The 57,671-nt window shown below is 38.1% G+C and carries 38 protein-coding genes and 5 pseudogenes (1 of these 43 only partly in view); 10 read left to right on the top strand and 33 right to left on the bottom strand.

Annotation, left to right across the window (positions count from 1 at the left end; genetic code table 11):
- The 4 genes from acbC to ybaK all read right to left on the bottom strand — a co-directional run.
- Positions 1-1,337, bottom strand: partial view of an acinetoferrin biosynthesis protein AcbC gene (acbC, locus tag F967_RS06875; protein WP_004799042.1) — the 5' portion only. Its footprint begins 481 nt before the window's first position; only the first 1,337 of its 1,818 coding nucleotides appear in the window; the start codon lies at positions 1,335-1,337; its stop codon lies beyond the left edge, outside the window.
- Positions 1,334-2,815 (bottom strand): lysine N(6)-hydroxylase/L-ornithine N(5)-oxygenase family protein, encoded by a 1,482-nt coding sequence (locus F967_RS06870; RefSeq protein ID WP_004758102.1) that lies wholly within the window; start codon positions 2,813-2,815, stop codon positions 1,334-1,336. Before F967_RS06870 ends, acbC begins: the two co-directional genes overlap by 4 nt.
- Positions 2,808-4,592, bottom strand: a complete 1,785-nt coding sequence (locus tag F967_RS06865; protein WP_004799039.1) for an IucA/IucC family protein — start codon at positions 4,590-4,592, stop codon at positions 2,808-2,810. Before F967_RS06865 ends, F967_RS06870 begins: the two co-directional genes overlap by 8 nt.
- A 317-nt stretch (positions 4,593-4,909) precedes the next feature.
- The gene (gene ybaK, locus F967_RS06860; RefSeq protein ID WP_004799037.1) at positions 4,910-5,377 is read right to left on the bottom strand and encodes a Cys-tRNA(Pro) deacylase; all 468 of its coding nucleotides are present in this window, start codon (positions 5,375-5,377) and stop codon (positions 4,910-4,912) included.
- 169 nt (positions 5,378-5,546) lie between these two features.
- Here ybaK and F967_RS06855 point away from each other — a divergent pair, with 169 nt between their 5' ends.
- The 5 genes from F967_RS06855 to F967_RS06835 all read left to right on the top strand — a co-directional run bounded on the left by F967_RS06855 (position 5,547) and on the right by F967_RS06835 (position 11,508).
- A complete protein-coding gene (locus tag F967_RS06855; RefSeq protein WP_004677471.1) occupies positions 5,547-5,849 on the top strand; it encodes a hypothetical protein in 303 nt (100 codons plus the stop codon).
- 195 nt (positions 5,850-6,044) lie between these two features.
- Entirely contained in the window at positions 6,045-7,418 is a 1,374-nt protein-coding gene (locus tag F967_RS06850; RefSeq protein ID WP_004799035.1) for an ABC1 kinase family protein, read from the top strand.
- 236 nt (positions 7,419-7,654) lie between these two features.
- Complete coding sequence (locus tag F967_RS06845; protein ID WP_171063092.1) at positions 7,655-8,941, top strand: acyl-CoA dehydrogenase family protein; 1,287 nt, start codon at positions 7,655-7,657, stop codon at positions 8,939-8,941.
- 15 nt (positions 8,942-8,956) lie between these two features.
- Complete coding sequence (locus F967_RS06840) at positions 8,957-10,156, top strand: acyl-CoA dehydrogenase family protein (protein ID WP_004799031.1); 1,200 nt, start codon at positions 8,957-8,959, stop codon at positions 10,154-10,156.
- Between the two features lie 134 nt (positions 10,157-10,290).
- On the top strand, positions 10,291-11,508 hold the full coding sequence (locus F967_RS06835) for an ATP-binding protein (RefSeq protein ID WP_004677476.1): 1,218 nt from the start codon (positions 10,291-10,293) through the stop codon (positions 11,506-11,508).
- Positions 11,509-11,561: 53 nt separating this feature from the next.
- On the opposite strand, the gene gorA is transcribed toward F967_RS06835, so the two are convergent.
- From gorA to F967_RS13715, 17 genes and pseudogenes are all read right to left on the bottom strand, one after another.
- On the bottom strand, positions 11,562-12,914 hold the full coding sequence (gene gorA, locus F967_RS06830) for a glutathione-disulfide reductase (RefSeq protein WP_004677477.1): 1,353 nt from the start codon (positions 12,912-12,914) through the stop codon (positions 11,562-11,564).
- Between the two features lie 60 nt (positions 12,915-12,974).
- Positions 12,975-13,450, bottom strand: a pseudogene (locus F967_RS13330) (IS30 family transposase); the annotation flags it as partial.
- Positions 13,451-13,506: 56 nt separating this feature from the next.
- Positions 13,507-14,424 carry a hypothetical protein gene (locus F967_RS06820; RefSeq protein ID WP_004799027.1) on the bottom strand — a complete coding sequence of 306 codons (918 nt, stop codon included), beginning with the start codon at positions 14,422-14,424 and terminating at the stop codon, positions 13,507-13,509.
- A gap of 18 nt (positions 14,425-14,442) precedes the next feature.
- On the bottom strand, positions 14,443-15,582 hold the full coding sequence (locus F967_RS06815) for a toxic anion resistance protein (protein ID WP_004799026.1): 1,140 nt from the start codon (positions 15,580-15,582) through the stop codon (positions 14,443-14,445).
- Positions 15,583-15,594: 12 nt separating this feature from the next.
- Positions 15,595-16,374, bottom strand: a complete 780-nt coding sequence (locus F967_RS06810; protein WP_004799024.1) for a hypothetical protein — start codon at positions 16,372-16,374, stop codon at positions 15,595-15,597.
- Between the two features lie 123 nt (positions 16,375-16,497).
- Entirely contained in the window at positions 16,498-16,914 is a 417-nt protein-coding gene (locus F967_RS06805) for a PaaI family thioesterase (protein WP_004769308.1), read from the bottom strand.
- A gap of 105 nt (positions 16,915-17,019) precedes the next feature.
- The gene (locus F967_RS06800) at positions 17,020-18,003 is read right to left on the bottom strand and encodes a fatty acid desaturase family protein (RefSeq protein WP_004799022.1); all 984 of its coding nucleotides are present in this window, start codon (positions 18,001-18,003) and stop codon (positions 17,020-17,022) included.
- A gap of 121 nt (positions 18,004-18,124) precedes the next feature.
- Positions 18,125-18,922, bottom strand: a complete 798-nt coding sequence (locus F967_RS06795; protein WP_004799021.1) for a hypothetical protein — start codon at positions 18,920-18,922, stop codon at positions 18,125-18,127.
- A gap of 109 nt (positions 18,923-19,031) precedes the next feature.
- Positions 19,032-19,832: an undecaprenyl-diphosphate phosphatase gene (locus tag F967_RS06790; protein ID WP_004799019.1), complete on the bottom strand. Its 801-nt coding sequence runs from the start codon at positions 19,830-19,832 to the stop codon at positions 19,032-19,034.
- A gap of 166 nt (positions 19,833-19,998) precedes the next feature.
- Positions 19,999-21,888 (bottom strand): M48 family metalloprotease, encoded by a 1,890-nt coding sequence (locus F967_RS06785; protein WP_171063073.1) that lies wholly within the window; start codon positions 21,886-21,888, stop codon positions 19,999-20,001.
- 103 nt (positions 21,889-21,991) lie between these two features.
- Positions 21,992-23,530 (bottom strand): amidophosphoribosyltransferase, encoded by a 1,539-nt coding sequence (gene purF / locus F967_RS06780; protein ID WP_004760020.1) that lies wholly within the window; start codon positions 23,528-23,530, stop codon positions 21,992-21,994.
- 40 nt (positions 23,531-23,570) lie between these two features.
- Positions 23,571-24,164 (bottom strand): CvpA family protein, encoded by a 594-nt coding sequence (locus tag F967_RS06775; protein WP_004680820.1) that lies wholly within the window; start codon positions 24,162-24,164, stop codon positions 23,571-23,573.
- 1 nt (position 24,165) lies between these two features.
- Complete coding sequence (locus F967_RS06770; RefSeq protein WP_004760017.1) at positions 24,166-25,173, bottom strand: quinone-dependent dihydroorotate dehydrogenase; 1,008 nt, start codon at positions 25,171-25,173, stop codon at positions 24,166-24,168.
- Positions 25,174-25,359: 186 nt separating this feature from the next.
- Positions 25,360-25,479 (bottom strand): annotated as a pseudogene (locus F967_RS14165) (IS4 family transposase); the annotation flags it as partial.
- A gap of 546 nt (positions 25,480-26,025) precedes the next feature.
- Positions 26,026-26,772, bottom strand: coding sequence for an IS5 family transposase (locus F967_RS06765; protein WP_004799015.1), 747 nt, complete (start codon positions 26,770-26,772; stop codon positions 26,026-26,028).
- Between the two features lie 115 nt (positions 26,773-26,887).
- Positions 26,888-27,064 carry a hypothetical protein gene (locus F967_RS14160; RefSeq protein WP_004799014.1) on the bottom strand — a complete coding sequence of 59 codons (177 nt, stop codon included), beginning with the start codon at positions 27,062-27,064 and terminating at the stop codon, positions 26,888-26,890.
- Positions 27,065-27,183: 119 nt separating this feature from the next.
- Positions 27,184-28,313, bottom strand: a protein-coding gene (locus tag F967_RS13715) for an IS3 family transposase (protein WP_155756404.1) whose coding sequence is annotated in 2 segments (ribosomal slippage) — positions 27,184-28,061 and positions 28,061-28,313 — 1,131 coding nt in all. Because the reading frame shifts where the segments join, the coding sequence is not laid out codon by codon here.
- 184 nt (positions 28,314-28,497) lie between these two features.
- Here F967_RS13715 and F967_RS06750 point away from each other — a divergent pair.
- The 4 genes from F967_RS06750 (at position 28,498) to F967_RS06730 (ending at position 34,773) form a co-directional block, all read left to right on the top strand.
- The gene (locus F967_RS06750; RefSeq protein ID WP_004799009.1) at positions 28,498-28,929 is read left to right on the top strand and encodes a hypothetical protein; all 432 of its coding nucleotides are present in this window, start codon (positions 28,498-28,500) and stop codon (positions 28,927-28,929) included.
- Between the two features lie 431 nt (positions 28,930-29,360).
- Positions 29,361-31,778 carry an Hsp70 family protein gene (locus tag F967_RS06740; protein WP_004799005.1) on the top strand — a complete coding sequence of 806 codons (2,418 nt, stop codon included), beginning with the start codon at positions 29,361-29,363 and terminating at the stop codon, positions 31,776-31,778.
- A gap of 2 nt (positions 31,779-31,780) precedes the next feature.
- The gene (locus F967_RS06735; RefSeq protein ID WP_004799002.1) at positions 31,781-32,947 is read left to right on the top strand and encodes a 3'-5' exonuclease; all 1,167 of its coding nucleotides are present in this window, start codon (positions 31,781-31,783) and stop codon (positions 32,945-32,947) included.
- The gene (locus F967_RS06730) at positions 32,947-34,773 is read left to right on the top strand and encodes a hypothetical protein (protein WP_004799001.1); all 1,827 of its coding nucleotides are present in this window, start codon (positions 32,947-32,949) and stop codon (positions 34,771-34,773) included. Before F967_RS06735 ends, F967_RS06730 begins: the two co-directional genes overlap by 1 nt.
- A gap of 298 nt (positions 34,774-35,071) precedes the next feature.
- On the opposite strand, the gene F967_RS06725 is transcribed toward F967_RS06730, so the two are convergent.
- The 4 genes and pseudogenes from F967_RS06725 to F967_RS06705 form a co-directional block, all read right to left on the bottom strand.
- A complete protein-coding gene (locus F967_RS06725) occupies positions 35,072-35,473 on the bottom strand; it encodes a hypothetical protein (protein WP_004798999.1) in 402 nt (133 codons plus the stop codon).
- A gap of 371 nt (positions 35,474-35,844) precedes the next feature.
- Positions 35,845-36,255: pseudogene (locus F967_RS14510) on the bottom strand (guanosine-3',5'-bis(diphosphate) 3'-pyrophosphohydrolase); the annotation flags it as partial.
- Positions 36,256-36,348: 93 nt separating this feature from the next.
- Positions 36,349-36,948 (bottom strand): hypothetical protein, encoded by a 600-nt coding sequence (locus F967_RS14505; protein WP_004798994.1) that lies wholly within the window; start codon positions 36,946-36,948, stop codon positions 36,349-36,351.
- Positions 36,949-37,054: 106 nt separating this feature from the next.
- Positions 37,055-38,130 (bottom strand): IS3 family transposase gene (locus F967_RS06705; protein ID WP_155756403.1). Its coding sequence is split into 2 segments (ribosomal slippage): positions 37,055-37,878 and positions 37,878-38,130, totalling 1,077 coding nucleotides; the frame shifts between segments, so codons are not numbered across the junction.
- A 515-nt stretch (positions 38,131-38,645) separates the two neighbouring features.
- Here F967_RS06705 and F967_RS13710 point away from each other — a divergent pair.
- Positions 38,646-39,869, top strand: a pseudogene (locus F967_RS13710) (IS3 family transposase).
- Between the two features lie 334 nt (positions 39,870-40,203).
- On the opposite strand, the gene F967_RS06675 reads toward F967_RS13710, so the two are convergent.
- The 8 genes and pseudogenes from F967_RS06675 to F967_RS13700 all read right to left on the bottom strand — a co-directional run.
- Positions 40,204-40,689, bottom strand: coding sequence for a hypothetical protein (locus F967_RS06675; protein WP_004798982.1), 486 nt, complete (start codon positions 40,687-40,689; stop codon positions 40,204-40,206).
- 143 nt (positions 40,690-40,832) lie between these two features.
- On the bottom strand, positions 40,833-47,132 hold the full coding sequence (locus F967_RS06670) for a DEAD/DEAH box helicase (protein WP_004798980.1): 6,300 nt from the start codon (positions 47,130-47,132) through the stop codon (positions 40,833-40,835).
- A 1-nt stretch (position 47,133) separates the two neighbouring features.
- Positions 47,134-50,502: an STY4851/ECs_5259 family protein gene (locus F967_RS06665; RefSeq protein WP_004798978.1), complete on the bottom strand. Its 3,369-nt coding sequence runs from the start codon at positions 50,500-50,502 to the stop codon at positions 47,134-47,136.
- A gap of 131 nt (positions 50,503-50,633) precedes the next feature.
- The gene (locus tag F967_RS06660) at positions 50,634-53,696 is read right to left on the bottom strand and encodes a type I restriction endonuclease subunit R (protein ID WP_004798977.1); all 3,063 of its coding nucleotides are present in this window, start codon (positions 53,694-53,696) and stop codon (positions 50,634-50,636) included.
- Entirely contained in the window at positions 53,684-55,726 is a 2,043-nt protein-coding gene (locus tag F967_RS06655) for a DUF262 domain-containing protein (protein WP_004798975.1), read from the bottom strand. The genes F967_RS06660 and F967_RS06655 overlap by 13 nt, the downstream gene beginning before the upstream one ends.
- Positions 55,727-55,729: 3 nt before the next feature.
- On the bottom strand, positions 55,730-57,127 hold the full coding sequence (locus F967_RS06650) for a DUF262 domain-containing protein (protein ID WP_004798973.1): 1,398 nt from the start codon (positions 57,125-57,127) through the stop codon (positions 55,730-55,732).
- Positions 57,128-57,166: 39 nt separating this feature from the next.
- Positions 57,167-57,373, bottom strand: a pseudogene (locus tag F967_RS13705) (DUF4268 domain-containing protein); the annotation flags it as partial.
- Between the two features lie 26 nt (positions 57,374-57,399).
- Positions 57,400-57,671: zinc ribbon domain-containing protein (locus tag F967_RS13700; RefSeq protein WP_155756417.1), on the bottom strand; the 272-nt coding region annotated here is incomplete at its 5' end.

Raw genomic sequence — 57,671 nt, 5'->3', positions numbered from 1 at the left:
TTTTCATGTACCAACATCGTGTTTTCGCCGTGTGGTGAAAATGCCAAACCATAGCGATACAAGCAAAGTAACAATGGACTCATGCACACTTGAGCAAATTGAGCTAACCAAGCTAAAGGACTTAATCCTGATGCTTTAATCAACACGCTCAGGATCGATTGACCAGAAATATCACGATGTAATAGAGCTGCTTGAGAGAGAACTTGTTGTGATGAATCAATATAGCGATCAACACTTTCACGCCACAAACAACCAAATAGTTCTTTAAATTGATATGGTGCGCCGTCAATGCGGTCAAAACATGGCTGGTGAATGGTTAAAGTTGCAACCTCACCCAAGAAAATCACACCTGTATTTTGTAAGTCTTGATCTTGTTGATGAATCTGTTTTAACCATGCGGTGACTGCTGGAGCAGCTAGATTACGTTTTGAGGGTAATCCACGATAAACAGCAGTATTAAAAATACTGACTGGCAGTTTAATGTAATGACGTTGTAGATTTGATGTATTGCATAATGTGCGAATGGACTGCATTGGCATATAACTATCTTGACTGATATTCAGTTCAATAATTTTCTGATCAACAATTTCATTGGCATAAGTTGGCACGAGCCATTGGTGCCATTGCCATGCATGTACGGGAATCAAAAAATAATTTTGTGGGTCTAGATTTTTTTCTTGAAGAATATTGATGAATTGCTGTAGTTCATTGGCATCAAATTCATGTTGATATAAACCACATGCACTCCAATCTTCAGTACTTCGATACTCTGCTAAATCACGATGTACAGCTAACCACAACACTTTAACTTCAGGAGAAAGTTCTGGCGCTGAGCTAAGATAATCATCATAACCAAAACCCATACGCCCCTTACTCATGATGAGCCAAGGATGACCTCGTAGCATGCCTTCAACTTTGTAATGAGGCTCAGTCAAAACCGCTGTGCTTGGCAAACGCGTTTCATTGAACAAATGTGCTTCTGCCAACCAAGTATTGTTCATTTCTTTGATCAAATATGCTTTGGTAAATGGCTTTACATTAGAACTGTCAGACATTGCGACAATAAACTCATGTAAGTTCCAAGCAGGTTGATCATTTTCCTGACTATGAGTCACATCACGTACAGAAGCTTCCTGAATATTCCAATGTCCAAGTAGATATTGATGTCCTTGAAATTCATACTGACGATTGCCTAAATCTAAACGATAACGACCTGCTGACAATGATTTAACTTCAAAAATTTCTTCGTATAGAAACTCTGCAATCGCCATTTCAATAAGACGTTGTCCTGCGGCACGCCATTGCTGCTGATTAATTTTTAAAGTTGCAAAGTTCATATCAGTTTCTCATAAGTTGAATGTACAGAAGCAGTTTGTGTCCGTGTATTAGCACCACGACGATTAGGATGCGCCGTCATCACGTTCTGTTCTGTTTTCTTGAAAATTGAATGGTTTTTATTGGCAGAATTTTCACAAACGCACTCGTTTGATTGTGCTTTGTCATCTGCCATACAAATTTTTGGATTTTGAGAGAGATTAAAGTGTTGGAATGTCTGCGCCTGCTGATCGAGTTCATAAAGCGACTCACCAAGCAACTGATTGATAATTGTCGCTGCACGATAAGCACCAAGCCCTAAGTCTGGTGTACCAACACCGTGGCTATGCATTTCCTGATTCTGGACAAAAATATGACCATTTAGATGATGTACAACACGATAGTCTTCCGTGATTTGCCAACGCTGTTTATGATCAAATTCAATATAAGGTTTCAGCAACTGCATAAAACCAAAATCAGGGGTAAAGTAACCTGTTGCAGCAACCAAAAAATCACAATCTAAATGGAAAGCCTGTGTCGTGGCACGATGCTGGAAATGCAGTCGAATTTTTTGCATATCTAAGACTTCTGCATCTTTCAAATCACATTGGCTATGCAAATGTGTCTGCAAACTTTGACCCGCAATGCTACGGTGATAAAGTTTTTGATAGATTTCACGGATGGTCTTTGCACTAATGCCCTTGTACAACAAAGACTGCTGCTGCAATTGTTGCTCTTTCTTTTCAGCTGGCAAAGCATAAAAATGCTGTGCATAGTCTGGGCTAAAATGTTCCAGTCCCAATGGTGCATATTCCATTGGGAAGAAGCCCAGAGAACGAGTAAACCAGTGTAGGTCGAACTGATGATTGGCTGTATCTTGCTGCTCATCAAGCAGATCAATAAAGACTTCGGCGGCGGATTGCCCTGAACCAAGTACTACAACATCGCCGTGTAAATCTATATCTGTATGCGTCATATATTGCGCAGAATGCAGACATTTTTGTGGTTGCTGCTGCTGTACTTTAGCCAAGCATTCAGGCAAGTAAGGCACATTACCGCTTCCGATGACCAGATGACGGCATAAATAACTGTGCTGAACACCCTCCGATTCCACCACAACTTTAAAACCAATAGTTTGAGGTTCGATCTTCAAAACACGAGATTGGTATTCAATACAATCAAGTTGTTCTGCAACCCATTGACAGTAATGGTTATACTCACAACGTGGAATATGCGGCTGTTCTAAAAAGTAAAATTTATATAAGCGTTGCTGATGACGCAGATAATTCAAAAAGCTAAATGGGCTAGTTGGATCAACCATTGAGACCAGATCTGCCATAAACGGCACTTGCAATACCGTATTGGGTAACTGCATCCCTGCATGCCAGTCAAACTGAGCTTTCTGTTCGAAAATTGCATAGTTAAGTGTGCTTTTATTATGCAGCAGGCTGGCCAGACTCAGATTAAATGGCCCTAAACCAATTCCAATAAAATCAAGCATAACTGACATCCTTCTGTGAAATACACAGCGGATTTGGCAGTTCGACATAGACAGATTGGTTCTCGACAGGCGCAATCAGCTCATCTAATTCATGTAAACGTGTGAGCAAATTACCTTTATAAGGCAAGGTTACATTGAACAATAATCCCTGTAATAAGCTACTGTCTGGATATTGCTGCAATTGCTCTTGCAAGAAACTTGTTAGATGCCCAAGTAATTCATCTTCAGTAATATAGCCTGTTGCGCCAATCGCATTGATAATGCCGAACAAGGTATTGCCAAAGAAATAATAACTAAAACGTTCATCCACGAAATCTTTAGGCCCGACGGCAAACGCTTTTTCTTTCAGCTCAGGCAGCGCTTGCAGAATTTCAATGGCGAACTCTTCGATATAATAAAAACCTTGGTTATCACGTAGCCATAAGGTTTTTGGGAAATGATTCTCTAGTTCCAACAGCACATTCTGCTGATGTGATTCAAATGCCATGCCATGGCGATGATAGACATACATCAACGGTTGCAAACTGACTTCAAGGAAACGATTAAACCAATCCAAAGCAATTTCTGAGAAATCGGTTTCGTGATGTGCTTTTGCAATTTTTGCAAATAAAGCATTAAAACGATTTAAAGGTTTATTTGGATGATCCTGACATAAGGATGCAATACAAGTGACTTGCTGTTGAGGATGAAATGGCTGATCACGGAAAATACAGATACTTTCATTCACCACTTCATCATCAATTTTTAAGGCAATCCAAGCTGGGTCATTGACTGCCTTTAAACTTGGAAATTTTTTTAGAATATTCTGACCAAACTCACTGTGCCACAGACGATGTGTTAATTCACCACGATGACATTCTTTAGCTAAATTGACTCGAATAGAGTTGGTGATCATCACAGAAAGAGATGGCTTCACCATCCACGGAGCGTTGAAGCTTGCCAATGTACGAATGGATGTTGTTGGAGAGAATTGCCAGCCTCGTAAGCCTACATCAATTAACTGCCCCGTTTGTTTTAAACGTTCAAACCAAGGCTTACTTTGTAAATAACGGGCTTGCCAAGGATGTAATGGGAGTAATTTATATTCGCTATGGGTTTTAACTAGATTGAGATCATTTTCAGATAAATACCACTGTAATGCCGTTTTTAATTGCGCTGAAATAGGTTCATCAGTCGCACTACCTTCCGCAATGTAATCTTGGTGCACTAGCCAATAATGAAGTTGTGTCTTGCCCTTATGTTCAGGTGAAAACTTTAACCAATCTTCATGTACAAAACCTGTTCTACTTTTCGGCGCTGGATGCATGCTATGCCCCAGTATGAGTGCCTGCTCAGTTTCAATGAAACTCTGACCTGCTTTGACCAAATTATCAAAATCAGCTTCACGGTGTGCTAAAAACTGTTGTAGCGCATCACGACTTTGAATCCACTTCTCTACTAAAGATGCAGCATCTAATGGAATAGACGATTCAAAAACCAGTTCTTCAAGCAATAACCCAACGATTGCAACAGGACTAAATGATCTGATTTGTCCATGGATAATAATTTGTGGAAGATCTGCTAAACGATGTCGCCCGACTCGACTGACATAAGATAAAGGAAAATTACATTGTGCTTGAATAGAATGTATTGGGATTGATAACAGCGTCAAACCTTGGCTAAACCCTTGTTGTTGCGGACTTTGCTGATTTTTATTAAGCAAGTGACCTTTGCCAGTTTCTTGCGTATATGCGTTGACGAAGTGTTGTATCGCCAACCGATTGGCAAGTGATTGCATCTGTCGGTATCCTCTTATAAAGAGAGAGTTAATTTTTTTCGAATGTTTTGAGCTCAAAACACTTCTCAAATACAGCAACGACTGCATATAAGATTAAAGTAATGATAATAATTATCATTTATAATAGCAATTATAATACTTCCTTTGAAATTAACAGCACAAAGCATTGATTAATATAGATTAAATAAAAAAATAGATGATTATTGATACAAAAGATAATAATTCTCATTATTATATATTCTAATGAAAATCTGAAATTTTATTGTTTTAGTAGATTGAAACATTAAAGCATAAGCAATAGATGTCAGATAAAGTCCCTAACTATCCAACAGATCAGAGAAAGTTGCATTTAATAACTTTGCTAGATCATTAGGATCTAAACCAATATCTAATCCCCTTTTTCCACCACTCACATAAATTTTGGTCAATGCTTGCGCCGTTGCATCAATCACCGTTTTTAGCCGTTTCTTCTGTCCCAATGGGCTGATTCCTCCCACCAGATAACCTGTCAAACGCTCCGCATCTTTTGGATTGGCCATCTGTAGTTTCTTGCATCCAACTGCTGTGGCAACTTTCTTTAAATTAAGTTGATGATTGACAGGCAGAATGGCAACGAAAAAGTTTTTTTCATCTGTTACCAATAAGGTTTTAAACACTTCCTCTACTGGAAGATTCAGTTTTTCTGCCGCTTCCAGACCAAAGCTTTTAGCATTGCCATCATGTTCATACTCATGAATTGAAAACGGAATTTTATTCTTTTCTAATAACTTGCAAGCTGGGGTCATATTTTTCAGTTTAATTAAATCTGGGTTTAAAACGGGTATAAGTGTAGCAAATTTGGATAGATAATTAAATTTTACTTAGGCTATTTTGATATAAATCCACATCTTGATAATTGGACAATGAACCTCATATATTCATTCAAGGTGAAAATGAAAAAGGCTCAAGTCATTTATGAGTTACAAACATAATAATTTAATGGCAATGCGCCAGAATTATTGGGATGATGAATCCTCTACCATACAAGCTGAAAAGCAATTTCTGAGAGATACACTTATTGAAGAAGGTATTTTTAAGGATGCGACTTTAGAAGATACTAAGTATTTTTTCTTCACCCTCCCCAGTATTATTATTGTCAAAGCCCATGCACTGGGTTTTCATCATAGCCATGTGAAATGTATGCTGATCAAGCATATTCACACCAACAGAGCTGCTTTAATGCGGAAGTCATCACTAAAAATTCAGTTTAAGATTTAGCACAAATGTATATTGGAACCAGTCTAAAGATAAAAATTCTACTTAGGCTATTTTAATAATATTGATCTATTTCACAAATTTAGACTAATAATTCAAGCGATTGAACTATTTTAATACGTTCAAAAGCTGTAATATCCACTAAAATTTAACTCTCGGCTTTCCTCCCCTCCGATTTCAGCATAGGATTTTTCTTTCATGTCAGATCAGAACGATAAGCTTAAGAACCTAAAAACTTCATCGGTGGATCGCCGCTTATCTATTGCAAAAGCCTCTTTACTTGCTGGAACACGCTGGGCAACTGCAAGTGCGACTTCTATTTTCTCCAGTGAAGAAGAAAAAGAGAAGAAACGTAAAAAGGCCATGGCTGAACAGGCACAATATTTGGTTTCTGAAATTGGGAAACTAAAAGGTTCAATTGTCAAGATTGGGCAAATGATGGCTTTATACGGCGAACATTTTCTACCAGAAGAAATCACACAGGCGCTAAACACGCTAAACAACCAGACTGTTGCCTTGGCCTGGCCTGCAATCAAAGCTCATTTGCAAGAACAGTTGGGTTCAAAACTCGATGAATTGACCATTGATCATGAACCAATCGGAACGGCCTCACTGGCTCAGGTACACCGTGCCACACGTAAATCGGATGGTTTAGAGCTTGTCTTAAAGATTCAATATCCAGGTGTCGCTGAAGCAATTGATTCAGACATGAACCTTTTCAGGAACATGTTAAAACTCACCCGTATGGTGCCGCAAACACGCGAATTTGATCAGTGGTTTGATGAAGTTCGTGAAATGATGCATCGAGAAGTCGACTATGACATCGAAGCCGCGACAACTCGCCGCTTTGCTGCACGCCTGAAAGATGACCCTCGTTATATCGTTCCTGAAATTGTCGATGAATTTTGCGCTAAAAAAGTGCTGTGCATGACCTTTGAACGTGGTGTGCCTGTAAATAGCCCTGTCATGCTCTCCCTGCCACAGGAACGCCGCAACAAGCTTGGTGAAGCCTCTTTAGAGATTGCAGTACGTGAGCTGTTTGAATGGGGCGAAATGCAAACCGATCCAAACTTCGGTAATTACCTGGTTCGTTTGGGTAACGGCGATGATGTAAATGACAAAATCGTTCTCCTCGACTTTGGTGCAATTCGTCAGTTCGATGAGAATTTGCTCACTGTTGCACGTAACCTGATCCATGCTGGTTATAACCATAACAAAGATGAAATGGTTAAAGCGATGACAGGCTACGAGTTTTTTGATGCAATGCCTGAAAGTATCAAACCAGGTATGGCAGATGTGTTCCTGATCGCAACAGAAGCTTTTAGCTGTCCAGCCAATAATCCAGACATGCCAGCAGGTGTTATGGATGAGCAGGATCGTTATGACTGGAAGAAAAGCCAACTGCATAGCCGCGTCATGCAACAGGCAGCACAGTCTATGGCATCGCGCTATTTCTCTGTTCCACCTAAGGAATTTATGTTCATTAGCCGTAAGTTTATTGGTGCATATACATTTATGACAGTGATTGAAGCAAAGACCAATGTGCGTAAAATGATTCGTGAGTTTGCGTAACGTACATTTATAAAAGTTATTTCGACCAATCTGATTTGTCAGTTTGGTCAATTTTTTTAAAATTTATTTTTCTGATATTTTTTTTATTCATTTAAAAACAATAATATAAATTCATATTTGAATCATTTTACCCTTTATCTTTCTTAATTTGGCACGTCAAACAAGACATAGTTTTTTTGATTAGAGCATGTCAGCATAATTTTACAACCATCCTCTAGGATAAAATCATGTCGAATATGATGAATAAAGCTCAAGGCTTTGGGCTATCTTTGATCACTAAAATCGCAGGAAGCGAAGTATTAGATCAACTCAAATTAAGAAAATTTGTAGAGAAATCATTATATCAAGGATCAAAAACAGGTTTTAAAGTACTGAATAAAACACAAAAAGCTTTTAAACCACAAGCAATTGATAAGCAACGCCTCCCGAATCAAGTTAATAAAAATTTGTTTGATCTCAGCCTGACTGAAGAACAGCAAATGACGGTTGATGCAATGTCTCAATTCGCTGAAGAAGTTTTATATGCTTTAGCGCATGACGCTGATCATCAAGCACAATTCCCAGAACAACTTTGGCAGCATTTGGTTGATCTAGGCTTAAACGACTACGCACTTCCTGAAGCATTGGGTGGTGTTGCAGCAGAACAGAATATTGTCAGTAACATCCTGATTGCTGAAAGCCTGGCAAAAGGTGATTTCAGTTTAACAGCAGGTCTGCTCAGCACATTTAGCGTTATTAATGCAATTACACGTTGGGGTTCAACACAAGTTCAATCGATGTATTTGCCTGTGTTTGCAGAAGATACCGATATTACCGCAACATTTGCATTTCAGGAAGCGACTCCTGCATTTAATCCATATCAGTTAAAAACCAAAGCAACTGAACAAAATGGACAAATGACCATTACAGGTGAAAAGACGTTGGTAATTTTGGGTGATACAGCCGATGTATTCCTTGTCAGTGCTGAGTTCAACGGTCAACCTGATATTTTTGTTGTGCAGTCAAATGAAACGATCGCAATCAAAGCTAATCCAGCAATGGGTTTAAAGGCGGCAGAAACAGCAACACTTCATTTCAATCAAACACCAGCTTTACGCTTAGACGATGCTGATTTTGATTACACTGCATTTGTTGATCTTGGCAATCTGATGTGGTGCGCCATGGCGATTGGTACAGGAGAAGCAATCAAAGCTTACTGTATTAAATATGCAAATGAACGTACTGCTTTTAGCGAACCCATCTCGCATCGTCAAAGTGTTGCCTTCATGATTGCCGATATGGCCATTGAAATTGATGCTATGCGTATGTTGGTTTTAAATGCGGCAAGCTTGGCTGAAGCGGGTAAACCCTTCCATCGTGAAGCTTATCTTGCGCGTTTACTCTGCGCTGAAAAATCAATGAAAATCGGTACAGATGGTGTTCAAATCTTAGGTGGTCATGGTTTTACCAAAGAACACCCAGTTGAGCGTTGGTATCGTGATCTACGTGCAACCGCTATCTTACATTCTGGCTTACATGCGTAATTTTGGAGAATAATAATGAACTTACAAAATCCGAAAAAATTTAAAATGCTGGTTGATCAGGCGCATGAAACAGCATTGAATGTATTACGCCCTATTTCACGTAAATATGACAAAGCAGAACATGCATATCCTAAAGAACTCGATATGCTCGCTGCGCTATTAGATGGCATGAATGAAAGCGGCGAAGGCGTTGGCGCTGCCAATGCAAGTAAACGTGGTACAGCCAATCCTGATGCCATCGTAAACGGTGGTAATATGTCGGCTGCACTCGGCATTATTGAAATGTGCTACGGTGATACGGGTTTATTGCTAAGTATGCCTCGTCAGGGTTTGGGCAATTCCGCGATTGCTGCAGTTGCCAATGACGAACAGCTTGAACGTTTCAAAGGCACCTGGGCTGCTATGGCCATTACTGAACCAGGATGTGGTTCAGACTCAGCTGCAATCCGTACTACTGCCACCAAAGATGGTGATGATTATATCCTGAATGGTGAGAAAATCTTTGTCACTTCGGGTGAACGTGCTGATTCCGTTGTAGTTTGGGCAAGCTTAGATAAAAAACTTGGTCGTGCTGCGATTAAATCTTTTGTAGTACCCAAAGGTACGGCTGGGATGAAAGTTGAACGTCTCGAACACAAGCTCGGGATTAAAGCCTCAGATACTGCGGTGATTAGCTTTACGGATTGCCGTGTGCCTGCCGCAAATTTATTGGGTAATCCAGAAATTGATGTTGCTAAAGGTTTTGCTGGTGTGATGAAAACCTTTGACAATACCCGCCCATTGGTTGCGGCTATGGCGGTTGGTTGTGCAAAGGCATCTTTAGAGCGTATCAAGGAAATTTTTAAAGATCAGCTTGATCCAGACTACAAAACACCATATTTACAAACCTCCAATTTAGCCGCACAGATTTACCGTATGGAAGCTGAATGGGAAGCTGCCCGTTTATTGGTACTTAAGGCAACATGGATGGCTGATAATAAAAAGCCAAACTCAAAAGAAGCTTCAATTGCCAAAGCCAAAGCTGGACGTGTTGGTAATGAAATCACGCTAAAATGCGTCGAGCTTGCTGCAAGTGTGGGCTATGGTGAGGATGAATTACTAGAAAAATGGGCACGTGACTCAAAAATCCTTGATATTTTTGAAGGTACACAACAGATTCAACAGCTCATTATTGCTCGTCGTGAATTGGGTAAATCTTCAAGCGAATTGAAATAGTCTAAATCTATAAAGGTATTCAGTTAGAAAAGGCTTTCGAGTCTTTTCTAATTATTCATGTTCACAAAAAGCGAAGACACACGTTAAAATCTAGTTTAATATTAGGTCTAATCGTAAATTAAACTAGATTTCCTATGTATATCCCCCGTCATTTACAAAATACGCTTACCAAACTCATGCGGCAATTCCCTGCTGTATTGATTACTGGTCCAAGACAAGTGGGGAAATCTACACTTTTGCAGCATACAGCACATGAGTATCATTATGTCAGTTTCGATGATCCCTTATTACTCGATCAAGCCAAGCAAGAACCTAATCTATTTTTACTCAATTATCCAAATAATGTGATTTTGGATGAAGTGCAATATGCCCCTGAATTATTCTCTCTATTAAAACTCGCAATCGATAAACAGAAACAGAATGGTATGTTTCTACTCTCTGGTTCACAAGCATTTGAACTGATGCATAACGTCAGTGAATCCTTGGCAGGACGGATTGCAATTTTAAAATTATCAGGTTTATCATTACGGGAAATTCAAAACATCCGATTTGATCAGCCTTTTATTCCAAGTTTAGACTATATCCAACAACGTGAACCTCATTTACAGCAAGTTGATGTATGGAAAACCATTCATCAAGGTTACTTGCCACGGCTGTATGAACAGGAAACAGATTGGGACATTTATTATGCATCTTACGTTTCCACCTACATTGAACGAGATGTACGTCAACTGACCCATATCAATAATATTACTGATTTCACGCGGTTCATGGTTGCCATTGCTGCACGAAGTGGTGAGTTGCTTAACTATAGCAGTGTGGCTCAAGATGTCGGGATTTCAGTCGATACGGTAAAACGTTGGGTAACCATTTTACAAACCTCAGGGATTGTTTATTTACTACAGCCCTATAGCAATAATCATCTTAAACGTGCCATTAAGACTCCAAAAATCTATATGTTAGATACTGGGTTGATGGCATGGCTAACCAAGTGGTTAACCCCTGAAACCATTCAACAAGGGGCAAAAAATGGGCAATTTTTTGAAAGCTTTGTGATGAGCGAAATTATTAAATCTTTCTATAATCAAGGAAAAGAACCACCTATTTACTTTTACCGAGATACCAATCAAAAGGAAATTGATTTACTGATTGAATATGACCAAACCTTATATCCCATAGAAATCAAGATGACTGCCAATCCTAATAAACGTATGGCACAGGCATTTGATATTTTGCGTAATCATTTACCTCACAATGAACTCACCATTGCCCATGGCACAATCATTAATCAATATCCACAAAAGCTATGGCTTGCCGAAAACTTACTCGCTTTACCTTTTAACTTTATTTAAATCCAGTTTAATTTAAGATAACATCGTAAATTAAACTAAAAAAATCGAATCACTTAACGCATCGTCACAAACTCTTCCGCAGAAGTTGGATGAATGGCAACGGTATTATCAAAATCTTTCTTGGTTGCGCCCATTTTCAATGCGACTGCAAAGCCTTGTAATATTTCATCCATACCAAAACCAATTCCATGAATACCGACAATTTTTTCCTGTTCTCCCACACAAACCAGTTTCATTTTAGTAAGCTGTCTATGTTGTGTAACCGCACTAAACATTGCCGTAAATGTTGATTGATATACTTTTACAGCTTGCCTGCCATATTTTTCAATCGCCTGTGCTTCAGTCATTCCAACTGTTCCAATCGGTGGATGGCTAAACACCACGGTCGGAATATTGTCATAATCCAAATATTCATCAAGTTTATGATTAAACAATCGCTCAGACAGTTTTCGGCCTGCCGCCACAGCCACAGGTGTTAATTCCATTTTGCCCGTAATATCACCCACTGCATAGATTCCTACCTGTGATGTATTCTGAAATTGATCAACTTGAATATAACCTCGTTCATCAAGCTGAACATTTGCCTTATCCAGATTCAAACTTGCAGTGTTCGGCTCTCGTCCTGTTGCCCAGATTAAACAATCTACTGTATGACTTTCACCATTTTCCAAATGCAACATCACCGAACCATCAGCCTTCTTTGTCACCTTTTTAGGCGTAGCCTGCGTATGTACCTTGATACCATCCGTTTGCATCGCCTCAACTAAAGTTTCACTGATGAACTGCTCAAAACGACGTACAGGCAAATCCTTACGGATAAACAGCCCAACCTGAGAGCCTAAAGCATTCAATACGCCAGCCAACTCAACGGCAATATAACCAGAACCAACCACAGCGACTGTCTTAGGTAAGTCCGATAATTCAAAGAAACCATTCGAATCGATACCATATTCTGCCCCCTCTATCTTGGGTAACGATGGCTGCGTTCCAGTGGCAATCAGAATGTGATCTGCGGTTAATTGCTCATCATTCACCTCAATAGTATGTGAATCAATAAAAGTTGCAGTTCCATGAATGAGATCCACTTGATTATTACTTAGGCTATTTTGATAGGAGTGGTGAATTCGTTCTATATAAGCCTGTCGATTGCGGACTAACTTTTGCCAGTCAAATGAATCCAACCTGCTATCAAAACCATAGTCTGGGCCATATTTGTGAATGGTTTCCGCAACTTGGGCCGCGTACCACATCACCTTTTTAGGGACACAACCTGCATTGACACAGGTTCCGCCAATCTCACCCTTTTCAATTAAGGCACATGTCTTCCCATATATGGCGGCACGATTAACAGATGCTATCCCACCACTTCCACCACCAATCGCAATATAATCATAATGTCTTGTCATCATTGCCTCATAATATCAACTGCATGTGATTTATAGTTTTCTCTTCTATAGATGGCGAATTCAAACATAAGGTGAGACAGTTTTAAAAGCCTTATGATAATCAACAAACTGAGCAAATTTCCTAATGGTGTGAGCCAATCTAACGCTTTTCTAGGACGAGTATTCAGTGACATGGCAACTTGATTTAAATAATGCTGATCTGCCTGATTTAAATCAATCCCTTTAGGTAAATATTGCCTAATTAAACCATTCATATTTTCGCATGTGCCTTTTTGCCAGGGTGAATGTGGGTCACAGAAATATACATCTATGCCTAAATCTTCTTCGAGTATTTTATGTTCTGCCATCTCACGTCCACGGCCATAGGTCAACGTTTTACGCAGTTCTGCAGGTAAATATTTCAGAGCTTCAGTTAAAGCCTTGCGCACTGATTCTGCCTTTGCATCAGGTAATGTTGCCAAGATACAGAGCCGTGTATTTCGTTCAATAAGGGTTGCTATCGAACTTTTATTGTCTTTACCTTTAATTAAATCAGCATTATTCTAGATAGACGTTAAGTAGATTCAACTTAAAATCTTGTTATAAAGCGAATCTATAAATCATCAAGCTTTTGTGTAATTCGAACGCGGCGATTTTTTAGGTGCTTGGCGAGGATATATAGAATTGCACTTAAAGCGGCAACCAAGAAGATCATCCCCCACAGAACCACATTTACGATTTGTGAAACACGCTCTGCCTGTTGCGCACGTAAATCCAGTGGTTGTGTCAAAGCGGTGATGCTTTTGCCATAAAGTTGCTGCTGCATGACCCATAACTGCTCAGGTTTAAAATCATATTCTTTAAACTGAACTGGGTTATTCTTCTCATCGAAAATCAATTGATTCACATAGACATTGGCAGTTTTACGATCAACAGGCTGATGTAATAAAGCCACTTGTGCCAACACATAGGCTTTTTCAGTCGATGAAATGTTTGCCTGCTTTAGGTCCTGCGCAATCTGGCTTTCAACGATATTGTTCTCATAGCTCATCCATTGCTGATAAGCCTGCTTGGTTTCATCTTTCCAGTCGTATTGGATGTAACTCAGACCAGACCAAAGCAAGATAAACGAAATCACCCATGCCAGAATACGCTGTGTCCATGCTTGGAAACGTTGCTGAAAAAACTTAAATTTCTTCATCCAACTGACTAGTAAAAATGCGCCAATAAATGAGACAAATATTTTAAGGAACAGCCAGCCAAACCAGGACAGCAAATTAAAGAAATAATCAACAGGCTGTTTAAAGGGAACGAGTTCCTGCACATGATAGGGCAAATCCAGTGCCTGAACCTGCACGGAAAGATCAAAGAAACGATAGATAAACTCTTTTTGCAAAAACAGGGATGCAATGATGACAACCCCGAATGTGCTGGTCAGAAAAAACCAGATCATCAGATGACGTTGGCGTTTCTTTAAAATATCTAAACGCTGATCAATCGGCTGTACACTCAAATCATCTATGGGCGACAATGATCTTTCCTCTTAAGATTACTCATTCAGTTTTTTCGGGGGATTCTGCCCGCTATTTTCAAGAACCAAATGATTCAAACTATCCTGTAATGCACGCAAACGTGTGGTTGCTTCAGCACGTTTCTGCATCCCTTCTTTCTGGATTTGAATCACGTCGTTTACTGTTTTAATGAGGGTATTTTGTACATGTTCAAGGGTTTCCACATCAATCACTGAACGTTGATTCGCTTTAGCGGTATCGACTGAGTTCTGATGCAATAGTTCAGCATTACGGCGCAGTAATTCATTGGTAGTATCATCAATGGCCTTTGCCAGTTGTACACTATTCTTCTGCTCCTGCAATGAAATTGCCAAACTAATCTGGTTTTTCCATGCAGGCAAGGTAATGTTTTTAATCGCATAGAACTTATCCACCAACATTAGGTTATTTGACTGGATAATCCGAATCATCGGCAAAGTTTGCATCGCAGATTGCTGTAGAACCTGTAAATCACTGACTCTTTTCTCAAGGTTATTGGCCAGGTGATTCAGGTCATAAATCTGCTGTGTGGTTTGCTGATCCTGTTCTTGCGTACTTAAGCTTGAAATTTGTTGCTGGATGTCCTGCTGTTTCAACTGCCCCGCAGCAATATAAACACCAAGTTGTTTATATTCATCCTGAACAGCATCAAACATCTTGTCGAGTGTCGCCACCCGTGCCTTAAGACCTGATTGCGAGCTTTCAATCTCTTTCACCAACACATCAATCTGTTCTTTGGTGGTATTAAAATGCTGGTCAAAACTTTGCTTGGCATTCTTAAACCTGCTAAACAAACCACCAAAAAAGCCTGAGCTTTTTGACTTGTTTAAAATACTGGAAGTATTAAGTTGCTGCGCGACCTGAACCACTTCATTGAGCTTTTGGCCTGTTGTATCAAGGTCTTTGTTTTGAACCAAACCCAACAACTCATCTGTATAGGTTGATGTTTTATTGGCAATGTTTTTACCGTATTCGGCCACCACAGTGGTACTGATGTCTGCAAGTTCTTTATGCGCATCCATAACCTCGGCAAAGTCCTGTGGCTGCAAGCCTAACTCTTTTAGGTTAAGTTGTTCAAAACGCTGCTCCTGCCTAATTGCAAGTTCGCTGGATGATTTTATAAGTTCTGAATCTGACATGATATTCCCCTCTTATTTCTGTAATGATTTTTTCAGATTTTGGATTAAATCTTCTCGGCTTTTGTCCAACTGCTCAATGGTCTTTGATGAGTTAGACTCACGGCTTTGCTCTAGATGATAACGCCACGCTGGAATCAACACCTGCTGCGCCTCTTTAAAACGGTCTAAAAGGCTAAAAGATAAATGCTGTGACAACTGCATCTGTTTCATTGCAATGTCATTGCTGGTCTGTAAAGTTTGTAATGTATTGATCTTTTTAGATAGACGCTCAACGAAGGGATCAAGTACCTGCTGCTGTTTACTAAACTGGGGATATTCTTTTAAAAACTCATCAGCAGCCTGTATATACGCCGCCATCTGTTCCCTTAAACCCAGAGCCTGCTGCAAACGTGACTGCGATTTCTGAATCTCAACCTGTAGCTTTTGGCTTAAGTGGTTTGCCTCACTGATTAAACGATCCAGATCTTTGACATATTTGACCTGTCCAGCATCATATTCAACATCAATCCCCAGCCATTTTTGCAGTGCATTAAATTTTCGCCCGCCCACATAATTTTTTGAGCGTGACAGTTGCTGAACAATCTGGGTAATCACTTCACTGAGCTGCTGGTTTAGCTTCGGATCGACACCATTCAACAGGACACTTTGCGCCTGCACCAAATGATCTGCATAATGATTTAAACGATGGGGATCAGTGATTAAAGGCAATAAATCATTACGTTTAATCGCCAGAATATGTTCTTGATTCAGTTCAAGTTGCGATAAAGGGGTTAAGTCGAGCGGTATAGTCATAGAAGTAAAAAATAGTAAGAACAAATAAATTTGATCGCTATTAGTTGTAGCATGTTCTTACTATTTCGCATACTTAAATGTTGTTATGATTTTTAAGCATTTCATTTTATCATTTTTAAAAACTTATGATTTTTGCGGAAGCGCATAGGTCCCAATCACATGCGCCACTGGTTCCTCATCACCTACAGAATATAACCACACTTCCCCTGTCACTAGGGTTCTGCCAACTTTAATCAACTTACAGACTGCCCTGATATCCCGTGTTCCATCTGGCTTACGAAAGAAATTGATATTCATGTTGGTGGTGACCGCCATTTTAATCAATCCCAAATGTCCAATAATTGCCACATACAGGACAAAGTCTGCCACCAGCATTAGGGTTGGCCCAGACACAGTCTGACCAGGACGCAGGTCATCCTGATCCACGCGATACAACAATTGCGCACCTTTAGGGGTAATCTGTTCAATCGTGTTCTTTCTAAGTGCCTGTGAAAATTCCTGAGCCAGAAACTCAATGATTTCCTGTTTATTCGCTGCCATATCTCTCAAAACCTATAATGTTACAACCTATCATCCATTTCAGTTTATACTCAAGGAACAGAAAGCAACCTACTTCTCCTGAACAAAAACAAGGATCATCAATTTTTAATCTGATTTTGCTGAAAGCTCATTCAACACTTGCCAATAAGTGGGTGGTTCAGCAACATGACCACGCTCACGTAATATCTGGTGCATTCTTGGCAACTTAAAATAAGGCACTGCCGCCATCAAATGGTGTTCTTTATGATAGTTGACATGAATCGGCGCAACTAAAGTCCTTGCGATATAACCTGCTTTAGTCGTGCGAGTATTGGTCAAGGCACTATTGCCGGTTTCCATTCCTGCATGTTCCGCCATGGAACGAACACGTAGCAACAGTGGGAACGGCGTTACATAGGCCAACACCCAAAGCGCATAGAGTTTGGGATGTCCTGCTGCCCAAAGTGCCGAAAATAAAGCGGTATTGGTGGCAATGGCCCCACCGCTATTTTTTATAAATGCCTTTGGATAATCAGACCAGTGCCGTCCCTCTTGAGCAATCCAGCGACGGTCATTGGAAACCGTCCATTCCATTTTCTCAACATCCATCAACACACGCCCAATCGCGAATTTAAAACCAGTCACGCCCGATAAATCACGCATGAATTTACGCATTACTGATTTTTTAGAGGTCGGAAAACCTGTAACAAGTGATAAATCTGGATCATCTACCGTTGATGTTTTACTGTGATGACGGAGATGATGCTTACGGTATTTATGCAGATCATTCCAGACTGGACGGGCACATAGCCAGTCGGTTAAGGTATCGTTGAGCCATTTGGTTTTAAACAGACTTTGATGTGAAGCATCATGCGTAAGGATAGCCAGCGCCAATTGACGGCCAGCCAAAATAACCAAGGCTACAATACATATGAGCAACTTGCCCCAGTTTGGCAAATATTCCCAAAAGCCAGCAACAGTGGCAAAGGTTCCACCAATCACCGCCCAAGTTGATAAAACAGCCCAGCTACCATGCAGATCCGATTTGGCAGTCAATTCCGTGATTTCTTCTCGTGTGAACAAATCACTAATAGCCGTACGTGTGTTCATATCCTATCCTGCAATTTTTGTATTTTTATAAAACTACATAACTATTCACTTTATTCTAAATTAAGTAATATTTCTGTCAATAAATTAAAATTAAATTTTTAGTAATATTTGTAATTGGTATTTACACGACACTCAGTTCATAAAACTTGCGCCACAGTTCCAAACCTGTTTGATCCAGTTGTTGCACGCTCAGGGCGAATTGTTCCCTGAGCTGCACATCAACAAAATCCTCAGGTAATAAAGGATCGTTCATGAGCAGAGAAATTGTCTGGCGACCTAATAATAACGATTCCCGCGCAGCATCCTCCAATGAGATTCGGTCAACCGTAGCCAACCATTTCTGAATCATTTGGCTATATTTCTCATAGTTCTGGTTGAGTATTTGTGTTGACCATAAGCTGGGAATGATTGCCAAAGTCGTTTCATCAAAATGACTAATCTGGCAAATCTTGGCGGTCATTTCCAAACCTGAAGCCTTTAACTCGGAAAAAAGATGATCAAATGTAATCGCCAAATTGTCGGGACGAATATAAATCCCCTGTTCCAACTCCTTAAAGCCAAATCGTTTTAATGCCCGTTCACGACGGTTCAGCGCAGTACGGTCAACTCGCCCCAGCTCACCTGTAAAAACTGCAAGATATTGATGTGTCCATTTCTTGGTCTGCTTAATCCCGTTCTTACGGTTCAGCATCACATTGGCCCATTCATGCGACTGGACCGTGAACTGATAGATACCGCGCTCAATCGCCTCGATCACGCCATCACCCGATAGACGGGTTACGGCAACACGGATACTGTTTTCACTAATCTCAAAAAGCTTGGCAGCAATAATAATTTGTTTAATTGAGATCTCTCGACCTTGTAGCCCTAAAAGTAGATCAATAATCAAGTCTCGGGCGTTCATTTTAGCTATTGTCATCTTATGCTAGAACCAGTTTTAAGATATGAAATATTGGAAAAATAAAGAATGGAAATTTTACCCGAATCCGCCTCTTTTAACATCTCTGTAAAAGAGACGGGTTTCAATTTTAAAGGAAAATGAATAATAAAATCACGCCAAGCACAATACGGTACCAAGCAAATACACGTAAGGTATGACGCTCAACAAATTTCACCAAGGCACTCACCACCAGTAATGCAGCAATAAAGGCAGCAACAAATCCCACCGCAATATTCAGCATATTGTCCTGTGTCAGTACATCGGCATTACGAATAAGGTCAAAGGTTGCCGCACCCAGCATGGTTGGCATGGCCAGAAAGAAAGAAAACTCCGTCGCAGCTTTACGTGATAGGCCTGAAAACATTCCTCCCACAATAGTGGCACCTGAACGTGATGTTCCTGGAATCATCGCCACACACTGCGCGCACCCCACAAGAAAAGCCTGTTTATAGGTGATCTTGGTTGCCTCTGTGGTCTTATGCTCAAACTTGATTGATTCCACCCAGAAAATGATGAGGCCACCGACAATCAAGGCAACTGCCACCACAAGTGGACTAAATAGGACGCTTTTAATAAAATCGACCGCAAAAATACCAATCACGACAGCAGGAAAAAATGCAATCAGAACACTAAAAGCAAAGTGTCGTGCTTCTGAATCACCACTAAAAAAACCTTTTAGTAGATCAATAATTTTTTGGCGGTATAACCAGCAGACTGCCAGAATTGCCCCAAGTTGGATCACGACTTCAAAGACACGGCCATCGTCTGAATGGAAGTCAATCATATGACCAAATAAAATCAGGTGCCCTGTACTTGAAATGGGCAAGAACTCTGTCAGCCCCTCAATAAACCCTAAAAACAACGCCTTTAAAATTTCAATGTGTTCCATAACTTACTCGAAAGCCCCCATCTAAAATTCAATAAAAAAATTAACGGCAAGCTTACCCTGAAATAGGTATTTTTTATGTGATTGTCACGTAACGTTTTTAAAAATATGGGGGCTTTTGAAATTCTAGCCTAACATGCTGTTAGATATAAAAATTTGGGAAGTTATCTTAAATAATCATCAAGCTATTTTTCTTCTGCATTTGCTCAACCACCTCACGGGTATCAAAGCCCAAACGCCAATACAGTAGCTCTAAAACATCCAGTTCATCTTGAGTAATGATTCGGTCACTCCATAGGCAGCGTTCTGCAATTGCTAAAATATTGAGGCGATCACGCAATAACAAACCTGAAACATCATTCAGGATTTCAGCCAGATCCAGTGGTTCATCCGAAATATCAGCATAGGTTTGCAACTCTTCCTGCGTAAGAAGCTCCTGCAAAATCCGTTCACGGACCTCAAGCTGATTTGGACTGTTAATTTGCTGTACATGCAGCAATGCATCAATCAAATGCACAATTTGCGATTTCAGATCCTCAAACGCTGTGGGCAAATGTGCTGGCATCAGGTTCAACTCATATTTTACCCGCTCCAGCAATAGTGCATCCAGTAAGCCAACCTCACCATCCGCCTGAATAATACAGGCCAGTTTGGTGAGAAACTGACGTGCAATACTGGTGGGCATATGACCAATGTTCTTGCAGGCATCATGGAAAATCTGCACATGAATCCGCCCATCCAGATTTAACAATGCATCCACAATCGCATGACTCACCGCCGCATCCTGTGGAATAAACTCACGGTACTGGCGGATCATCAAAATCGCCACCATCACTTCTCTTGAACCCGTCGCGGTCTGCATGGCACGCTGAATCAGTTCTGGGCGTTTTTTATTTTTCCGCATCTCGGGATTGAGTGGCTTGATCGCATCATTCAAGGCAAAGCTAATCGGTGACAATCGCAACAATGGCAATGGCTGAGGCGAACTCCAAGGCACCGACATATCAGTTATTTCCTCTTCAAGGGAACGAAACAAACTGAATAGCGGGCGATTGCGTAACTTTCTCAGGTTTTCCAGTTGCAAATCCTGTAACAGGGTTGGATTCAGCTCATAAATACGATCTTTAATACTTGGATGAATATTCAGCCAGCTTTGCGGACTCAGTGAGTTGGCAAAGCACATATGCGAAATTGACTCAGAATATGCGCTGTGAATTTGGGAACCTGAATGATGCACATAAATACGTAGAAGTGTTTGAATATTGGCGTTGTTATTCATCAAACGCATGGTTTTCAGGTCATTGCGAAAGGTTCGGCCACTTAAGGTGAGATACTTGATTAAACGGGTGATCAAGATACCCAAGCTTCCAATCAGCCAAATCACCCCGCCAATCGCCACAAAAATGGTCTCAAACTTATTACGGTAAGAGGTTGCATAGGGATTGTAACCTGCCTGTGCGAGCTTGCTTCCCCATTGGCTAAATGTGGTCAAACCACTATATAGAATTTTAAGTTTGGTATTCTCAACTGCTTCACCTGATAGAATCTGGTTAAACTCATAACTCAACAAACCATAAAGCTCAAGTTCATCCAAATTCTGCAATGCCCCCCAGGTCAAGATAATCACGATATCCTGCGACCTGAAACCAGCGGTTAATGCATTTACCCCCACCTCATCAGGCAATACATACACTGCGGGGGTCTCAATCGCAAAGCTGCGTGCAACCTGTTCCACCACTTTTAAAGCAGTACTTTCTTCAGGCGTACTTTCATCAAACACCAGGCGGCGTGCTTTTAGTTGTTTTGCCAGGGAATGTCCGCCCTCACGCAGTACATACAGTTCAGTACTGACAGACCAAATCAGGATAAAGAATAATAGGCATATAAAATAAGGACTTAAAACATGCCACCAAACTGGCTGGGTATAGTCAAAGAAATGTACCACCAAACCCAAAATTAAATTGAGAATAAAGAGAGTCAATGCCATGGCAAGCAGACAAAAGCTGACTGACCATGCAATATTCTTATTTTCAATTAAATAATGGCTCATTTCTTTCAATGTAAATTTTCCTTATTACATTGTTTCTGTCAGAGGCTCCAGCGCCTCCAGTATCATAAAATAAAAAAGCGGGAAATTCCCGCTTTTCTAGAGATTAAAATGCTTACTCCTCCTTAATCCCTGTTAAGTCCACTGAAGCGGCATCAATATTGACATCAATATAGCCATCGGCTTTCTTTTTTGCTGTGTCGTTACGTTTTTGCTCAAGTTCAGCAAGGTATTCCTTGTCGATGCCACCCGCCACATAAACGCCATCAAAAACAGAGCAGTCGAACTCTCTCAGATCAGGCACCTTGCTGGTGCGAACCGCATTTTTCAAATCTTCCAGGTCTTGAAATATCAAACGGTCTGCACCAATAATTTCGCGGATTTCCTCAACGGTACGCTCAGAAGCAATCAGTTCAGACTTTGCTGGCATATCAATGCCATACACATTTGGATATTTTACCATCGGTGCGGCGGAGGCAAAGAATACTTTTTTTGCCCCTGAATCACGCGCCATCTGAATGATTTCATTACAGGTTGTACCGCGTACAATCGAATCATCCACCAATAGAACGTTTTTGTCCTTGAACTCAAGTTCCACAGGATTCAGTTTCTGACGAACTGATTTTTTACGCTGATGTTGACCAGGCATAATAAAGGTACGTCCGATATAACGGTTTTTCATAAACCCTTCACGGAACTTCACACCCAGAATATTCGCCAACTCCAAGGCAGAGGTACGGCTAGTATCAGGAATTGGAATCACCACATCAATATCGTGTTGCTCACCCCATTCTTTCAGGATTTTATGGGCTAATTTTTCACCCATTTTCAAGCGCGCTTTATATACCGAGATTCCATCAATTGTGGCATCTGGACGGGCAAAATAAACGTATTCAAAAATACAAGGACGATATTCAGGGTCAACTGCGCATTGTTTTGAAAATAACTGGCCTTTGCTGTCAATGAAAATCGCTTCACCTGGCGCAATATCACGCTCAATCTTAAAGCCAAGCGCGGTAATCGCAACTGATTCAGAGGCAATAATATATTCAGTGCCCTGTTCCGTTTCGCGTGAACCATAAATCAATGGACGAATTCCATTTGGATCGCGGAAACCCACCAGACCATGACCTGTAATCATTGCCACAACCCCATAAGCACCCTTACAGCGTTCATGTACACGGGAAACAGTATGGAAAATATTTGCTGGTGTCGGGTTTAATGTGCCAATTTTCTGTAATTCATGTGCAAACACATTCAACAGAACTTCCGAATCGGAGTCGGTATTCATGTGACGCAAATCTGTCTTAAACAGATCTTCATGAATTTCTTCGGCGTTGGTCAGGTTACCATTGTGTGCAAGGGTAATACCGTATGGAGAGTTCACATAAAATGGCTGTGCCTCCGCACTGCTGGATGAACCCGCGGTTGGGTAACGAACATGCCCAATCCCGTAGTTACCTAGCAATGCACGCATATGGCGAGTATGGAATACATCACGCACCATGCCATTATCCTTGCGGAGAAATAAACGCCCTTGATGACAAGTGACGATTCCCGCTGCATCCTGTCCCCGATGTTGCAACATCGTCAAAGCATCAAATAACATTTGGTTCACTGGCGATTTACCGGCTATCCCAACAACTCCACACATAGCAACCTCGCGACAAGCTAGGAACGGGGTTTAACCCCAATTAATAAAAAGGATTTTTCGTCGAATGATCAGAACGCTGATCGACCGCAGCACGTTCTGACTCGTCCATTTCGGTTGAAGGGCGCTGTAACAAGGCACCTTCAGATGTCATTTGATGTAAAGCTTGATTTGCAGCATCTTTAGAGATTTCTGTTGCTAAAGGTGCATAGGGTAATAGGATTTGTACAAATTTGGACTGTTTCCAGTGTGGTGAGCTTTCCACCCACGGACCAACGCCCTGCATGGTGACCAAAACAATCAGCAGGCCTTTTAGGGAACCAAATGCCCCACCTGCTAAACGATTTAATGGGCCCAGTTTCAAGCTTTTCAAGAGGCCATTCAGCAATGCAGAAACAATCCAGATACACACCACAATGATCAGTACGATAAAAGCGAAAGCTGCAATTTTTTGCACGACAGGGTCTTGGCTTAGGCTGCTCATTGCAGGCGCCAATATAACGGCGTATTTGGCCCCCACGATCAATGCGAATATCCATCCGACCAAGTTCGCAAAGGCTTTGATAAATCCTTGACGCAAACCGTTCAGCCCTCCAATGAGCAAGATGATCAGAATAATGATATCAAGCGTGTTCATTTCACCCTGTCATCGCATTAATACAGTCTTTAACCAATGTTGGGCCAGCATAAATCAGCCCACTATAAACCTGAACCAGGCTCGCGCCTGCCTGTTGCTTTGCCACAGCCTGCTCACCCGATAGAATGCCACCCACCCCAATCAGTGGAATCTGGCCATCCAGCACTTCGGCAAACTGGCTTAAACATTCGGTACTTTTCTCAAATACTGGCGCACCCGACAAACCGCCCGCCTCATTGCCATTCGGCAGGTTTTCCACACCATCACGACCAAGTGTGGTGTTGGTGACAATCAGGCCATCAAGCTTGAACTTCAGTAATTGCACTGCAATAAAATTAATGTCTTCAGGTGTTAAATCTGGCGCAACCTTAAGTACCAAAGGAACATAATGCTGATATTGTTGCGCAAGTTCCAGTTGGCGACCTTTCAAGGTTTGTAGCAACTCTGTAAGTGCATCGCCACTTTGTAAACTGCGCAAATTTTTGGTGTTTGGAGATGAAATATTGACCGTGATATAGGATGCGTAATTATAAACTTTTTCTAAACAAATCAAATAATCTGAAACAGCATCTTCAACAGGCGTATCGGCATTTTTACCAATGTTGATGCCTAGCACACCCTTGAATTTTGAAGCTTTTACATTTTCAATCAGTTGCTCCACCCCGTCATTATTAAAGCCCATGCGGTTAATAATCGCCTTTGCTTCAGGAATACGGAATAAACGGGGTTGGGGATTACCTGCCTGTGGGCGTGGGGTAATGGTACCAATCTCAATAAAGCCAAAACCCAAGGCAGCCAATGCATCAATGTGGTCACCATTTTTATCCAGACCAGCGGCAAGACCAACGGGGTTTGGAAATTCAATGCCCATACATTTTACGGGTTTAGCAGCAACTTTCTGGTGCATAAAGCCAAGTTTATGCGCTTTATCAAGCATGGAGAGTGTGAGTTCATGTGCACGCTCTGGTGCCAAAGTAAACAACAAAGGGCGGGCCAATGAATATAACATACCAATCACAGTCTACTGATTTTTCAAGTAAGCGTATTATAGGCATAGGCTCCACAAAACGCCATGCTTGGCAGAGAGTTATTTTATAATGCCTTATTTTTAATGCTTTATGTTTAGACAGTTTTAGGACTTAGGCATTGACGGATTCAAAAAAGTATTAAAATACTTCTCTGTACACGACAAATTTCACAGAACCCTTATCCTATCAGGCTTCTGCTTTCTTAAAATTGCCAGAATTTCCTTAAACTCTGCTTTTTTCCCAAAACCAATTAAACGCTGAATCGCCATTTGAACATAGTATAGAGCCTTTCTTATTTTGAAGTACGATAAACAACTCGTAACTTTTAACAACTATCCAAAGGCTACCAATTTCATCCAGTTACAATTGATTTAATCAGAATTTTAAAGCGGGTTACAATGTGGGACAAAAGCATAGACAAAAAATAAGCCCTTGTAAAAACAAGGGCTTATTTAGATATCTGGCGGAAGCGGTGAGATTCGAACTCTGCAAATAACTTTTTAATAGATTCTATCTAGGTTTAATTCATTATTTATCAAATAATTAAGATCTAATAGAATCTTCTAGATTTTATAATTTGTGCCAAATTTTGTGACAGAATTTTCCATGACATTACGAACTTGCCCCTTTAACTTAAAGGTAATAAGACCTTCACTTAGTAATTATTTTTACTTAATCTTAATAGTCTCCAATAGTGTAGACACATTCTAGTTAGATATAGACTCTCTACCCTGTTTAGGCTGAAAAGTAAGGTAACAGAAGCAAACTCAATGGCTTGAGTTTGCTTAAATGCACGAATGATTTTCAGCGAAATATTAGGGTCTGTTGACATTTCATAATGGCAACCAAATGTATATGCAAGCTAAAGCAACAGCATTTTCATAATTACGTTTTAGCTTGTCATATCGAGTTGCTATTCCTCTAAATTGCTTCAATCTTGCAAAAGTATTTTCCACTAAGTGCCTAATTTTATATAGATTCCAGTCCATATGATTATTGTTGGACTGCGTATTTGACTTTCGGGGAATATTGGCTTTTGTATTCGTCGCGCTTATTTGCTCTCGTAGTGGTTCAGAATCATAACCCTTATCTGCACATAAGACCTCAGTTTCTTCCAAATCTAATTTTTCAACTAACTCAGGCGCAACTTTAACATCATGTGTTGTTCCATTCGTGATGATAATTTCAATTGGATTACCATGAGAATCAACGGCCAAATGTATTTTTGAACTATTCCCACCAATGCTTTTTGATATAGCTTGATCTTTTAACCCAGCAGAGTGTTGATGTGCTCTGATATGAGAACCATCAATAAAAATCCACTCTTTATCTGTATGTTTACTGATTAATTTAAATATTTTCATCAGTTTATTATGTTTAGACCATCGACTATATTTTTTGAATATCGAATTTGAATTACCAAAATCTGGTGGTAAATCTCGCCATGGGCAGCCTGTTCTGATTCGATAAAGAATAGCTTCAATAAAATTTCTAAGATTTCGTTTGAGATAAATATCAAAATTACGCAGAATAGTTTCTAACTTTGACCAGTGTTGATCATTCAGCATTGTACGAGGCATAGCGAGTAGTGAATTTGGTTTGGCGATTGAATTTTACTTACTCGCTATTTTATTATACAGTAAATGTCAACAGACCCTAGTAATTTTCATGGTGTTCTATAGATTCTCTTATTTTTTAAAATGGCAATTCAACATCTTGCTCAGTCACTTGTTTATCTGTGTTTACAATAACTTGGTCAAAGCATCGTAACCATGCATCTGAATAATATTCATCTAAAGATGTTTCACAGTACATCTGTAAATCGACTTTTGGTTCCAAGATGTTAAAAGCTTTATAAAGCGCACTGCTCATACATGAGTGGATCAGTGAAATATAATATTCACGATCTTCATGAGGGATCTAATGTGGTTCCGTTAATTAGACCACTCAATTCAGTTTTATAAGTGATAAATCCGCTCTAAATATTTAAATTATGCTGCCATTACTTTTAGTAAATGTTGATCATAAAATTCATTTGGTGTTGCCTTATTCAAACTTGAATGAGGACGTATCGTGTTATAAAAATCCAAATATTCAGCAATTGATTGTTTCGCTTGTTTAACCGTATCGTAAGCCTTCAAATAGACTTCCCCATGCTTCAAGCTGCGCCATAACCGCTCAATCATCACATTATCTCTCCACCGTCCTTTCCCATCCATACTGATACGGATATTTCGCAATTTTAACTCATTCAAAAATGCCTCGCTTGTGAATTGACTGCCTTGGTCTGTATTAAACACCTCAGGACAACCATATTTCACAATTGCTTCTTGCAACGCATCTATGCAAAAGTCTGTTTCCATACTGATCGATACTCGATGAGCCAGTACTTTACGACTATGCCAATCTATAATTGCACACAGATAGACAAAGCCTTTAGCCATAGGAATGTATGTGATATCTGTACACCAGACTTGATTAGAGTGATCGATGACCATGTTTTTCAACAGATATGGGAAAATACGGTGTGCAAGATTAGGCTTACTGGTATTGGGTTTTGGATACAAGGCATGTATTCCCATCAAGCGCATTAAACGTCGGACTTTACGCCGACCTATTTGATGCCCTTGACGCTGTAGCATATCTCGTATCATTCGACTGCCCATAAATGGGTAGTCGAGATGAATTTCATCGATCAGGCGCATCAAACTCAAATCAGTTGATGAAATCTCTTTGGGCTTGTAATACAACGTACTGCGATTGATTTGAATCAATTGCGATTGTTGTCTTACCGAAAGTTGATGGGTCTTATCGATCATTTTTTGCCGCTCAGCTGCCCTATTTTTCTGAGCGCACCTTCTAAAAAATCAATTTGCAATGCCTGATGTCCTATCTTGGCATGTAGAGCTTTGATGTCAATCTCTGGTTCTTGTTGTGCTGTTGGTCGTGAAAAAATATTGACTGATTGCTCAAGCAGTTGATTTTTCCAATCGATGATTTGGTTTTGATGTAAATCGAATTGAGTAGAAAGTTCAGCAAGTGTGTGGTCGCCTTTAATTGCTGCGAGAGCAACTTTAACTTTAAACTCTGCTGAATGATTACGACGTTTTCTTCGTGTCATGGTTGACTCCAAAAACAAGCATTTCCCATGCTTATTGGGGAGTAGATTATCACTTATAGACGTGGTCTAAAATCCTAGAACCACATCAACTTCCATTCTAGGTTTATGAAACAAAGCCTTTTTTATATTAAATAAATATAATAAGATACTAAATATATTTTCAATTATATCAGATCTAGTGCATATGAACTTTTTAAAAAAATTAAAAGATAAAATACATGAATTAAGACAAGAAACAGAAAAATGGCCTGAACAAGCTCAAGCTCAAGCTCAAGTAGCTGAAAATAGGATAAAAAGCGAACAGTCTCTGATGAAAAAACGCTATGAATTTATGAACTTTTGGTTACAAACTAAAAATTTACCTCTGTACAAATCTATGGATATATTTTTGGAACAGTTTGAGGAAAAGCAAAAAGAATTTCTTTTAATTAAAGAAGAGTTTATAAAAAAAAATAAAAATTCTTCTTTAACTCAGGAACAAAAAGATTTTTTTATAGATCATAATGATATTTGGCTACCATTTTTAGCTAGCCAGGATGGCCTTATTGAATTACATGATTGTATTATAAATGATTTTATTAAAAAATATAACATTAAAAAATCTGGTAACCATTAGAATGGTTTTTAATCAAAAAAGAAATAATGTTTAAGGAATCATAACTACAACAGCTGTTAAAAATATGTGACAGGCTGTACAGCTGTGATCACAGCAGAACGGCTTTGTTGCATAAATATATAAGACTATGATTTTATTTAATTTATTTTTGGATTGAAATTTAAACAAATTCTTAAAAATCAGTATCTTGAAGAATTTTTATGCAACAAAGCCAGATTGGTTCAATAAAAAGCGTGTACACAGTGCACTGGGTTATGTATCGCCTTTTGAGTTTGAAGCAATGTACTATGATAAGATTAACCCGTTAGGTCAGGTGGCCTAACTTAAATAAAAAAGTCTCCGACAAACCCGGTACGGTTCAGCTTACTATTGAATAAAACCTATAAGAACAACATAATAGATTTATTCTCCTTCAAAAAACCTTAATTAAAATGCCTATAGAACATTCTTCCAATACAAATTGGCTTATTAATCAAAATTCAGAAAAAAACCAACTTCCTTCATATCCCAATAAGCTCTATATTGGTATTGATTTTGGCACATCCACAACAGTTGTAAGTCAGGTAGTCATTACTGAGAACTCCGTTGAAAAAGTAAAAACACTTACTCTTAATCAACCTGATGAATATGGTGCGACCATACGGCATCACCTAGTGAATACAGTACTTGCGTGGCGAAATAAAACTCTTATTTGGGGCCAAGATGCATATCGATTAAAATCGCTATTAACTGAAAGTCGCAATGTCTTTTCATCATTTAAAATGCGCTTAGGGTTAGCAATAGGTCCCACTTATCCATTGACCGCTCTATCTGAGAGCAAGGCTCAGCCTTATATCATTGAGACAGCAGAAGATGCTACTCAAGTTTTTTTTAGTAAGCTTTTAGAAAGTATTAAGAATGAAACTGGAAATTCAAATTTGGAAAATTACAAATTTGCTTTCTCCGTACCAGCCTCATTTGAAGCTAATCAAAGACGTAGTCTATTTAATAGCTTGGAAGAATGTGGGATTGTTCAGAATCAATGTTGTTTAATTGATGAACCTAATGCCGCATTTTTAAGCTTTGTATATGATTGTACTAGAAATAATACAACACATCCTTTTTTAGAAAAACTCAAGTCTAGATCAACAAACATACTAGTATACGATTTTGGTGCAGGAACATGTGATGTGACAGTTCTTGAAGTTGATGCTTGCAACAACAAATTTTCATCAAAAAATTTAGCAATTTCAAAATTTACAGCTCTAGGTGGCGATGACATCGATCGAGCTATAGCCAAAAATATACTATTGCCTCAACTTTTAAGAGAAAATACTCATTTCCAACCAGATTCAAGAGATATTTCAGAAATTGTCATCCCTGTTTTGCAAGCGACAGCAGAACAATTAAAAATAGCTGTTTGCAAATGGCTTGATCAAAAAAATATAAATCAATTTAGAAGCTTAGATCAATATTCTAGCGAAATTTTTACTTTACATTCTCTAGAAGGAATCAAAGTTAGAGACTCTAGATTAAATTTAACTAAACCGTCTATACGCCTTGATGAGTTTAAAATCATTATGGATGATTTTGTGGGGGTGTATGATGGTATACACACACCAATGCATTTAGCCTCTCCGATTGAAGATGCATTATCTAAAGCGAATATAGAACGTGAAGACATAGATGGTGTTCTTTTCATCGGAGGAAGTTGTCTTAACCCATTAGTGCAGTCATGCGTAATGAATTACATGAATGAGTTTTCAGATGAAGTTGAAGCTATCTTACCTAAGGATGTAAGAGCTCATGTTTCTCTCGGAGCTGCAATTCATTCATTTAGCTATCATGGTCTAGGAATTGATTTTATTAGGCCTATTGTTTCAGAAGCTATATATATCATCACCTCTCATGAGCATTTGGAAACAATCATACCAGCATCAACTGAGGTTCCTACCCCACAGCCTTTCCATACTCAACTAATAGTCACTCGTGATGATCAAAACATTATCGATTTACCTATTTGCGTAGGCAGCAAAAGTAAACTTTTAGGCATTTTGACTATAGAGATAGAAGATGATTATTTTAAGCAAGGAGCTATCGTTGATGTCTACGCCAATATTAATCATGAAAAGCTTCTTAATGTTGAAGCTGTAATTGATGGTATAAAAGTAAACACCTCTATTCTAAACCCTCTAGCCAATAATACTTTAACAAAAGTGGAAGAACGTATGCTTCGAGCGAAGCAAAAGTTTAATCAAGCACTTTTAGACTATAATGGTCGCCCTCCCGTAGATATTGCCGTTGAGTATGCCTCAGCCTGTTCAGAAGCTGGAGCATATGAACTAGCTGCAGATCTTTACATCGCTATCGAACGCTTAGATCGTAATGCTAATCACGCTACTAACATTTGTTATAATTATGCTCGAGCCGGTAAATCACAAAAATCTAATGAATGGGCCGAAATTGCCTACAAACGCTCACCAAATGCTGTCAATGCATTTAATATTGCTTGCAAGTCATATGGAGAGAAAGAGGAGCTCTATCTTCGTAAAGCATTAGAACATGATCCAAACTACACTTCTGCATTATTGTCACTTGGAAAAATACTCCAACTCCGTGGTGATATTGAAGGTAGCCTGCTACTAGAAAAATCACTCATATTACTCCAAGATGAACTATACAATAATGATGTAACAATTCGAAATTGTGATGATCTGATTGAAGTATGTGAGATACTTGACGGTTATGAACAGCTTAAATCTACAGCAACTGATACGAAGAAAAGAATCATTCATGAGAATAAAGAGTTATATTCCTCTGAAAATTTGGTATCTAGTCTAAAACCAAATTTAGGCGTGAAAGAGGGTTAATTATGGCTTGGTGGATTAAAAAGCAAAATTTGAGTGAAGAGCAACGCCAATACATTCAATCAATTAAAAATAATTTAAATCACGTTCATTGGGTTAGAGGGGCTGCTGGCACAGGAAAAACAACAGTTTTAGCCGCACTAACACAAGAACTTAAGCTTGAATACCCTAATGCTTCTTTTTGTTATTTAACATATACACATGCTCTTAAGGATTTAGCAATTAGTGCCTTTAAAGAAGAGAATGTGGAAGGGGTACACTTCCTTACACATACCAAATTTTTAAAAAATAATTGGAGATGTGACTTTGTATTTTTAGATGAAGTTCAAGATATTTCTGCTGAAGATTTAAATACAATAAAGAAACTATCAACCCATTTAATTATTGCTGGTGATTGTGCCCAATCTATTTATGAACAATCGGCTACAGAAACAGAAATAATTTCAACGGTTAATCCATTCCAGCACGTATTAATGATTATTCATAGGCTTACAGAGTTTTTAGCTAAAATTGCTTTCAGCATTTTGCCGAATAATCATTTACTTAGTGGAAAACCAGGAAATACTTTGGCAAATACAACCGCTAGACTGATCCAATTCGAAAATCAAAATCAAGAATTCATTTGGACAGCGAAAGAAGCATTAAGTAGAGCTAGACCAGACAAGCCTAGTTGTATATTGCTATCACATCACAAAGATATTAGTTCGCTTATTCAAGTGATCGTCCAACATTTTTGTTCTAAAAATGCTGATGAATTGTTTGCATATCAAACAGGTAAAAGTGACCGATATGATTATAGACAAGTAAATGCTTATTTAAGAGACAATAACATAAACATCAGATACTTAGGCAATGACTTTGGTAATTTTAACGAGATGCCATCAAAGCCTATGGTATACCTTATGACATATCATAGCTCAAAAGGTCTAGATTTTGAGCAAGTCTTTATTCCACAATTAAATAGTAATAAAGATATTGTCAAACCATTTGTGTTGGAAAAAAATCCAGATTTAGATAAACGCTTGCTCTTTGTTGCAACCACACGAAGTCGTTGCAATCTATTTATGAGTTACCACACGTCTATTCCCCATAAACTAATTCAAAATCTTCCAAATATTACTCAAATTAAATATCAGCCTAATCAAGATGATGAGGATGAGGAGTTCTTTTAATGATCAATGGCCAATATATTGTTCTTAGCTTTAAAGAATGGAATAACTGGATCTCTCAAGGCTTATTAAAAATACATAGTTTTAGAATTCAACCATGTCAGAACTCTAAACATAGTTTTTTTAATTTAATGAATACTGCGGCCGATATTACGCATTTAGATGATAATGAGTATATCCTTGCTAAACTATCTAAATCATATTCATCTTCTACTTATCAGTCTGAACACACTTTGGCTAGCTATATTAATTTAGAAGCCGTGCAACAATTTTATGCATTAACGGAACGGGGTAAATTCGCATTAAAGCATAGTGCCAATAATCTACAGGTTAGTTTAGCAACAGATTTAGAGATAGAAAAATTTTGGGAAGCATATCGCTTAGATCAAAAAAAGATTTTAGAGCATGAAAAGGCACTAAAATTTACTGGACTTATATTTGAAAATAAAATTTCTAAAGAGTCTTTATTTGATTTAATAAACAATAAAACTTTAAATGAATATTTCAACCCCAGTAAATATGAAATTTCTCATCTACAAGCACAAGATGAAAAAGCTAAAAAGCAGCTTTTCTCTTTAGAAAGTTTTGATAACACTAAAGCCTATGCTGGCATGTTTACCCGTTTATTATTTAATCTTGAGGTCAATGATCCTGTCCTCATTGAAAAATATAAAGAAATCTCTAACTTATGTAGCTCAAGAGAATATTATAGCTCTTTAAAAGAGCAACAGACTAAAGATGAACTCACATCAAAATTCTTGTCAAAGCAAATTTTGAGAGAAAAAATTTTAACGGAATACATGCTTCTAGAATCTCAAATTAAGCATTTACCACTGCTTGCATTATCTCTCTACTTTCACTATGAAATGTTAATTAAAAATAACTATCCACTAAATTTAAGTGCATTAAAGGAAGACATTTTAAGTCTTAATTTCTTTTATATAGAATCAGAATGTAAAGAATATAACGATTTACCGTATTTGGTAGCTTTTAGCATTGGAAAGTTATTGCCATCTGAATTTATTAATACACTTTATTACTATAAAACAAAAGCCTATCCATGTTTTAAGACGACTCATCAATCCGATTTAGAACAGGCTTTGCCAAGCATTGCTGATGAAGAATTTCTAGAAACGACATTAAATGAACTTAATGAAGAAATTTCTAAAACTTGGACTGAAGTTCAGCGTAGCATTCAGATGTCACAGATCTCCGACGTCACACCTACAGAAAAAACAGAAGACGTAAACGCTTCGAATATTACTCAACACACAGGATCAGCAAACATCACTCATCCATCAGAAAAGCATTTGGACACTAATCCACAAACAATGCCAATATCCGAAACAACTGATTTAAGCGCACATTCTGAGGTACAGAGCAGTCCATTAGTAACACCACCTGTTGTAACAGCAACTCAATCACAACCAGTCGATCAGCAACCCCCTATGCCAATACAGCAACCTGAACATCCAAAGCCACAAGCTTCATCAAGGCCAAACCTACAAGAGCAAATCAGTTTAATTGTAGAACATCAGATAAATGAGGAATCGCTACCGGTATCAGCAGCTGATGAGACAATGGCTATGCCACAAAATTCGCTTATTGAGCATTTAATACGATTGTTTAATGACCCAGAAATTCAAGATCTTAAATCTTTGATAGAAATGTTGAAAAAAGAATCCAAATTTAATGACATCACCACTCAAGGCAAATTAAGAGAACGATTAGTTACCGAAGGTATTCTAAATCCACAGGATGCACCTAAAAATGGAGACAAACTTTTTAATTACATGAAAAGAGAAATAGATAAAAAGTCTTTGTTTTAACTGTGTGTTTCATTCTTCGGTACCCACTATAATTTTCTGAGAGATCAATCAATATATGAACTAAAGATTACTACTGTAATCTTTAGTTCATATATTGATTGAGAAAACCAACTCAATTCAAGTTGCTTTTTATGCCAGTCTACAATCCCATAAAGAAGAGAACTTAATAGCCTCTTCTGAGTTTGAAGCAATGTACTATGATAAGATTAACCTATTAGGTCAGGTGGCCTAACTTAAATAAAAAGTCTCCGACAATCCCGGTACGGTTCAGAATCAGATTCTCTATATTTTGGCAATGTTACTCATTAAAATTGTTCTCTACATATACATAAAAATCATTTCCCACACGATCATATTTAAAAGCCATGGTGTTCCGAGTCATCCATCGCTTTAAAAGTTTTTCGTAGACATTCGCTTTTTTAGTTGAGGTCGCACTAAAAGACCAATAATGAATCCCATGCTTATAAATAAGCTCCTCAACTCTCTGACTAATCGCATTAAAAACTTTCATGGCAGGTAAATTCAAGTTGATATCTTCATATATGGGATCATCTCTAAATAGGGCTAATTCAGGATGTTTACGGTAATTGATCTGGACTCTGGCACGGAGTGGTCTATTTAAAGAAAAGGAAAAACTATAATGATCAAATTTGAGTATGTAGTGCAATCCATCAATCATTAAGTCCTCTTTCAAAATCATACGATATCCTTCGTAAAATGATAACCAAGAATATTATTGTAGATCTTCATCAAGAGATCTTGAGTTTGTGCTGTTTGAAATGAGCTATCGAAAAAATCACGATCAGTCGTATTAAATAATTGAATAAAATGTTTTAGAAAAGGTTTTAATTTTTTACGCTTACAGTAGGCAAAATACTCACTTGCATCTTCGAATATAATCCACCATTCCTGAGGACTACCAATTTGGTTTCCACCCATTGGATGTAATTGATCAAATAGAACATTCAGTAGATATTGAAAATTAAACTGCATACTGCCGTATTCAAACTCTGGATATTCAGAATCCAGATCTAAAGTATTTATATGCTGATGAATTGCATAAGCCTCTTTTAGTATTTTCTGAACCTTTTGATATTGTTTATAGCGAATCAAATCTTTGGCAGATATTTTGGGCAGGCGCGATAAATCCATATTGTCACGTAAATCTGCAAGTTTAACTTCGCAAGCAATCGGATTTTTTACTGTTCTTTGCACTGCCTGAAAACGACTTTCACCATCTTGTTTTGTGACGGCTAAAACTGCATGAATAATATTTTCATCAAACCCTAGTGATCTTAAATCACTTACCGATGTTGCTGTATCTTCCAAAATATCATGCAAAACAGCGACAATTTTGGCATCAGGATGTTGTGTATTTTGCATTACACGCAAGGGGTGATGGATGTAGGGTTGCCCTGCTTTATCTATTTGACCCAAATGCCGTTCAGCTGCGAAGGAAATTGCTTTTTCTAAAGTAGCGATATGATGTTCCCTTTATATTTAATCAAATTTTATTCAATTATATTAATCAATTACTGCAAATAAGTAAAGTTCAATCATAGCTATTACGTCAATTTATGTCGTCCCATTAGGCAAATTTATCTGGGTTAAATCTAATTCTTTTACAATCTGATCAGCTTTCAACTTCCTTGCCATTCTGCCCATATTGGTTTGTGGTTCAGCTACGGCTACATATTCATTTGCCGGAGTGATAGCAAATGTTTCTAGAGATTCATTTTGAAATTTCTCCCAGAATAAAGTCATTAACCATTCTGCGGCATCTTTTACTTTAACGGTTGTTTGTGAAGCTTCTTCATTGACATCAAGTTTAATATCGGCGTCATCATCTTGAATGCTGACTAGACATTTCGATGTGATTTGGAAGTGGTGACAAATTTTTAGAATATTTTGATTAAAGACTGAATCTTCACAATCCTTGGGTTGTTTCACCCCAAAAAACAATTGTCCATTTTCTTTTTCATTAGCATTTGAATAATGCAGACCCAGTTGTTCAAACGTATATTTTAAGCCAAATAAAGCAGCTGCGATTTCGACTTTACAGGTGAAGACTGGAAGGATATAGATTCCTGATTTTTCATTAGAAGTATCGCCCAATATCAGTTGATTGATAATATCTAAATCCTGAACAGTTTTTTTAGTTTGATGTACACCCATATTTTTTTCCTCACGATAAGCGAATTAAAGTTGTTTGGTTTATAAGGATTAATTTCATAACTTACTCGGTAATCCTCCCATAAATAACCGAAGTTAAAAGTAGAGGTTAAGCAGCCATTAGAGGTGGCTTTCCTTTGTTAGCTTGATGTGGTCTTTCATGGTTGTAATGCCACAACCAGTTTGTTGCATAATCTTGTACTTCATCCAAAGTATCAAATAAATGCTTGCTCAGCCAACTATAACGTATGGTCCGATTATAGCGTTCAATATACGCATTCTGCTGTGGCTTACCCGGTTGAATATATTCAATACGAATACCGTGCTCAGTAGCCCAGCGCACAAATTCGTGACTGATAAATTCGGGACCATTATCGCATCGGATCACTAACGGTTTTTCTCTCCACTCCAGCAATTGATTCAACGTACGAATAACCCTGATTGTGGGCAATGAGAACCCTGCTTCAATGGCTAGGCCTTCGCGGCGGTAATCATCAATCACATTCAATAATCGAAACTTGCGACCATCGGAAAGCTGATCATGCATAAAATCTAATGACCAAACCTGATTTTCTCGGATTGGTTCTTTCAATGGTTCAGGCGCATGCCGTTTTAGTCTTCTTCTCGGTTTAATACGCAGATTCAGTGCCAACTCACAGTAAATGCGGTAAACCCGCTTGTGATTCCAGCAGTAACTCTCAACATGCCGTAAATACGAGAAGCACAAACCAAAGCCCCAGTCGGAATTTTCCTCAGTGAGTTCAATGAGCTGTTCAGCAATGAGTGCATTGTCATCGCTGAGTTTGGCTTGATAGCGGTAGCAGGTTTCACTAATGCCAAATGCTTTACAAGCCAAACGAATACTAATGGCATGCTGGGCAACTGCCTGTTGTGCCATCTTACGCCAGCAAGATGGCTTTACCACTTTTTTGCCATCGCTTCCTGGATGATTTCGGCCTTTAATCGCTCTTCCGCATACATCTTTTTAAGTCTGGTATTTTCGGCTTCTAGCTCTTTCAGTCGAGCCATTAATGATGTATCCATACCACCATATTTGGCACGCCATTTATAAAAGGTAGCATTACTCATGCCGTGTTCACGGCAAAGGGTCGCTACAGGTGTGCCAGATTCTACCTGTTTCAAGATGGACATGATCTTACTGTCAGTAAATTTAGATGTTTTCATGCAGAATCTCCTGCTCGTATCTTAAGAGAAAATTCTACTTTTAGATCCTATTATTTTTAGGGGGGATTACCGATTTAAATCTTATCCAAAACTATATCAATAACTTTAAGCAATATGCCAAAAGCAATCCTCATCTTGAGTTCTATCTCACTGAGATTGGCTGTGGGTTTGCCAATTTCAGCCTAAATCAAATTGGCCCTTTATTTAAAGACTTACCGACCAATATTTATTTTCCACGCAGCTTTGTTCCATTCTTAGAAGATTTAACGGTATTTTCTGTAGAAGATATTGAACACGTGTGGAAAGCGGATGATACACATATTAATTTGCCTTTAAACACTGGAACAACTGTACGTTTGAAGCTAGATCACCAGCAGCGCTTAAACATGCAGCCAAATGTTTGGGAAAGAATTAATACCAATCAAAATGATGTGGTTCTAGGATTTTAGACCACGTCTATAAGTGATAATCTACTCCCCAATAAGCATGGGAAATGCTTGTTTTTGGAGTCAACCATGACACGAAGAAAACGTCGTAATCATTCAGCAGAGTTTAAAGTTAAAGTTGCTCTCGCAGCAATTAAAGGCGACCACACACTCGCTGAACTTTCTACTCAATTCGATTTACATCAAAACCAAATAATTGATTGGAAAAATCAACTGCTTGAGCAATCAATCAATATTTTTTCACGACCAACAGCACAACAAGAACCTGAGATTGACCTCAAAGCTCTACATGCCAAGATAGGACATCAGGCATTGCAAATCGATTTTTTAGAAGGTGCGCTCAGAAAAATAGGGCAGCTGAGCGGCAAAAAATGATCGATAAGACCCATCAACTTTCGGTACGACAACAATCGCAATTGATTCAAATCAATCGCAGTACGTTGTATTACAAGCCCAAAGAGATTTCATCAACTGATTTGAGTTTGATGCGCCTGATCGATGAAATTCATCTCGACTACCCATTTATGGGCAGTCGAATGATACGAGATATGCTACAGCGTCAAGGGCATCAAATAGGTCGGCGTAAAGTCCGACGTTTAATGCGCTTGATGGGAATACATGCCTTGTATCCAAAACCCAATACCAGTAAGCCTAATCTTGCACACCGTATTTTCCCATATCTGTTGAAAAACATGGTCATCGATCACTCTAATCAAGTCTGGTGTACAGATATCACATACATTCCTATGGCTAAAGGCTTTGTCTATCTGTGTGCAATTATAGATTGGCATAGTCGTAAAGTACTGGCTCATCGTATATCGATCAGTATGGAAACAGACTTTTGCATAGATGCGTTGCAAGAAGCAATTGTGAAATATGGTTGTCCTGAGGTGTTCAATATAGTCAAATCATTATAAACCAATACAAATCAGTCGATGAATTATTTCGAGTTTTTTTTAGAATCCTGTACGGATAATAAAGTAGTTTGACTATACAGACCAAGGCAGTCAATTCACAAGCGAGGCATTTTTGAATGAGTTAAAATTGCGAAATATCCGTATCAGTATGGATGGGAAAGGACGGTGGAGAGATAATGTGATGATTGAGCGGTTATGGCGCAGCGTGAAGCATGAGGAAGTCTATTTGAAGGCTTACGATACGGTTAAACAAGCGAAACAATCAATTGCTGAATATTTGGATTTTTATAACATGATACGTCCTCATTCAAGTTTGAATAAGGCAACACCAAATGAATTTTATGATCAACATTTACTAAAAGTAATGGCAGCATAATTTAAATATTTAGAGCGGATTTATCACTTATAAAACTGAATTGAGTGGTCTAATTAACGGAACCACATTAAAATATTCAATATCTCACACTCAATGAACAGCAGTTTAATCAACTCGATCAAGCGATTGAAAATTTTAGAAAGGAAGAGGCTTTATTATTTTCTGAACTGATGTGACCAACAGAATTTTTTAAACCTTATTTTCTTTTTATAGATCATCATTATTTGTGAACGATGATCTATAAGCTAATTAAAGGGTAAATTAATTACACATAATTAAGCAGCGGGAGTCATTAGAATAATGAAATGGGCAATTGTTTTGATCGCTAGCCCAATCATATTACCCTTGAGTTACAACTTTTCCATGCCTTAGCCAATTTAACCCAAGCTTTATTTTCTTTTGACCAGATACGTCTACATAATTCGGTAAGATCATCAAATTGCCGATCTACAGCACTTGAAACCCCATATTCCCAATGTCCTTCATAAACCCGTGCTTTGGCTAACTCGAATATTCGATCTGCCAAAGCAACATGTTCTTCCACAAATTGTTGTTCTATGATTTCATCATGTGCAAATTTTTGCAAACACGCTTCAGATTGTATGATTAAATCTTCTGTTTCCCCAATCCATAAGGCAAAGCATCGATCTGCGCTTAAACAATCAATAAATTGTTTAAAGTTTTCAAGTTTCGTCTTAAATGCAAGATTCGCTTTTATTAATTTTTCGATAGGTATGAAACGCTCTTCAAAATAATGAGGGTCGATGTTTAAAGTATCTAAGTAATCTTTAGATTTACGGTCTAAGCCAATTGGTCTCATTTTCCCTCTCATTTTCTGTATATACGACACAGTTAATTGAAATTATTTATTTCACATCTATGGAAATGCTATTCAATTTAAATAGCCAATCTAAAGTAATAAAACATCACTTGTATTTTTAATCGTAAACTTTTCACACATTATTATATTGAAACAGCTACAACTAAATCACCCTCTCTCTTTTTGACATAAATGTTCGTTGGATTCTGCTCACCATTTTTAACAACTAAAAACTTCTGTAAATCTGTAAGTCCATTCGCAACACTTATGAAGTCCTTTTGGGCATTAAAATAGACATTTCGTTGTGACAATTTATGACTCTCAAATAATCTCCAATAGCCAAGCCCCTGATCGAGCTGAATATCAAATATAGTCCCCGACTCAAAAGTTATAGTTAAATTTCGCTTGTGATACAGAGCCTTACCATTATCATAGGTCATTAAATCTATTTCTTTTTGGGATATATCTAAATTATCAGTTAATAGTTTTTCAAAAACCTTCTCAAATTGTTTCACACTATGGTAATCATGATGAAGGATCGTTGGTAAATCTTTTGTCTCATCATCAGAAATAACTGTCTTAATCTTCAACTGACCAATATTTCCAACTTGATCCTCAAGCCCCTTTAACCAACTAACAATTAACAACATATTGCTAGCTGACTTGATATAACGATCTGAATACTCGATACTTTTTATAGTTTCATTCCGGCAAATTTCTCCGAACCCACTAGTACTTTCAGCAACCAAATTCCAGAATTTACGACCAAAACTACATAAATCAACATTCAATTGATCAAGAAGATCTAATCCCACAATCGAGCTTTGATCTTTTTCTACTAAAGTTGGTAGTGTTATGACTTTCTCATTCATCAACTTATAAGTTTCACTAACTCCAACTATCGCATTTGTATTCAACCACTCTTCATTTGGTATACGACTATTCATATCTGGACTAACAACTGTAACAATACGATCTGTCAAATGTAGTTGTGCCACAATAGATTGATGAATATTGTCACCTTCAACAAATTGTACATTGAAGTGTGTTTGTAAAAATTTCAGCTCAGCCAAATATGCTTTAGAACCTATGATAGTTTGGGGTACAGAAATATCGATTTCTAAATTTGAATCCTCTGCCCATCTAGCAATTGTTTTTTTAACACTAGCAGATAACAACTCCCAACTATCAGAAACTCCACCCCAATTCAACATTAGTTTCTTAGCCCCTAATGAAACATGATATTCGATGCATTCTTTCAAGCTATATGGCCAATATTGTGCTCCAGAGAAGAATGATAATTCTTCAGTAGAAATAAAGTTTTTATAGTTTGCACCTAACCACTTTTTAGCATCATGACGATTTAACAAACTGTAATGATGTCGTGACTGTGAATCTAAAAGACAATGAGCACATACAGACTCACAATGTTTCGGACATTCAAGCTCATCGACCATACTAGATAATAACGACTCAATGTGACGAGGGGCTGAACTCGCAAATCCTGCTCCACCACTAATGACGTCATACACCTGAATAGCTGTAATCTGATGATTACCATCTAATAATATTGGGCGCTTGCCATATCCCAATTCATTAGCTGAGATACCTAACTTTTTCGCTAATGCTTTTCTGAAAGCCACAGCCAAAGTAAATGCTATACTTTCATTTTCTTTACTATCTGTAAGATATTCATTACGTTCAGGGTGATGTAACACCAATTCAAAGATATCTGTAGTCATATAGCTACCTAGATGTAAATCTTTGATTAAACGCTCACTGCCTTCACAGAACTTTCTTTGCCCATTTTCTCGATCATGTTTAGATGGTTTTAATGGATAATGTTTCTGCTCTGGTGAAAGCGACAATGGAAATTTTTCCTTTTCCTTTTGGGATTCTGCTCGACCACATTCAAGGCACACAGCATAACCATGCCCATATAAACCTGAACTATAATTAAATACATGCCCCGATGTATCGGCAACCATAAATCCTAAGGCACTATTCGGCAAGCTTAATCTTGCCCCCTTTCCAGCGATCCAAGGGGTTTGGACAGGTATGAAAGTTTGTGTTGTTACATCGTTACTAGGTTCTTCATAAAAATCATGAACGAAACCAGTTGGCTGCAGAACTTTACGTTGCTCATTTATGCGAATTTTTTCACCGCAACTTGGATTATCACAGTAAACATTATTAATATCGACTGCACTATCTGTATTAAATCCATTTTGACCGCAATGTACACAGCGCCATGCCAAATCAAATTTCTGTGCTTCTTTTGCATCAGAACTATGAATATTATGCCAAGCTAATGATATCCCTTTGGATTTAAAAACCCTTCCATCCAATACAATTTCTGAACCCGGCGCATATTCTCGAATAGCGACAGCTAAATTTCGACTTGGCATATCACGTAATAAAGACACATTATCTTCTCTAGACTTTCGTTGCTTTTCAGCATCTCTATCTTGCTTTTGACGTATGTAGTCAATGACATTGGTCGTTTCAAATGATGCAATATCAGTTGGGAAGCCATACCCTGGTAGAAAGCATTTAGCAGCAAGTTCTCTTAATAAATATTCATCACTGAGTCTACGCATTTCAATACTTAATCTATAAGCGTAAGCACTACCTTTCACTGCCTCACTCATCTGTGTTTCTAGTCGCAGGTATTCTCTTAACCATTGATCACGCATTTCAGTGATTTTTTGGATAGTGTTCCCTAAAATACTTTCAACGGAATCAAAAGATAAATCGGTACCTTTGATTAATTTTTCTAGCGCATAAGAATATGTATAAATATTGGCTTTTAACCAATTAATAAATCGATTGCAAACAGAAATATCTTCGTCACCATTTGCTAAATAAAACCACTTCAAATTTAATTTAGTTTTCTCAGCATCTGTATTTCCAATCTCATTTTTTAAAAAGAAAGAGAGATACATGGAATTGACATGCCTTTGGATCAATCTCTTAGAGTTTAAAGCGACATAAGGTGCCGGAATACTGGTCTCAAAAGCCCATTTAGGGTTATGAAATACTTGTTGATCATGTGGATTTGACTTACAGATTGTGTAAGAAAGTGCTCTAGATTCTTTACTACGACCCGCACGACCCGCACGTTGCAGATAGTTTGCAGGATGTGGTGGTACGTTATTCATCACCACTGCTGAAATACCGCCAATATCAACCCCCATTTCCATAGTAGTTGAACAGTTCATTACATTCACTTCGCCTGATTTAAATCGCTTTTCGTAGTCTTGTAATCGCTCACTTGCTTGCTGTGCCGAATGTTCTGCAACTCGATAATACATGCCACCTTCAATAATTCGATCACAAAGATCATTCCACAAATTTAAAGAGCGTAGCTCCTTAATTGTCTCATCATTAGCAATTAATTCACGGATGTATTGAATGTTGTCATGATGATCTTTATTGGAACTAAACACCTTCAAATTCGGCATTTTTGTCTTTTGACAAATGAAAGCCTCTTTACTCTTTGGAATACCCGTCGGTAGATATGGCGTAATACCTTTGAAGGTAGTATCAATTAATCTATGAGTGACGGGACAAATAAATACGTGTTCATTCAATGAAAATTTGAACTTTTGTGGTCTAATAAAAAATTGACCATTATCACTTTCTAAAATAGCTATATCTTGAGTCAAAACTTTCCAAGCGCATTTTAGCCATTCATCGGCGATATCTATATCAATTGGAGCATTTAAATCTAATTGCCCACCTAATGCTAATAGTTTCACTAAACGATTATTCTTTCGCTTAGAAGCTAAAGGCCATTGTTTACTAATTTTATCTTCTGTTAATTTTGAATCAGGTCCAAATAGTCGTTTTGTAACAATTTTCCTCCCCATCCAATTTGAAATACTTCTATCTATATGAATGTAGTAATACTCTCGCACATAGAAATCTAGAACGACTTTTAAAAAGTCCTTCCAGTCTTGTAAGTTAAGGCCTTTAGATTCCCAATATAAAGGAACACTGGTAACTTTTTCTAAACCACTATAACCAACTTTTACTAATCCCAACGTTTCAGTACTATTTCGATTACGTGGACGTCTGCTAAATTCACTCAACAATAACATTGAGATCAATCTATGTGACCCTTCAGTTTGATCTCCAAAAACTTCCGGAGAGTAATACTTCATTGCGTTCAGTATTGAAAAGTTAAAATCGGATAAAGCTGTAAGCTTCTCGATCATCTCTTTCCATGAAATCGAACTTTCGTCTGAGGTGTCTAATTTCAATAGTTCCTGTTGAAGCAATGTCAGAAACATCTTCATCTTTGGATCATGTTTTATTTGTTCAATTTGCTCCTCAATTTCCTCTCGAGACATCTCCCCACCCGATAGATCAGGTATTTTTTTTAACATTTCCACCACAGCACCCCTTAATCGTGAACGCTGTGCCTCCTGTTGCATCTGTACGGACATTCTTGCGGTGCCTTGGCGACTATCCGTAAATGTAATTAAACGACGTCCAAATGAAGGTAAGCTTTGAGGTGAAATGTTCGTAACACCATTTTCTTCTAACTCTTTAATCGTAATATCAGGACAAAATTCTAAAATAGTCGGGATTGCTTTAGTAACATAAAAAGGTGCACCAAGAATGCTTCTATTTACAGGCAAATAACCTTCTTGCGTCTCTAGCTCACAGTAGTGGCATTTATTTGATGTCGCAAAAAGATTGAATTCCTCTTCCCCTGGATATTTTTCAAAGCCTCCACGATCTAGATTCAGCATCTCCCCGTTATCATTTACACTTAGCAATATTGATTGATTGTAATCTATTAACTTGTTCGAGCTATTATTAATGTCGGCTTCTTCAATTTCATCTTCTTCAGTTAGCAGCGAAAACTCATCAATTTTGACTTCCCCAACTTGTTTAAGCTGACGAATACCATCATTAGCGTCAACGAGTTGCCCTAATAAATGTGGTGAATTACATTCTTTACAAAATGTCAGCTCCAAGACTGGTGATTCACATTTACACTTTTGTTCACACGTCGCATATACATTACCGTATGGCCATTTTTTTAATGCTGTACCCTCTTTTTGATTACAATGAGGATTAATACAACTCCACAAGCCATGCGTAATTCTTTGTAAGAAGTGAGCTCGTACTTTTAGGAAAGCCTCTTCTTTTTCTTGTGCTTTTGTATTTGTTAGTAAGTCAATCCAAGCAATAATTTCGACTTGATCCACTGAAATAGCATAGTCGGCATTTAATTTTTCTTTAATTTCCAAAGATGTTAATGGCTTATAACTTTCTCTACCTTGTTGAACAATGATTTCCCGAATTGCTCGTGCTGTTTGATTCGATTCTAATGCTTCAAAACGTTTAGCACTAACTTCTAAATCACTCTCAATTTCAGATAATTCTTTTAAACTGAGTTTATTGTGATTCGTTTCAAGTTTTAATTGTGGGACTGCACGCTGGCCACCTATCACTTCGATTTGACTTTCCTCAATACCAGCCAACTGAGATAAATAGGTCTTTAATTGTTGTTCTGCATTACTGTCAGCAATGGTTGCAGAAGTTGCGACAAATCTTACATCTTTGGCCTCAACACCAAAGGCCTCTAAAACACGTCGTAACTGCAAGGCAAGCTCTGCTGCCTGTGATCCAACATAGCTATGAGCTTCATCTAAAACAATCCAACGCAGGCTTTTCTTTGCTCTAGATTTTTCAATAATCGGTGCATCAATTTGACGCACCATAATATATTCCAACATCGTCCCGTTGGTCACCAAGATTGGAGCAGGGCTTTTCCTCATCAATTCTCGTGTTAAGACTTGATAAGGACGCTCCTTTTGCAATGTTCTTTTTGAACTCTCTGATTCAGGTGTATTCCCGTTATACAAACAGTATCGTAACTTCCCACCGAAGTGCTGAGTCCAAGCACTTAAGCGCTCCTCCTGAGAATTAATCAACGCATTAAGCGGATATAAGAATAGAGCATGCACACCTTCCAACGGCGCATTGATATTTTCGCTTAATTCAAATAAATCATTCAGAATTGGTACCATAAAACATTCTGTTTTACCTGAACCTGTACCAGATGTGACAACAATTGATTTTTTATCCGCTAATAAGTTTTTCCAACTTTTTAGTTGATGTTCAAAAGGCTTAAATTCTGCCCCAAAGCGATAGCGACCATTACTCTGCGAATCCAAAGCACTTACAACTGACTTCGCTAATAATTTTCCACTTAATTCTGTCATCGTCACAGGTGCTTGTTTCCAAGCAAAAGTATGCTCAAAAACAGGTGGAGCTAAAAATGAAAATTTGCTTCCCGGAAGCTGAGACATTTGTTCAGCAAGGTGTTCTCTTAACTCAGGATCGTTGATCCCTAATACGCTTAACGTTGATTCTTTTGTACGCTGACATGCTTGTTCTAATAAATCGGAATAATAAGGTTGCATATTAGTAAGCCTTTAAATTTAATAAATAAGATGTTGTTATTTCAAAAATTGAGTTAAACCAAGACTGGTCAAAATCACGGATCTGACGAATCTTATGATGAGTTAAACTATTTGATTTATCTTCAAGCACAAAACTGGTTAGACCTACATTTTTTAGCGCAAGATAAATTGGCAAAAGAATAACTGATGCATGCTGTGGCAAACTGACCATAGGTTTTAATGGAAGATTTAGGTTATCTTTTTCGATCCATGCGGTGAGTTCTTGCTGGAACCACGTTGGCCACAATTCACCTTCAGGCTGATATCTCAATAAATTCTGAAGATAATGACCGTTAACAATGTTATTCAACTGATTAGAGGTTAGTCCATTTAAAACTGGCTCATCAAAATAATAAGCTTCTAAACCTGGATTTAACGTTGAAATGTCTTGAGATAAATTTGCATATCTCGCTTTCAGCGTTTTTTTAACAATGGCCTCAGGGATACCTTGACTCACATAGAGTTCAAAAGTTTTAGATATTGCATTTTTCCAAGCTTCACTAGGAATTAATTCCCATACTAAATCAAACTCTCGCTCAAAGCGTTGATAAATATCATGTTCGAAATCCAGTAACCATATCGCCAATGCCAAACATGATGGATTTCGTACTAAATCCTTCCACACTTGAAATGTGACCAACGGTAGATGGTTATATTTTGAATATAAGTGGTAAAGATACAACCATCCAGAGTTTTGCAAATCACTCGCCATAAGTTCTAAGTAATCTGCGATACTATTTGGGTTAAATGTTGGATGATAATCACGTACGGCAGTATGTAAGGTATCCGCAGTTTCAAAAGACAATGAATCTTCTTTTATCTGTTGCGCTATGAATTTCGGTCTAAATTTAATTGTTCTTTCATCTCTAGGAATAATTAAACATGGACCCACATTGCTCAATCTTGGTAATTTATACTTACCTGTTTCAACACCTTCAGTTGTAACTGGTTCGAGTGGTAAAACGGCCTGTTCAGGTTGGTTTAAAACCATGATGACTGGATCAACCACTTGTGAACCTGAAAGATTCAGACCACTTAAAAAATAATGACCTTGTTCATCTATTTCAAACTCGGTTTGATAATGTTTAATCTGATAATTTAAAGCTTGTTTCCCACCAGTGACTTCGAGAATAATCCGTGCATCTAAATCTTTTGTTAATGCCAATAATTCTTCTATTTCAGCTCGATAATGAATAAGTGATTCTTGATGTGGTTTTCCACTCACCAAAAACTTCCAGTTGAAGTAAGGGGCATCAATATCACGGATATGACTACTTTTTAGCCTGATTGTCATCCGAAAATTGGTTGGCTTATTTTCTGGTGCATATAGACATAATCTTGAACCGAGCAAATCATCTACAGTTAATATTTTTTGTTTAATCGGCTGGTGATTCCCGTTATAGAGCGTTGCACCATGTGACGGAAATGGTAGTAATAAATCTACTTGATCTCCCAAATTCAGCATCAAATTAAGTTTGATATTTTCAGGTGGATGCTCATTGCATTTTAGATGATATTCATAACCATATTGCCCATGTATATCATCATTCAGTTTACGCGCCTTAAAGCTCACTGCTTGATGATCAGCAGTGATTCCTAAACAAATGATATTACTTTTGGTTAGAAGACGAATATCTGCTTCATTAGGGGTATCTCCTGCCAACAATTCAATTTTTAGGTCTTCAGGAAAAATTACAACTTTACGCCGCAATACCACATTTTGTGCGGTATTTTTAATAGTTAAAGTCTTTACACCATATCCACTAGAACCTACATGATGAGTTAAAAGCTTTTGTTCTGCATAAATAGCTAAACTATCATTTTTTGACTGCAAACCCGTTTCTATATAACGTGCCTTAGGTCTTCCTAAAAAAGCCAACGAAGGTACCGTAGGCCAAGTAAACTTCGTACCAAAAAGATCTACAAGTTCTGATTTTTCGTGATATTTAGAGCATTGAATCTGATATTGCTCTTGATTATCTCCAATAATTTCAATATCACCTTTTACCTTGTAAACATGCTGGCCAAAAGCATTCGACAAATGCCCAGTGACACAGTCCTGAGAAGTAAATTGATATGATGGCGGTAAGAGTAAAATAATTTCCGATTCTGCTGTCTTGAATGAAGCCTGCCCAATAAATGGACAAAGCTCTCCTTCATCCTGTGCAAATGCAACAGGAACACTACCGATTTCTAAACAAGTTTGAGGTAATTCTTTTTGATAAAGAATTTGATCTTTATTTTGTAGTGCCAGAATCAATCCATGTTGATAATTCTTCCTAGTGATAATACGCGTTTGTGCACCTATACGTATATTCACTGGCTTCTTAGCCTCAGGCCTTGCCATAAACGTGGCTGTGCCAAGTTTTGCTAAGGGTTCATGTGCTTCATACAATACAATTTCTACTCGAGGAGGAATCCCTTTAACGTCCTCCAAAGTAATTTCTAAGGAATTTGGTAGGAAAACTTCAGTTAAGATTTGATTAGAATTGCGGTTAAAAAAACTCGCACAGGATAAAGCATCCTGTTTTGTCTTCATTTGCTTCAATTCAGTACTAGAAGTAACCAGTAACTGATTTAAAAACTGCTCCGCTACACTACTTTCTAATGGTAGAGGAAATGCTTCCCTCCACTTCGGGAAATTGTTAGATAAATAAGCTGCTGGATTATCTGTATTGTCTAATTGATGCGTTTCAACCAAATGAACAAGATGTTCTGCCATGTCTGAAATAAGCACTCGCGTTTCATGCTCCTTGAATGCCTGTGGCAGATAACGAGTATAAGCTTGAATCAGTTGGTCATTTATTTCAGGGTTATAATGTCTATAGTGACTAAACTGCGCCACAATACGTTTAAATACAGTCTGATAATGATTGCCTTTTTCCATTAAAAGATTTGAAGGGAATCCCCCTTCTTTAAATGCAGAACCAAGATAGTTGGTATGATTTGAACCTTCAAATTTAAGGATCGGACGCTTCCAAAAACCCTCTAAGCCTTGCTGAACCACATAGCGAATATCATCCAAAGGTTGAAAGCCCAGTTCATCATATACAGGCCCCCAACTCCAACCACTCTTATATTCTCGACGAAACCATTCCGAAACAAATAGTGTAAAAACTGCACACCATTCACGACCAGGTTTATGGCTTTTTTGATCTTGTTGGCTATATCTCAGCGTACGCTTTAGGTCTTGATATTCTTCTAGGGTAATATGATAGCTATACAGGGGATGACTTGTTGGCTCAGTAAGTTTACGCGACTCAAAAATTCGCTTAAGAATATGTCTAGCACTCAATTGCTCCCCTAATATATCAGATGCTAACAACTCCATAATGCCCCCATTATTATTCCCTGCTTCAAATTAAATAATATAATCGATTCAATGACCTATACAAACCTAAAGGCGTCATAAAGTGTCGCTTAGATAGGTTAATTTTCATTATTTAACTCATATTTTAAGAATTACCTCATAACACCCTGTTGCAAACTATATTTCCATGACATTCTAAATGCAGTATCTTTTGAATAATGCTTGTACATATCCATATCGATCTTTCTTTGACGTAACATCACTTCATTCATAATCTTGTCAAAAGCCAAATCTTTGGTATGCGGATCAGGATTATTCAGATACTTGCTTTCAAAATCAGCATGTTCCTTGATCTGTTTTAAGATATTTACAAATTTTACTTTTTGCTCCTCAGGCGTTGCAGCCCAACCACCAAACCAACGTTCATTAAACGTTTTAATGATTTCATCTAATGGGTCTTCTTCAGTTTCACCGCCATGAGCACCACGAGGATTCGAGTTTGTCGGATCTAGAACTGTTTCTTCAGCATCTAACTCAATTTGCTCATTCAGTTTTTTACGTTGTAAACCATAGGAGTTTAAATCAACTGAATTTAACAACTCGTCTAAAGCATCTGCTTCTGGATCTTCAATTTTGAGTTTAGGAATCAAGAATTTTAAGAACCAATATAACTTTTCCCAAGCTGCAACCTCGTATGGCAAAATTGAAGCCATCTGTCCGTAAATCTTCACAAACTGCTTTGCCTTGATCTTGAAATCAGCTTTATCTTCAGCGCTAAGCTCTAACTCAGCATCAAAACGTGCAACGGCAGTATCAATAATTGGACTTAATTTTTCTGCATCTACTGAATCAAAATATTTTGTGGCAAAGTCTTCGACTTCCGATGATTCATATACTCCAACAGTATCTAGCTCATCTTTTAGTTCGTTGAGTACATTAATATCGGTCGCTTGTGACAACGTAGTCGACGTGTAGAAACGATCAAATGATTGTTTGATATCTTCTATTTCATTGAAGAAATCAAGCACAAATAGATCTTCTGTTCTCTTACCCAATTTAGGGGCAGAACGGTTTAAACGAGAAAGTGCCTGAACGCACAGGACGTCCGCCAACTTTTTATCAACGTACATCGTGCAAAGCTTTGGTTGATCGAATCCAGTGAGGTATTTATTGGCAACAATCAGTAAGCGATACTGATCTTCATTCACGCCTACAGGCTTCTTGTCACCCACATAGCCACGATCGAACATATCTTTAGTGTCATTATCAGAGAATCCATTGAGAATCGCTTCTGAATATTCAATACCATCTACTTTCTTCTCACCAGAGAAAGCAATGATGGCTTTAAATGGATATCCTGCTTGCTCAAGCAGTCGGTCAATCGCTTTGTAATAACGGATTGCAGACTCAATATTTTGAGTCACAATCATCCCTTTGGCCTTGCCTTTTAATTTCTTGGTATTTACCACATGTTGAATGAAATGATCCAACATTACTTCAGCTTTGATATCAATGGTCTGTTGTGTTTTCTCCACATAGCTTCGTAAGGTTTTCTGCGCTTTTTTAGTATCGAATAATGGATTGTCTAGAATCGACTTCTCAATTTCATAGAAGCTCTTATATGTCGTGTAATTGGACAAGACATCTAGAATAAACCCTTCTTCAATCGCCTGTTTCATCGAATACAGATCAAAAGGTTTAAAAGAACCATCAGCTTGCTTTTCACCAAACTTTTCTAAAGTCGTGTTCTTCGGCGTTGCAGTAAAAGCAAAATAGGATGCATTGCCTTTCATCTTACGTGCCAACGTCGCACTTAAGATTTTATCTTGAGCATCTACACCATCACTGTCTTCATTGGCTTTACCCATGACTTCATTCATTTTGTCATGTGCAACACCCGATTGAGAGCTATGCGCCTCATCAATGATCACAGCAAAACGCTTTTCACTTAAGTCTGCAATTCCATCAATAATAAAAGGGAATTTTTGAATCGTAGTAATAATAATCTTTTTGCCATTTTCTAAAGCAGATTTCAGCTCTGAAGACTTATGGGCATGTGCCATAATATTCTTAACTTCTGAGAATTCCTTGATGTTCTCTTTAAGCTGTTTATCCAGAATACGGCGATCCGTCACCACAATCACTGAATCAAATAAGGGATGTTCTAGCCCTCGGCTTCCTGCAATGTCTTTTTCTACTGGGTAGGCTTCAATCAACTGAAATGCTGCCCATGTAATCGAGTTTGACTTACCTGAACCTGCCGAATGCTGAATGAGGTAAGTTTGCCCCACCCCTTTGGTTGAAACATCATGAATGAGACGGCGTACCACGCTGAGCTGATGATAACGAGGGAAATAGAGATTCCTTTTATCTAATAAGGTTTTCTCATCACCATCTAGTCGAACAAAATGCTGAATGATATTTGCCAAACTCTCTTTAGAAAGTAGCTCTTTCCAAAGATATGCCGTTTTATGCCGCTCTTCGTTTGGCGGATTTCCAGCACCTGCATTATGTCCCTTGTTGAAGGGTAAAAAGAAGGTATTCGCCCCAGCAAGCTTCGTGGTCATATAGACTTCATCAGTATCGACAGCCATATGCACGATACAACGTGCAAAGCTCAATAATGGCTGTGTGATATCACGATCTTGTTTATATTGCTTTTGACCATGATGACGAGCATTTTGCCCTGTCCATTCATTCTTTAATTCAAAAGTAATAATCGGAATACCATTTACGAATACCACCATATCAATTTCTTGTAATGGATTGGCTTTTGAGTAACGTAATTGGCGAGTCACACTGAAAATGTTCTGCTTGAATCGGTCTTTAATCTTCTGAGAACTACTTGCCAACGGCGCTGGGTACATCAACTGAAAATGCGCTTGATCTACGGCGAGACCTTTTTTCAGTAGATGAATCACCCCATGCTTACGGATCATTCGATCAAAGCGTTCATAGATTTTACGTTGCCAATCGTGTGGATTAAATTTTTGAATCTTTGCCAGTTCATCAGCTTGTGTTTGTTCTAAGAACTGCCAGAAATATTGGGTATCTAAGGCATACAACATGTCAAAATTTGCAGGTGAACCCGATACAAAGCCATGATGAGGTAGAGAAATATCGGTTAAACCTGCTTTAACATTTTCAAGGCATGTTCCAGTTAGGGCTTTTTCAATTGCCATTTCTAATGCACGTTCATTGGTTAAACTGACCATGTCACACCCTTATCTTTATAATGCTGTTGCAATACATTCAGCATATCCTGCTGATGTTCAATAATCGTCTTGATGTCCAGTTCTTTGCTATCACTATCTATACGATCAAATAAATTCTTTAGTTTTAATGAATCATAAACAGGTTTTTCATAGAAATCAGCTCTTTTGACACGAATAGGTTTATTACTATATTCCGAATTTTGACTCGGACTGAGCAATGCCAAATTGCCAAAAGCATGCAAATATTGGTCGTCTAACCCTAAGCTATATTTTTCATTCTGTGGATGTATATGTTCAATCGAATTCTTGGAGCTAATACGATAGCCTTTAAACTGTTTTTGATCACGACATTGCATCAAATTATCGAACTTGATGGCTTTCCATAATGTGTATTCAAGTTTCTGAAACCAATAATGTTTAAATCCAGTGCCTTGAGGAGTATTTAAATTTGCTTTGATATTATCAAAAGAGTCCTTTGCAACTTCTACCCCTTGGGCCAACAAATAACTTGCTTGTTTCTGAGTCTGCGTTGTTAAAGAAAGTGTATTGTCAATTTTTTCAAGAATGCTCAATGCTTCCTCATCACAAGCCTTTTCACCACGCTGTTCAAAGACTTTTACTAGTTCCATTAAATATGGCGTCAGCCAATAATGTGCATTACGGTCAGTTGTGAAAATACAAACGCTTTGCAATTGCTGTAGTGCCGAATACTCCTGTTTTGATCTTGGATAGGAGTCATTTTTATCAAGTGCTGATATATAGGTTAATACTAGCTCCTCTGATCGACTCTCTTCATCTTCTATCCATCTTACCGCAAAGCGATCAAACAAATAACGAACTTGCCATAAGGTCTGTATAAATGCCTTAATATGAACTTCATCTGCTTCTTCTAAAAAATCATCAAAGATTTCTTGAAGTTTTGCGCCTGTCATTCGTTGCTGAATATCTGTACCTAAGTTTGCTTGAATTTTATAAATTCTTAAGGCATGAATCAGCAATAAGTCAAAACTTAAAAAAGAACGAAAAGTATAATTAATTTCTTCATTTCCTAAGCTTTTTACTACCGGCTGAATCTCTTTCTTAAAGCTGATATTTTCATTATTGATGTGTGATTTAAAATCATCAAATATCTTAGAAATTGAAAGATCTAGCTGTTCCACATCAGATAAAATTCGCAAGCAGAGGAAAGCCATTTTTGATGGCTGATATTTGACTAAATCAGCAAAGCTCAATTTTCGCCAACTTTCTATGCTGATTTTCCCTTTGAGTAATCGTTCAAAATATTGATTCATATTTTGGCAGATATCCCATATTTCACTATAAAGGACTTTATCTGTATTTATCTTTTTAAAGATTTTTGCTTTTACCAAGTCTACAGGCTCTAACTGAACACCTGCTGTATTCATACTGCTAAATATCTTATTCAAATCTGTATCAGTAGGGACGATGTTGTTTACCCAAGTCACATGGTGGTAAACATAATCTAGATATCCAATTAAAACACCTTGATTTTTCAGTGATTCTAAATACTGACGAATAACAACTAAGCCTTGTTCAATTTTTTCGAGATATTCATCTTCTTGGGCATTGAATACATGCTTTGCCGTAACCTTGGCCAATCCAGAATGTTCTTGCAAAAAAGCTTGTACATTTTCTCTAATTTCAAAATGTAATCTTGGTTGTTTTTGAATACTCGCGACACCTAGTATTGGATGCGTTATTTTTTCTGTTAAGCTCATACAAGCTAGAGAAAATAGCATCAGAGTCGTCGTTCGTTGTTGTCCATCAATCAACTCGAGTACATCAACATTTTCATTTCCTAATACGATGTTTCTTCGAGCCGTCAGGGTACTTCCCACATAATAATGAGGTTCTTCAAGTATATATGCTGAATGAATATCTTCTAATAGTCGTTTTATTTCATCGCTTGTCCAAACATAAGGGCGTTGGTAACTCGGGATAATGAATTGATATTTTTGCTCTACGACACGTTGAAGCGTCAATAATTCTGTATCTACACACTGATTCATTTCTTACCCCAAATTCTTTATTTTCTGCGTTAGCTGTTCGAAAAAGCCCTGTTGTATTTCTTCGTTTTTCAAATTCAGTTCAAAGTGCTTTATAGTTTCTTGAATAAAGGTTTTTTTGAGGGACTTTTTAGTCTCATCCAGATCATACTCCGTAACCACAAAATTCAAACTATCTAAATGTTTAAAAGAATCTTCGGGTCGATAAGCCATCACCAAATGATCTAATAATTGATTCTCTTTGAGCAGTTTAGGTACGCTCTCCGCTTGTACTCTAGTCTTATTCGTTGCTCTTGGTGAATAGGCCACACGGAAAAACTTTTTCGCAAAAATATCTAATTTGTATTCACCAAATTTGCTTACATATAGCATGATGCCAATGGCATATAACTCTGCTAAAAAATGACATCCTTTTAGCTGTTTTAACCACTTTGTAAATTGGTAATACTCTGCTAGATACGCTACATCCAAGTTTTGGTAATACTTTAAATACAACTGATTGTAGTATTCTAAGTATGAAATGGTATTAATCCCTGCATTTAATGGTTGTCTGAAATGGTAACTGTTCGGCGTGCTGATCTGTGAGGAGCGATTGACAGGGTTATACTCTGTGCTGATTTGGCTATAAGCAATATCTTCTGTACCTTTTTGGGTATTCTTTGAAAATTCTTCAATAATGGCATTTTTAATTGCGACTTTGTTTTTATAGTAAGGGATGTCTCTGAAGTTAAGAACATTCCAATAGCGCCCTAATAATAATCTCCATACCGTCTCAGAAAACTCCCCCAAGCTTTCCCATTTTTTGGCATAAAACGTTTGGTGTTTCTTTTGTTGTTCTGAATTAATCGCACGAAGATGATATGCCTTAATAATATCGATACCAGATAAGCGAACACCGCCTGTATTTTGCGTTTCAAAGAATTTATAAGCATCGTCTTCTGATGTTGTAACCACCAATGAAATAACAACCTTTTCAAGATCAATAGTTTTTTCCCATTTATCTTTAATCGAGTGTAGATAGGCTAAATTGCGTCGGATATGCTCAACACTCACATTCGAGTGATAGCTTAAAGTGACATCTTGCAGTTGTTCATTCAAGTAGCCAAATAACGTTAAACTGGTCAACCTTTGCTGACCATCAATAATATTCAACTCTGTATCTTTGGCATGTAAGATAATACTGCCTAAGTAGTAAGCACTGCGTTTCGATTTTTTCTGATGCTCTTCAATATCAGTAATGAGTTGATCCAGTTGTTCTGCATTCCAAATATATGGTCGCTGATATTCAGGTATCTTCAATTTACCTTGTATATCTGCTTGGTCTTGAACCTGAATATTTCCACCACGAAGCAACTGTGCCACATTGCACACTGCTACTTTAATCAACGCTTGTGATTCTGACACAACCTACCCTCAATTTTAAATTTTTAGATCTATGTTTTCTTACTTAATCACTTGATACGCTTCATTCATATATGGCTTAAAGGCTTGCTCAAGCTTTTGTATATGTTCCAAATGCCATGCGATATGACTTTGCCATAAGTCCTGATTATGACCATCGGTATTCAAAATAAACTCAATCCGAGATGATTTCTTAGCATCTAATCTTAACCACTCTAAAGGCTGACCAAATTTGTGCTCAATCTCGTCTTTACGTTCTTGACATCCTCCCCCACCTAAAGGAGGGGGATTCCTACTGCGAGACGCTCATGTCCGAGCGCAAGAATATTCAGTGCGGAATTTACATCCCGATCATGGAGCGTACCGCACTCCATGCACTGCCATTCTCTTATTCCAAGACCTGTCCTACCTTTCGGACTACTACAGCGTGAGCCACAGCACGAACACGTTTGGGTGGTATACGCTTCATTGACTTCTTCATACCATACCCCTGCGTTCTCGCATTTATACTTAAGCATGGTTCTTAGTGTTGTCCAACTTGCATCTA

The organism is Acinetobacter sp. CIP 102637, assembly GCF_000368425.1.
GTDB lineage: Bacteria > Pseudomonadota > Gammaproteobacteria > Pseudomonadales > Moraxellaceae > Acinetobacter > Acinetobacter parvus.
Note: the sequence above shows the minus strand (reverse complement) of the source record. Positions and strands in the feature narration are given on the sequence as shown.

Coding starts and splice junctions, on each gene's coding strand:
- F967_RS06870 (WP_004758102.1), bottom strand. CDS start 2,815: ATGCTTGATTTTATTGGAATTGGTTTAGGGCCATTTAATCTGAGTCTG.
- F967_RS06865 (WP_004799039.1), bottom strand. CDS start 4,592: ATGCAATCACTTGCCAATCGGTTGGCGATACAACACTTCGTCAACGCA.
- ybaK (WP_004799037.1), bottom strand. CDS start 5,377: ATGACCCCAGCTTGCAAGTTATTAGAAAAGAATAAAATTCCGTTTTCA.
- F967_RS06855 (WP_004677471.1), top strand. CDS start 5,547: ATGAGTTACAAACATAATAATTTAATGGCAATGCGCCAGAATTATTGG.
- F967_RS06850 (WP_004799035.1), top strand. CDS start 6,045: ATGTCAGATCAGAACGATAAGCTTAAGAACCTAAAAACTTCATCGGTG.
- F967_RS06845 (WP_171063092.1), top strand. CDS start 7,655: ATGATGAATAAAGCTCAAGGCTTTGGGCTATCTTTGATCACTAAAATC.
- F967_RS06840 (WP_004799031.1), top strand. CDS start 8,957: ATGAACTTACAAAATCCGAAAAAATTTAAAATGCTGGTTGATCAGGCG.
- F967_RS06835 (WP_004677476.1), top strand. CDS start 10,291: ATGTATATCCCCCGTCATTTACAAAATACGCTTACCAAACTCATGCGG.
- gorA (WP_004677477.1), bottom strand. CDS start 12,914: ATGACAAGACATTATGATTATATTGCGATTGGTGGTGGAAGTGGTGGG.
- F967_RS06815 (WP_004799026.1), bottom strand. CDS start 15,582: ATGTCAGATTCAGAACTTATAAAATCATCCAGCGAACTTGCAATTAGG.
- F967_RS06810 (WP_004799024.1), bottom strand. CDS start 16,374: ATGACTATACCGCTCGACTTAACCCCTTTATCGCAACTTGAACTGAAT.
- F967_RS06805 (WP_004769308.1), bottom strand. CDS start 16,914: ATGGCAGCGAATAAACAGGAAATCATTGAGTTTCTGGCTCAGGAATTT.
- F967_RS06800 (WP_004799022.1), bottom strand. CDS start 18,003: ATGAACACACGTACGGCTATTAGTGATTTGTTCACACGAGAAGAAATC.
- F967_RS06795 (WP_004799021.1), bottom strand. CDS start 18,922: ATGACAATAGCTAAAATGAACGCCCGAGACTTGATTATTGATCTACTT.
- F967_RS06790 (WP_004799019.1), bottom strand. CDS start 19,832: ATGGAACACATTGAAATTTTAAAGGCGTTGTTTTTAGGGTTTATTGAG.
- purF (WP_004760020.1), bottom strand. CDS start 23,530: ATGTGTGGAGTTGTTGGGATAGCCGGTAAATCGCCAGTGAACCAAATG.
- F967_RS06775 (WP_004680820.1), bottom strand. CDS start 24,164: ATGAACACGCTTGATATCATTATTCTGATCATCTTGCTCATTGGAGGG.
- F967_RS06770 (WP_004760017.1), bottom strand. CDS start 25,173: ATGTTATATTCATTGGCCCGCCCTTTGTTGTTTACTTTGGCACCAGAG.
- F967_RS06765 (WP_004799015.1), bottom strand. CDS start 26,772: ATGCCTCGTACAATGCTGAATGATCAACACTGGTCAAAGTTAGAAACT.
- F967_RS14160 (WP_004799014.1), bottom strand. CDS start 27,064: ATGAGCAGTGCGCTTTATAAAGCTTTTAACATCTTGGAACCAAAAGTC.
- F967_RS06750 (WP_004799009.1), top strand. CDS start 28,498: ATGAACTTTTTAAAAAAATTAAAAGATAAAATACATGAATTAAGACAA.
- F967_RS06740 (WP_004799005.1), top strand. CDS start 29,361: ATGCCTATAGAACATTCTTCCAATACAAATTGGCTTATTAATCAAAAT.
- F967_RS06735 (WP_004799002.1), top strand. CDS start 31,781: ATGGCTTGGTGGATTAAAAAGCAAAATTTGAGTGAAGAGCAACGCCAA.
- F967_RS06730 (WP_004799001.1), top strand. CDS start 32,947: ATGATCAATGGCCAATATATTGTTCTTAGCTTTAAAGAATGGAATAAC.
- F967_RS06725 (WP_004798999.1), bottom strand. CDS start 35,473: ATGATTTTGAAAGAGGACTTAATGATTGATGGATTGCACTACATACTC.
- F967_RS14505 (WP_004798994.1), bottom strand. CDS start 36,948: ATGGGTGTACATCAAACTAAAAAAACTGTTCAGGATTTAGATATTATC.
- F967_RS06675 (WP_004798982.1), bottom strand. CDS start 40,689: ATGAGACCAATTGGCTTAGACCGTAAATCTAAAGATTACTTAGATACT.
- F967_RS06670 (WP_004798980.1), bottom strand. CDS start 47,132: ATGCAACCTTATTATTCCGATTTATTAGAACAAGCATGTCAGCGTACA.
- F967_RS06665 (WP_004798978.1), bottom strand. CDS start 50,502: ATGGAGTTGTTAGCATCTGATATATTAGGGGAGCAATTGAGTGCTAGA.
- F967_RS06660 (WP_004798977.1), bottom strand. CDS start 53,696: ATGGTCAGTTTAACCAATGAACGTGCATTAGAAATGGCAATTGAAAAA.
- F967_RS06655 (WP_004798975.1), bottom strand. CDS start 55,726: ATGAATCAGTGTGTAGATACAGAATTATTGACGCTTCAACGTGTCGTA.